This is a genomic window from Pseudomonas sp. LY-1, assembly GCF_053502595.1.
Map to the genome: position 1 here is coordinate 4683936 of NZ_CP094353.1, position 55991 is coordinate 4739926.

At 56.6% G+C, this 55991-nt stretch carries 56 protein-coding genes, 1 tRNA gene and 1 pseudogene (2 of these 58 cut by a window edge); 23 read left to right on the plus strand and 35 right to left on the minus strand.

Annotation, left to right across the window (positions count from 1 at the left end):
- On the minus strand, positions 1 to 229 hold the beginning of the coding sequence (locus MOQ67_RS21360; protein WP_050587207.1) for an HlyD family secretion protein. 824 nt of this gene lie to the left of the window's left edge; 229 of the gene's 1053 nt are visible here — the first part of the coding sequence; its start codon is at positions 227 to 229; its stop codon lies beyond the left edge, outside the window.
- 355 nt (positions 230 to 584) lie between these two features.
- Here MOQ67_RS21360 and MOQ67_RS21365 point away from each other — a divergent pair, with 355 nt between their 5' ends.
- The 4 genes and pseudogenes from MOQ67_RS21365 to MOQ67_RS21380 all read left to right on the plus strand — a co-directional run.
- Positions 585 to 914, plus strand: coding sequence for a hypothetical protein (locus MOQ67_RS21365; RefSeq protein ID WP_032902032.1), 330 nt, complete (start codon positions 585 to 587; stop codon positions 912 to 914).
- A 71-nt stretch (positions 915 to 985) separates the two neighbouring features.
- A complete protein-coding gene (locus MOQ67_RS21370) occupies positions 986 to 1954 on the plus strand; it encodes a DUF932 domain-containing protein (protein WP_032902033.1) in 969 nt (322 codons plus the stop codon).
- 81 nt (positions 1955 to 2035) lie between these two features.
- Positions 2036 to 3040 carry a YqaJ viral recombinase family nuclease gene (locus tag MOQ67_RS21375; RefSeq protein ID WP_032902034.1) on the plus strand — a complete coding sequence of 335 codons (1005 nt, stop codon included), beginning with the start codon at positions 2036 to 2038 and terminating at the stop codon, positions 3038 to 3040.
- A 77-nt stretch (positions 3041 to 3117) separates the two neighbouring features.
- A pseudogene (locus MOQ67_RS21380) lies at positions 3118 to 3597 on the plus strand (recombination directionality factor); the annotation flags it as partial.
- Here the strand turns inward: MOQ67_RS21380 and brxC are convergent.
- The 6 genes from brxC to MOQ67_RS21410 form a co-directional block, all read right to left on the minus strand.
- Positions 3584 to 6970: a BREX system P-loop protein BrxC gene (gene brxC / locus MOQ67_RS21385; protein WP_448675556.1), complete on the minus strand. Its 3387-nt coding sequence runs from the start codon at positions 6968 to 6970 to the stop codon at positions 3584 to 3586. The pseudogene MOQ67_RS21380 and the gene brxC overlap by 14 nt on opposite strands.
- Positions 6971 to 6981: 11 nt before the next feature.
- Positions 6982 to 7638, minus strand: a complete 657-nt coding sequence (locus MOQ67_RS21390; RefSeq protein WP_169885067.1) for a DUF1788 domain-containing protein — start codon at positions 7636 to 7638, stop codon at positions 6982 to 6984.
- Entirely contained in the window at positions 7635 to 8246 is a 612-nt protein-coding gene (locus tag MOQ67_RS21395; protein ID WP_448675557.1) for a DUF1819 family protein, read from the minus strand. The genes MOQ67_RS21390 and MOQ67_RS21395 overlap by 4 nt, the downstream gene beginning before the upstream one ends.
- Positions 8239 to 8442 (minus strand): helix-turn-helix domain-containing protein, encoded by a 204-nt coding sequence (locus tag MOQ67_RS21400; RefSeq protein ID WP_010463602.1) that lies wholly within the window; start codon positions 8440 to 8442, stop codon positions 8239 to 8241. The genes MOQ67_RS21395 and MOQ67_RS21400 overlap by 8 nt, the downstream gene beginning before the upstream one ends.
- A gap of 207 nt (positions 8443 to 8649) precedes the next feature.
- The gene (locus MOQ67_RS21405; RefSeq protein WP_448675558.1) at positions 8650 to 9702 is read right to left on the minus strand and encodes an ADP-ribosylglycohydrolase family protein; all 1053 of its coding nucleotides are present in this window, start codon (positions 9700 to 9702) and stop codon (positions 8650 to 8652) included.
- Positions 9703 to 9713: 11 nt separating this feature from the next.
- On the minus strand, positions 9714 to 9971 hold the full coding sequence (locus tag MOQ67_RS21410; RefSeq protein ID WP_169885060.1) for a hypothetical protein: 258 nt from the start codon (positions 9969 to 9971) through the stop codon (positions 9714 to 9716).
- A gap of 119 nt (positions 9972 to 10090) precedes the next feature.
- Here MOQ67_RS21410 and MOQ67_RS21415 point away from each other — a divergent pair, with 119 nt between their 5' ends.
- Complete coding sequence (locus tag MOQ67_RS21415; RefSeq protein WP_170037966.1) at positions 10091 to 10963, plus strand: WYL domain-containing protein; 873 nt, start codon at positions 10091 to 10093, stop codon at positions 10961 to 10963.
- A gap of 155 nt (positions 10964 to 11118) precedes the next feature.
- Here the strand turns inward: MOQ67_RS21415 and MOQ67_RS21420 are convergent, their stop codons facing one another.
- From MOQ67_RS21420 to MOQ67_RS21445, 6 genes are all read right to left on the minus strand, one after another.
- On the minus strand, positions 11119 to 12747 hold the full coding sequence (locus MOQ67_RS21420) for a GTPase (protein ID WP_177031784.1): 1629 nt from the start codon (positions 12745 to 12747) through the stop codon (positions 11119 to 11121).
- Positions 12734 to 14593, minus strand: a complete 1860-nt coding sequence (locus MOQ67_RS21425) for a hypothetical protein (protein WP_282405270.1) — start codon at positions 14591 to 14593, stop codon at positions 12734 to 12736. The genes MOQ67_RS21420 and MOQ67_RS21425 overlap by 14 nt, the downstream gene beginning before the upstream one ends.
- 6 nt (positions 14594 to 14599) lie before the next feature.
- A complete protein-coding gene (locus MOQ67_RS21430; RefSeq protein WP_170037964.1) occupies positions 14600 to 15052 on the minus strand; it encodes a hypothetical protein in 453 nt (150 codons plus the stop codon).
- Between the two features lie 12 nt (positions 15053 to 15064).
- Positions 15065 to 15931 (minus strand): GTPase, encoded by an 867-nt coding sequence (locus tag MOQ67_RS21435; RefSeq protein ID WP_169864276.1) that lies wholly within the window; start codon positions 15929 to 15931, stop codon positions 15065 to 15067.
- 205 nt (positions 15932 to 16136) lie between these two features.
- Positions 16137 to 16265, minus strand: a complete 129-nt coding sequence (locus MOQ67_RS21440) for a hypothetical protein (RefSeq protein WP_255141968.1) — start codon at positions 16263 to 16265, stop codon at positions 16137 to 16139.
- A gap of 79 nt (positions 16266 to 16344) precedes the next feature.
- The gene (locus MOQ67_RS21445; RefSeq protein WP_448675559.1) at positions 16345 to 16920 is read right to left on the minus strand and encodes a DUF445 family protein; all 576 of its coding nucleotides are present in this window, start codon (positions 16918 to 16920) and stop codon (positions 16345 to 16347) included.
- A 310-nt stretch (positions 16921 to 17230) separates the two neighbouring features.
- Here MOQ67_RS21445 and MOQ67_RS21450 point away from each other — a divergent pair, with 310 nt between their 5' ends.
- The 5 genes from MOQ67_RS21450 to MOQ67_RS21470 all read left to right on the plus strand — a co-directional run bounded on the left by MOQ67_RS21450 (position 17231) and on the right by MOQ67_RS21470 (position 25289).
- On the plus strand, positions 17231 to 17881 hold the full coding sequence (locus tag MOQ67_RS21450; RefSeq protein WP_169864274.1) for a HEPN domain-containing protein: 651 nt from the start codon (positions 17231 to 17233) through the stop codon (positions 17879 to 17881).
- Between the two features lie 30 nt (positions 17882 to 17911).
- Positions 17912 to 19000, plus strand: a complete 1089-nt coding sequence (locus tag MOQ67_RS21455) for a helix-turn-helix transcriptional regulator (protein WP_177032006.1) — start codon at positions 17912 to 17914, stop codon at positions 18998 to 19000.
- Between the two features lie 107 nt (positions 19001 to 19107).
- A complete protein-coding gene (locus MOQ67_RS21460) occupies positions 19108 to 21651 on the plus strand; it encodes a PD-(D/E)XK nuclease family protein (RefSeq protein WP_448675954.1) in 2544 nt (847 codons plus the stop codon).
- Between the two features lie 61 nt (positions 21652 to 21712).
- Entirely contained in the window at positions 21713 to 24898 is a 3186-nt protein-coding gene (locus MOQ67_RS21465) for a UvrD-helicase domain-containing protein (RefSeq protein WP_448675560.1), read from the plus strand.
- A gap of 85 nt (positions 24899 to 24983) precedes the next feature.
- Positions 24984 to 25289 (plus strand): hypothetical protein, encoded by a 306-nt coding sequence (locus MOQ67_RS21470; protein WP_047227866.1) that lies wholly within the window; start codon positions 24984 to 24986, stop codon positions 25287 to 25289.
- Positions 25290 to 25627: 338 nt separating this feature from the next.
- Here the strand turns inward: MOQ67_RS21470 and MOQ67_RS21475 are convergent, their stop codons facing one another.
- The 3 genes from MOQ67_RS21475 to MOQ67_RS21485 form a co-directional block, all read right to left on the minus strand.
- On the minus strand, positions 25628 to 26605 hold the full coding sequence (locus MOQ67_RS21475; protein ID WP_177032009.1) for a hypothetical protein: 978 nt from the start codon (positions 26603 to 26605) through the stop codon (positions 25628 to 25630).
- 80 nt (positions 26606 to 26685) lie between these two features.
- Positions 26686 to 27048, minus strand: a complete 363-nt coding sequence (locus MOQ67_RS21480; protein WP_233097144.1) for a hypothetical protein — start codon at positions 27046 to 27048, stop codon at positions 26686 to 26688.
- A 74-nt stretch (positions 27049 to 27122) separates the two neighbouring features.
- Entirely contained in the window at positions 27123 to 28004 is an 882-nt protein-coding gene (locus tag MOQ67_RS21485) for a hypothetical protein (RefSeq protein ID WP_032902041.1), read from the minus strand.
- Between the two features lie 100 nt (positions 28005 to 28104).
- On the opposite strand from MOQ67_RS21485, the gene MOQ67_RS21490 reads away from it, so the two are divergent.
- The 4 genes from MOQ67_RS21490 (at position 28105) to MOQ67_RS21505 (ending at position 34023) form a co-directional block, all read left to right on the plus strand.
- A complete protein-coding gene (locus MOQ67_RS21490) occupies positions 28105 to 29178 on the plus strand; it encodes a helix-turn-helix transcriptional regulator (protein ID WP_032902043.1) in 1074 nt (357 codons plus the stop codon).
- 241 nt (positions 29179 to 29419) lie between these two features.
- Positions 29420 to 31222 (plus strand): DUF262 domain-containing protein, encoded by a 1803-nt coding sequence (locus tag MOQ67_RS21495; RefSeq protein WP_177032010.1) that lies wholly within the window; start codon positions 29420 to 29422, stop codon positions 31220 to 31222.
- Positions 31219 to 33492 (plus strand): DUF262 domain-containing protein, encoded by a 2274-nt coding sequence (locus MOQ67_RS21500; RefSeq protein WP_032902044.1) that lies wholly within the window; start codon positions 31219 to 31221, stop codon positions 33490 to 33492. Before MOQ67_RS21495 ends, MOQ67_RS21500 begins: the two co-directional genes overlap by 4 nt.
- A gap of 201 nt (positions 33493 to 33693) precedes the next feature.
- A complete protein-coding gene (locus MOQ67_RS21505; protein WP_032902045.1) occupies positions 33694 to 34023 on the plus strand; it encodes a hypothetical protein in 330 nt (109 codons plus the stop codon).
- A 663-nt stretch (positions 34024 to 34686) separates the two neighbouring features.
- On the opposite strand, the gene MOQ67_RS21510 is transcribed toward MOQ67_RS21505, so the two are convergent.
- From MOQ67_RS21510 to thrS, 9 genes are all read right to left on the minus strand, one after another.
- A tRNA-Pro gene (locus tag MOQ67_RS21510) sits at positions 34687 to 34763 on the minus strand.
- Positions 34764 to 34853: 90 nt separating this feature from the next.
- Positions 34854 to 35210 (minus strand): MerR family transcriptional regulator, encoded by a 357-nt coding sequence (locus MOQ67_RS21515; RefSeq protein ID WP_003174972.1) that lies wholly within the window; start codon positions 35208 to 35210, stop codon positions 34854 to 34856.
- Positions 35191 to 35493 (minus strand): integration host factor subunit alpha, encoded by a 303-nt coding sequence (gene ihfA / locus MOQ67_RS21520; RefSeq protein WP_002553164.1) that lies wholly within the window; start codon positions 35491 to 35493, stop codon positions 35191 to 35193. The genes MOQ67_RS21515 and ihfA overlap by 20 nt, the downstream gene beginning before the upstream one ends.
- 3 nt (positions 35494 to 35496) lie before the next feature.
- A complete protein-coding gene (gene pheT, locus MOQ67_RS21525; RefSeq protein WP_017847665.1) occupies positions 35497 to 37875 on the minus strand; it encodes a phenylalanine--tRNA ligase subunit beta in 2379 nt (792 codons plus the stop codon).
- A gap of 26 nt (positions 37876 to 37901) precedes the next feature.
- Entirely contained in the window at positions 37902 to 38918 is a 1017-nt protein-coding gene (gene pheS, locus MOQ67_RS21530) for a phenylalanine--tRNA ligase subunit alpha (protein WP_198718383.1), read from the minus strand.
- 109 nt (positions 38919 to 39027) lie between these two features.
- Positions 39028 to 39384: a 50S ribosomal protein L20 gene (gene rplT / locus MOQ67_RS21535; protein WP_002553161.1), complete on the minus strand. Its 357-nt coding sequence runs from the start codon at positions 39382 to 39384 to the stop codon at positions 39028 to 39030.
- Positions 39385 to 39414: 30 nt separating this feature from the next.
- Positions 39415 to 39609, minus strand: a complete 195-nt coding sequence (gene rpmI, locus MOQ67_RS21540; protein ID WP_002553160.1) for a 50S ribosomal protein L35 — start codon at positions 39607 to 39609, stop codon at positions 39415 to 39417.
- Positions 39610 to 39669: 60 nt separating this feature from the next.
- Positions 39670 to 40221 (minus strand): translation initiation factor IF-3, encoded by a 552-nt coding sequence (infC, locus tag MOQ67_RS21545; RefSeq protein ID WP_169850653.1) that lies wholly within the window; start codon positions 40219 to 40221, stop codon positions 39670 to 39672.
- On the minus strand, positions 40221 to 42143 hold the full coding sequence (gene thrS, locus MOQ67_RS21550; protein ID WP_017847667.1) for a threonine--tRNA ligase: 1923 nt from the start codon (positions 42141 to 42143) through the stop codon (positions 40221 to 40223). Before thrS ends, infC begins: the two co-directional genes overlap by 1 nt.
- Positions 42144 to 42510: 367 nt before the next feature.
- Here thrS and MOQ67_RS21555 point away from each other — a divergent pair, with 367 nt between their 5' ends.
- Together MOQ67_RS21555 and MOQ67_RS21560 are read left to right on the plus strand one after the other, a co-directional pair.
- Positions 42511 to 42825: a hypothetical protein gene (locus MOQ67_RS21555; RefSeq protein ID WP_082118816.1), complete on the plus strand. Its 315-nt coding sequence runs from the start codon at positions 42511 to 42513 to the stop codon at positions 42823 to 42825.
- Positions 42826 to 43114: 289 nt separating this feature from the next.
- The gene (locus MOQ67_RS21560; protein WP_003234260.1) at positions 43115 to 43327 is read left to right on the plus strand and encodes a cold-shock protein; all 213 of its coding nucleotides are present in this window, start codon (positions 43115 to 43117) and stop codon (positions 43325 to 43327) included.
- Positions 43328 to 43399: 72 nt separating this feature from the next.
- On the opposite strand, the gene MOQ67_RS21565 is transcribed toward MOQ67_RS21560, so the two are convergent.
- Together MOQ67_RS21565 and MOQ67_RS21570 are read right to left on the minus strand one after the other, a co-directional pair.
- Positions 43400 to 43720: an I78 family peptidase inhibitor gene (locus MOQ67_RS21565; protein ID WP_017847669.1), complete on the minus strand. Its 321-nt coding sequence runs from the start codon at positions 43718 to 43720 to the stop codon at positions 43400 to 43402.
- A gap of 144 nt (positions 43721 to 43864) precedes the next feature.
- Positions 43865 to 44173 (minus strand): hypothetical protein, encoded by a 309-nt coding sequence (locus MOQ67_RS21570; protein WP_026140116.1) that lies wholly within the window; start codon positions 44171 to 44173, stop codon positions 43865 to 43867.
- Positions 44174 to 44344: 171 nt separating this feature from the next.
- On the opposite strand from MOQ67_RS21570, the gene MOQ67_RS21575 reads away from it, so the two are divergent.
- Positions 44345 to 44557 (plus strand): hypothetical protein, encoded by a 213-nt coding sequence (locus tag MOQ67_RS21575; RefSeq protein WP_017847671.1) that lies wholly within the window; start codon positions 44345 to 44347, stop codon positions 44555 to 44557.
- 19 nt (positions 44558 to 44576) lie between these two features.
- Here the strand turns inward: MOQ67_RS21575 and MOQ67_RS21580 are convergent, their stop codons facing one another.
- From MOQ67_RS21580 to MOQ67_RS21610, 7 genes are read right to left on the minus strand one after another with little or no spacing between them, the layout of a single operon-like run.
- A complete protein-coding gene (locus MOQ67_RS21580; protein WP_046382653.1) occupies positions 44577 to 45605 on the minus strand; it encodes a nucleoside hydrolase in 1029 nt (342 codons plus the stop codon).
- A gap of 26 nt (positions 45606 to 45631) precedes the next feature.
- Positions 45632 to 46036, minus strand: coding sequence for a D-ribose pyranase (rbsD, locus tag MOQ67_RS21585; protein WP_017847673.1), 405 nt, complete (start codon positions 46034 to 46036; stop codon positions 45632 to 45634).
- The gene (gene rbsK / locus MOQ67_RS21590) at positions 46033 to 46950 is read right to left on the minus strand and encodes a ribokinase (RefSeq protein WP_198718382.1); all 918 of its coding nucleotides are present in this window, start codon (positions 46948 to 46950) and stop codon (positions 46033 to 46035) included. Before rbsK ends, rbsD begins: the two co-directional genes overlap by 4 nt.
- A gap of 23 nt (positions 46951 to 46973) precedes the next feature.
- Positions 46974 to 47996 (minus strand): LacI family DNA-binding transcriptional regulator, encoded by a 1023-nt coding sequence (locus tag MOQ67_RS21595; protein WP_046486747.1) that lies wholly within the window; start codon positions 47994 to 47996, stop codon positions 46974 to 46976.
- 3 nt (positions 47997 to 47999) lie between these two features.
- Positions 48000 to 48977 carry an ABC transporter permease gene (locus MOQ67_RS21600; RefSeq protein WP_102618315.1) on the minus strand — a complete coding sequence of 326 codons (978 nt, stop codon included), beginning with the start codon at positions 48975 to 48977 and terminating at the stop codon, positions 48000 to 48002.
- The gene (locus MOQ67_RS21605; RefSeq protein WP_198718381.1) at positions 48974 to 50527 is read right to left on the minus strand and encodes a sugar ABC transporter ATP-binding protein; all 1554 of its coding nucleotides are present in this window, start codon (positions 50525 to 50527) and stop codon (positions 48974 to 48976) included. Before MOQ67_RS21605 ends, MOQ67_RS21600 begins: the two co-directional genes overlap by 4 nt.
- Before the next feature lie 57 nt (positions 50528 to 50584).
- Complete coding sequence (locus MOQ67_RS21610) at positions 50585 to 51544, minus strand: sugar ABC transporter substrate-binding protein (RefSeq protein WP_026140120.1); 960 nt, start codon at positions 51542 to 51544, stop codon at positions 50585 to 50587.
- Between the two features lie 563 nt (positions 51545 to 52107).
- Between MOQ67_RS21610 and MOQ67_RS21615 the strand changes: the two genes are divergently transcribed.
- From MOQ67_RS21615 to MOQ67_RS21625, 3 genes are all read left to right on the plus strand, one after another.
- The gene (locus tag MOQ67_RS21615) at positions 52108 to 53196 is read left to right on the plus strand and encodes an asparaginase (RefSeq protein ID WP_017847679.1); all 1089 of its coding nucleotides are present in this window, start codon (positions 52108 to 52110) and stop codon (positions 53194 to 53196) included.
- Positions 53197 to 53386: 190 nt separating this feature from the next.
- Entirely contained in the window at positions 53387 to 53638 is a 252-nt protein-coding gene (locus tag MOQ67_RS21620; protein ID WP_017847680.1) for a DUF1654 domain-containing protein, read from the plus strand.
- Positions 53639 to 53642: 4 nt separating this feature from the next.
- Complete coding sequence (locus tag MOQ67_RS21625; protein WP_448675561.1) at positions 53643 to 54335, plus strand: endonuclease; 693 nt, start codon at positions 53643 to 53645, stop codon at positions 54333 to 54335.
- 43 nt (positions 54336 to 54378) lie between these two features.
- Here the strand turns inward: MOQ67_RS21625 and MOQ67_RS21630 are convergent, their stop codons facing one another.
- Positions 54379 to 54759 carry an SPOR domain-containing protein gene (locus MOQ67_RS21630; RefSeq protein WP_198718380.1) on the minus strand — a complete coding sequence of 127 codons (381 nt, stop codon included), beginning with the start codon at positions 54757 to 54759 and terminating at the stop codon, positions 54379 to 54381.
- Between the two features lie 247 nt (positions 54760 to 55006).
- Between MOQ67_RS21630 and csrA the strand changes: the two genes are divergently transcribed.
- From csrA to MOQ67_RS21645, 3 genes are all read left to right on the plus strand, one after another.
- Entirely contained in the window at positions 55007 to 55201 is a 195-nt protein-coding gene (csrA, locus tag MOQ67_RS21635) for a carbon storage regulator CsrA (protein WP_003192511.1), read from the plus strand.
- Between the two features lie 211 nt (positions 55202 to 55412).
- A complete protein-coding gene (locus MOQ67_RS21640; protein WP_017847683.1) occupies positions 55413 to 55676 on the plus strand; it encodes a hypothetical protein in 264 nt (87 codons plus the stop codon).
- Between the two features lie 95 nt (positions 55677 to 55771).
- On the plus strand, positions 55772 to 55991 hold the 5' portion of the coding sequence (locus MOQ67_RS21645; protein WP_017847684.1) for a hypothetical protein. It continues 77 nt past the right edge of the window; only the first 220 of its 297 coding nucleotides appear in the window; it begins with the start codon at positions 55772 to 55774; its stop codon lies off the right edge, out of view.

Sequence of the window (55991 nt, forward strand, 5' to 3'; positions counted from 1 at the left end):
CTTCGGCAACCTTTTCTCGATAATCAGCATCCTGCACTAATGCCAACAAATCGCCAGAACGCACTCTCTGATTGTCGCGGATCGGCACATCCACGAGATATCCTTCAACGTGTGATACTAGCGGGGTCAGATCGGCCCGGACGTAGGCATCATCAGTAGTCACACTATCCCTGTACGGAATCGGGTACCAGACTGCCACCGCAGAAGCGAACAGCACGGACGATGCCATAGCGAAGCGCCTTGACATTCGCACTCTGGTTGTAACAAGCGGCCAACCCACTATTAACGCCCATCTACTTTTTATTCTGCGACGAGATCTGCACGTCGCATCCCCACTTTTTGCCGCAGATTGTCGGAGCATCTACAATCACCATTAATTACCATTTGGTAATTATAGGTCTTGAGATCGGCAAGTCAACCCGAGTTCAGTTACCGCAAGCACCAGCTGTTACCGATCGAAATCACATCCGAAAATATTTCAGATCTATATCACCTACGTGAACGCCCCACGGTATCGACTGCTGTCGGGGATTTGGCGTGCTCACTTTTGGCTCAGCACGCTCATCACTGGAGAGGATCTGCGTATGTATAACCCGTGCCCAAGCTGTAACTCTGGACGCGTCGTCACGAAAAATATCGGTAAACAAACGGGTGGATTAATTGGTGCGGCAGGCGGTGTGGCCAGCGGTGCCGCCGGCGCCCTTTCAGGCGCAGAAGCCGGCGCGGTGCTGGGAGTAGTCGGCGGGCCGGTGGGAATCGCTATCGGCAGCATCGCCGGGGCGATTTTGGGTGGTCTGTTCGGTGGGGTCGCAGGTGGCATTGCCGGGGCCACGCTGGGCGAGCAGATCGATGAAAAAATCCTTCTCAACTATCAGTGCCTGGCGTGTGGCTACAGCTTCAGCGTCAACCGTTAAGTCGTTGTGAACAGGCGTCGTTGGTTAATGAAACGACGCGCTTTTCCCTTCATTCGCAAGGAATCATTCCCATGGCTCATCTCGTTGAACAAATGGCTTACGTTGGTGCCACGCCCTGGCATGGTCTGGGCAGTCGCCTCTCCCCCAAACAACCGCTCGAAGTCTGGCAGCGTGAAGCGGGTATGGACTGGCAGATTCAGGAAAGCCCGGTCCATTTTAAGTCTGACGCCATCGGGCACCTGGGCTCAATTCATACCTTCCCTGAGCAGAAGGTGCTGTATCGCTCCGACACCAAGGCCCCTCTGTCGGTGGTTTCTCAGCGCTACCAGGTCGTGCAGCCGCGTGAGGTCTTGGAGTTTTATCGCGATCTCACCGAAGTCTCGGGCTACGAGCTGGAAACCGCGGGAGTGCTCAAAGGCGGTCGCAAGTTCTGGGCGCTGGCCCGTACTGGGCAAGGCACGACGCTCCGTGGTAACGACCAGGTGAATGGCTACCTACTGCTGGCCACCTCCTGTGATGGCACTCTGGCCACCACAGCGACCCCGACCACCGTGCGCGTGGTCTGCAACAACACCCTGACCATCGCTCTGGATGGCACCACCCGCGCGATCAAGGTACCGCACAACACCCGCTTCGATCCGCAGGCGGTGAAAAAGCAGTTAGGCATCGCCGTTTCACAGTGGGACACCTTCATGCATCGAATGCGCACTCTGTCTGAACGCAAGGTGCAGTGGCATGAAGCGATGGGCTTTTTCATGAGCGTTGTGTGTGACGTCCCCCCCAATAGCAAACTGCCCGAAGTCCTGCCGAACGAGCGCGCATTGCGCAAGGTTCAAAGCCTATACGAAGGCGGAGGTCGCGGCGCCACGCTGGAATCGGCCCAAGGAACTGCGTGGGGCTTGCTCAATGCGGTGACCGAGTACGTTGATCACGAGCGACGTGCCCGAAGTACTGAATACCGCATGGACTCGGCTTGGTTTGGCCAAGGGGCTCTCATCAAACAACGCGCCCTGCAAGCCGCATTGCAACTCGCCGCCTAGCTCCACTCACTTAATCAACTATTAAAGCGCCTGGTCAGCTTCTGCTGGCTGGGCGTTTTTTATGCCGCACAGGAAAACATCATGCACACACAAACTCTGCAACACCCGAGTAACAAACCCCGTCCCGCCTTACGCCTGGTGGGGACCAAACAACTGCCGCGTGAGGACTGGTTGGCAGTTCGCAAACAAGGTATCGGCAGTTCGGATGCCGCAGCAGCCGTCGGACTTAACCCATATAAATCCCAGTTGGAGCTGTGGCTGGAGAAAACTGGGCGTGACACCTCACTGCCCAAACTCGATCCACAGGATGAAGACAGCCCAGCTTACTGGGGCAACATTTTGGAGCCTATCGTGGCGACGCATTACAGCCGGCGCAGCGGTCATCGGGTCCGCCGCATCAATGCGGTGCTGCAGCATCCTGATCCAAAACTGGCCTGGATGCTGGCCAACATCGACCGAGAGGTGATCGGCGCGCCAGAGGTGCAGATCCTCGAATGTAAAACGGCCGGTATCAACGGGGCTCGCCTCTGGAAAGAAGGTGTACCGGAGTATGTGCAGTTGCAGGTCATGCATCAGCTCGCCGTCACCGGCAAGCAGGCGGCGGATGTGGCGGTACTGCTCGGTGGCCAGCACCTGGAGGTCCATCGCATCGAACGGGACGAATCGATGATTGCTCGGCTGATCGACCTGGAGCGGTTGTTCTGGGATTACGTGGTCAGTGACACCCCACCACAGGCCGATGGCACGGCCTCAGCAGACGCGGCATTGCGCTGCCTCTACCCCGAGGATAACGGGCAGACTCTGGACTTCAGCCAACAAACGGAGTTGGCCAGCACCTACCTAGAGCTCAAGGCTGTTCGCCAGCGCATTGCTCAGCAAGAGACGCGTGAGGCGCAGCTCAAGCAGGTCCTGCAGCAGGCCATGGGTGAAGCCACCCGTGCAGAGTTTGCGGAAGGCTACATCAGCTGGAAGAAGTCCAAAGACAGCCTTGGTCTGGATGTCGAACAGATGCTCAAGGACAAACCCTACCTGCAGGCCCGCTACCCCAAGATCAAAACAGGCAGTCGCCGCTTCCTGATCGGCTGAATCATCCCACTCACCCACGCCACCCGGACCGTTTAGGTCCCGGTGGCTTTTTTATTTCCGGATTAAGGAGAACCGCCATGCTCAAAGGTTTAGCCATTACCCCTCCGGTACTCGGGCGCATTTCCATCGGCAAGGTCGTCGAGAAAAACGGCAAGCGTCTACCGGAAAAGGACGATCAATTCACCCTTACCTCCCAAGTACAGAGCCGCGACGGCTGGCTGCTGCATCCACTCAATGAGGAGCTGCGCAATGGCCAGGACGGCAAGCTACGCAGTATTCCGATCCGGCTGCTGTTCAACGAGCCTGACCTGAACTTTCGGGCGGACTACAGCCTATTTGACCGTAACAGCGGCCGGCCGCTGTGTGTAGGCAACGGCGAGACTTGCAAGCGTTTGACCAAGGACGGCATCCAGTCGTTGCCCTGTCCTTCACCGGATGGCTGTTCACTGGCTCAAGGCAATGCCTGCAAGCCTTACGGCCGGCTGAACGTGGTAATTGGCGATGACGATCCGCTGGGCAGTTTCGTCTTCCGTACCACTGGGTTCAACAGCATACGTAATCGATGTCCTGATTTCCCGCTGGTGGCGGAGAAAAGGGTGGGATTGGATCTGGTACCGGTTGCGGACGAGCCAGTCGCTCTAATTTGAGCAGTAACTGTGCGTATTGGTTGTCCTCGAAGGCACGCAACTGATCGCGGATCATGGCGATACGCTTCTGCCCTTGCATTGACTGCTGAGCTTCAACAAACGGCACAGCGAGCTGAGCCTGCTGCTCAGGCTTAAGACTGCCGTACTCGTTGCTCCCCTGCAGACGCTGCTCCAACTCGGCAAGCCGGCTGACTGCGGTAGCCTTCTCGCTGGTTAGCTGGTTAGCAATGGCTTGCTGCAGGGCCTCCAGTTGCGGTTTGGCCTGCTGCAGGCGGTTGCCTTGCCAAGGTTTATTCTCGGTGAGTAATGCCTTGATGGCTTCAACCTCCCCCGTGGCAACATAGGCGAAATTGTCTTCCTGCTCCTGCACCAGTTGGCGAGCCTGATCGTAAATAGCTTTTTGCGGACTACCCATGAAGCGACGTAGCGGCTCAATGATCTGCTCTTTGGTGTCGAGCATGGCATCGGAGGCGCGGGACAGTTCGGTAAGGAACCAGCTGGCGTTTTTGCCGGCGATTTCCTTGAGAGTAGCCATCACGCCATCCAGCACGCAGAGGAAGCCATACAAGGCTTTTTGCCCATGCAGGTCGGCTAAATCAATCTCCAGTTCTTTGATGGCGTCGATGGTTTCACGTGCCAGAGCGCGGGCTTCGTTGCAGCTGGCGGGACGGTCGAAAAAGTCGGCAAAGAACTCTTTGAGATGGCGAACCTGGGAGGCGCTGAACTCGATTTGCGGCTCCAGCACCAAGGTGGTGTGAGCGTTGGTGTTGCGCAAGCTGCGCTCTAGGTTGTCGCCTTCCAGCAGGTTGCTGTCTTGCCGCACCTCCGCTTTGCCGCGTGCGCAAAGCAGCGCGAGGTTGCAGAGGATGGCCGCGTAGTACCAACCGTAGTTCTTGCGCTCGAAGCGCTCCAATAGGGTTTTGACCGTGGTGCGCACACCGCTGCGAGCATTGCTCTGGATATAGGCCAGTAGTTCCTGCTCGGGCTCGGTCAGGCTAGTAGCGTCGTTGCCGAGTAGACCGTCCTGGGCCTGGCGCAAGTATTTGCCGATGTCATTCTCGTTGAACGGCACATCGCGCAGCATGCGCAGGTTCGGATAAGTAGTTTCAATCAGCTGGTAGAAGCCTTTGAGAATACGGGCCTGACCGTCACTGCTGGTGGCCTCCACGTCGGCGGCGTTAATTATCAAGTGCGCTTTGCCGAGCAGCTCCTTGGCACGATCCTGCAGCTCGGCCAGACGTTCGTTGTTCTGGAAACCCTTGGCGTCGATGATGCGTTTGACCGCTTCCTGCTGGGTGCTGCTGTTCTGTCGGATGTATTTCTCAGTGCGCTTGTGCAGGGTGAGATCCTGCATGAACCGGGCATCAGCCGGCAGCACCACGCGCAGCTCATCACGTCCCATGCTCTGCATACGCTGCACCGTGAGGTTATCGAAGTTGTCACTAAGCGGAGTGACAATGTGGATGGCCAACTCAAACTCACGACTGAGCGAACGGTCGTCCATTTTGCGCGTATAGGCGTAGTCCTGGCCGTTTTCATAGCGGACCTTGCGCTGCTTGACCACACCATCAAACAGCAGGGTTTCCAGCTCCTTGATGACATCGGCAGTTTCGATCTCTGTGTTTTTGATCTCTTCTTCGATGTCCTTCTCTTCGTCGGTCAGGTACTCGTAGAGCTCGCCATTGCGTTGGATGTAGGTTTGCTGCTCCAGCAAGTTGAGTGCCGCTTCCAGCTTCTTGCGTTGGGCTGGAATGTCTTCGCCAAAACGCTCTAGCATCAGTACATTGAGATTGCGCAGAGTGGCCTTGAACTCCTTGACGTACTTGACCAAGAACAATGCTTTGAGCACGCGCACCGCGTATGGGTCGCCAAGGTGCCGCTCGGCATTGTTGATAGCGCTTTGAATAGCGCTTTTCAGCGCGCCGCGAATGCCTTCGAACATCCGATCGAAGGTGGCCAGCTGGCCCACTGGCTCGCTGTCGATAGCCATGGCCACTTCGCGGAATACACCGAGCATGGAGCGTTCGCCCACCGAGTTGGCCTTGCCCTCAAAGCCGTTGTGCATGGATATGCCACGAATGGCCGACTGGAAAAGCGGGAACTGGTAGGGCACGAAGGGGTAGCAGTAGGTGAAGTGCTCCAGATCGCGGAAGTTCTGGTAGTGCTGTCCACCGTCGGCAAAGTCGAACAGAGTTTTGAAGTTGTTGAGCTGCTGGTTGTAGACGGTTTTCAGCAGCTCGGCACCGGAATCGTTCTTGGTCAGCAAGCGTTTCTGGATCACCTCGGCCACGTCGGCGCTGGTGAGCTTGAGACGGTTGGCAAAGCGCGCCTGGATCTTGGTGAAGTCGTTGCTTTGTTGCTTGCTCATGTCGCCCATCACGGAGTCCATATCCTCCTGTGCGGTGACAAATACCCATGCCCGGCCCTGGCACTTGGTGGCCAAACTTTCAGCCACGGTTTGCAGGTTGGTCATGAGCTTGGTGTTGTCGGCAATGTACTGACCGACCTCATCGACAAAGAAATTCAGGCGGAAGTTGGGCGGCTGTTTGTCCAGCCACTCCTTGACCTGATTGCCGAAGTCTTCAATGGAAACGCTGTGTTGAGCGCGGTATTTATCGAGGATGCCCTTGGCCAGCGCCAGGTCTTCGTCGGTGATCTGGGCGTAGGCCTTGGCGATGTTGCCTGTCTCCAGCAGCGCCTGCTCGCGACCACGCTCCCAGGGCTTATTGGCGATGCTCTGGTAGGCTTCCTTGAACGGTTGGAACAGTTCGCGACTGTCCAGGTCGCGTTCAAACTGGGCAATGTAGCCCTGCTTGCCGTAATAACCACACATCTCGTTGAAGACTTTGACGAACACAGAAAGCAAGGCGTCGACCTGGGTCTTGCTGATGATGTCGGCCTTCTGGTCGATGTTGAACAGGATGCTTTTCGAGGGGATGGCGACAGCTTTCTTGAGCTGGGCGCGCAACAGCTCGTCGTCATCCTTGATCTTGGGTAGGAAGATGTCCAATGCAGTACTGCCGTCGACCTGGCGATTTTCCAGCAGCAGGGCGAGCATTTTCAGCAGGTGCGACTTACCCGAGCCGAAGAAGCCGGAGACCCAGACGCCATTGGCATGGTGGTAGTCGGTATAGGCATCGAGGAAGTGCTCCAGACGCTTGGCGACTTCGTCAGTCAGGACGTATTCACTGAGCTCGTTGAACAAGCTAGCTTCGTCGTCGGCCTTGATGACGCCCTCAATCGGGCGACTGACTGGGCTCTTGAAAATTCCGTTGAGTTTCATCGACTGCTTCCTTACACCTGAGACTCGAAAATATTGAATGCACGGTAGTACTTGTCATCGTGCAGCAGACCGAACAGCTCCAGTGACGCGCCTTGTTCCAGCGAATGCCGATACTCACCGGGGAAGAACATCACCGTGGGTTTGTCCTTGGCCGTGCTTTGCAGATTGTTGAGTACATTGTGCGAGCGAATATAGGGGAACACTTCACCGATGCCGGAGAGGAAAAGCACGTCGTAATCCGCCTGAGCAATACGTTCGCCAATAGCCGGGACCAGGTGTTCCTTGATATCCAATACACCCTGCAAAAGTTCCAGCAGACCTTCTTTTTCCACATCGGGCTCAACCGCCCGGATCTGCTCCCACAAGCTGACACCTTCGTCACTGCCCTCACGAGCCTTTAGCAAGTCGATGGTCAGGTCGTACAGGCTGACTTCCAATACCTTTACACCACGCCCCTGCAAACAATCGATACGCAGACCGGCCAACGTGTTGACCAGTTGCCGCTGCATGCGTTGTATCTCAAAGGCTTCAGCCGCCTTGAATTCGCAGATGTAGAACGGCAGATCATTATTCAGCCCTTTCATTTCCAGAAAGCGTTGACCGCTCATGACGTTCAATAGGTGTTCAAAGCGGGCTGCCAGCGGCTGCTGACTGATTTTTTGGCTCATTGCAGCCACCTTTTAAGTTCATGGTCAGTTGCCGGGAATATCAGCAATTGCTCGTTATCGTGGCGAACCAGTAAATGGGCCAGCGCTGGAGTTATCAACACTGGCTGAATCTGGTGCTGGGCGCTGATCAAGTCGGCATCCCGCAACATGCGGAACAGGTTTTGTCGCAATTTGCTATGCGTGGACGCAGCCAGTTCATCCAGCTCGGCATGCCACAAAGCTTTGGCATTGCAGAAGGCATCGTAATCGCTTGTCGTGAGTTGGCGGCGCATAAGCAGGTAATGCTCGCGCAGAACTTCGCGAGCGAAGTCGCGGATGAACGCATAGCGCCGGCAAGTTGCAGCCCACAGAAGGTAGCCTTGCTCCCGCAGGCTGCCATCCACCAAAAACTCCAGCTCCTCTGGATCCAAAAGCTCCAGACGCGCGATCAACTCCTTACTGATACGTGTCGCAGCAGCCGCTGTACGAACTTGCAACAGGTTCTCACCACGCACCTGCTTCCGTGTTTGCTTCCAATCACGCAGCGTTAGATAGCGCTCCACAACCAGCGGTGCTTCCTGCAAAAACAGGCCACCCGTGGTGAAAGAAAGACGATAACGCTCAGCCATCACTTCGCGCCTGCTGCGATTCGTCACTGGCTCCGCCAGCTTTGACCCAGGTATCCACCTCAACCTTCTGGAACTTCCACAACCGACCGACCTTGTGGGCTGGCATGCTGCGTTTGGCAATCCATGCATAAACGGTGTCCTTGCTGACGCCGAGGTGTTCGGCAATTTCATCAACACTGTGCCAACGATCAGTCATAGCTAAATCTGCCGATAAAAAAACGTGCTGATATTAGCCGTTTTTGTCGGTTTTAATAAGGTTAAAGCTGTTTCTCAGGATTAATGCCTGACAAATGCCTGCGCCACTTCAAAATGGCTTCAAAGGGCAGCCTAGCGAGTTTGCTTTGGTAAGCCTACGCTGCGAATAGCTCAGTGGCGAAATGAAAATGCGTCGCCATCAGTTCCCTCACCCGCCGGGATACATCTGCTCGATCAGCTGATCGAACTCTCCGCCATACCCACAGTAATCACGCGGAACGTGCTCAATATCCTCGGCAATCTGCGCAATCACTTCGCGCAGTTCCAATTGTCCATACCACCGAGCAGGAATCGCCGCAGCGCCATACTGAACACCAAGTATGTGTCCAGTGATCAGTCCGGAACCGTCGCTGTTGCCACCGTGATTCACCGCTGTTATGACGCCATCCTCGAACGAGCTCGCCGTCAGGGCACACCAGAGGCCAATTGCCAGCGCTTCTTCAGCGACCCAACCGCCACCGAGTTCGCCGATGCGTTGCGGGGTGGGCTTGTAGCCTTCATAGAAGAAAAACAGCACACGCTCGATAAGGCTGCGAGCTTCTTCCATGCCGGGCTTTTGCCCATATTTGGCCAGGCTTTCGCTAACTGCATGTTCGAGACTGTCCTCCCTGTCGACCATCCGCTGGAGGATGTCAGCGAACAGCCCTGCCGTCAGGTAGCCTGTAGGGTGCCCGTGAGTAAGGCGGCCTGACTGGGCAGCGTAGTCAAAGGCGTTAGCAAAGAATGCACAGGGAGCAACGCGCATCAAGGCGCCGCAGCCCTTGCTGTTGTTCTCGGCGACAGCACCAAGCCGCTGGGTGGCCTTGAGGGCCGTGAGACATGTGGTGCCAGGGGCGCGACGAGACCAGAGTTCTCGCTGTTCGATCAACCACCCGTCCCTGCTGACTAGTATCGCAGGAGGGTAATTCTGGGTCATCAGCCAGCGCAGCAACGCATGGTGGATAATGCTGGGAACATGGCAAATCCCTCGTGAACTACTTCTCACATAAGCCCGCAGCAAACCTTCGGCCGTGAATAGCATCATCTGCGTGTTGTCGGTGATGACACCGGAGATACCGAAAGTAGGGGCAAAATCAACGATACCCTGCGAACCGAATTTAGCTTCGATTGCAGGCCATTCGAGGAACTCCACCGTGGCGCCCAACGCATCGCCGACTGCACCGCCCAGTAGGCAACCTTTGATCCGTTCAAGTCTGTTCATATCCTTCGCCCTTATCCCTCTGCTGGGATCAATTCCTGCAAAATCACCAGCTTTCTTTGCAGCTGCTCGATGTGCGCTTTCTCAGCGCGCAGCGCCGAGCGCAGCTCCCAGTTTTCCATATCCAAAATCCGTGCCCAGCGCGTGCCCTTTTGACAGCCAAGAGCCATTTTCCAGAGCTCCCGCAACCTCAGGCACTGCAGCACAAGCGTCAGCAGGATTGCTCCCATCATCACCAATGCACCTGTCGAAACAGCATCCGACATTGTCATGTCCACATCCTTTAGTGAGTTCGATTGAGCTCGAAGACAGATCAAGGATATGTAGTGTTTTACGACAGGTATAGAATGTAGACTTATACAGGTAAAGTATTCACGCATATGGAGCTGTCATGAAACGCAATCAAGACATCAAGCAGGTTCGTTGGGATTTGGCACTTCGTTATCGCTTGATCGAGACCGTCGCCTGGTGGGAAGGCCGGCTGACCACGGTGCATCTGATCCAGAGCTTCGGGATCAGTCGTCAGCAGGCGTCTAAAGACATCAACACTTACATCACCGAACATGCGCCTAAAAACCTTACATATGACAAGCAGCTGAAGGGCTATGTCCCCAGCAAACAGTTCAAACCACTGTTCATCGACGACAGCGCCAGCGCTTATCTGCACCTGCTGAACCAGACCCATTCCCGTGCGCCGCATGTGGAAGGGTTGGCCTTGGCGTATGCCCACACCATGGTGCTGGAGGTGCCTGACCGGACAATTCGACCTGAAGTGTTGCGCCCATTGCTTAAGGCATGCCGCGACAGCGAGGTTATTGAAGTCGAGTACGTTTCACTCGCTAACCCGGTTCCAGAAACTCGCTTGATTGCACCACACACACTGATTTACACCGGTATGCGTTGGCATGTGCGGGCGTATTGCGAGAAGAATCGTGAATACCGAGATTTTGTGCTGAGTCGCCTGCGCGGCAAACCTGAGTACGAACGCAAGACCGAGAACCTCATCGACGAGGATGAAGACTGGAACACCAAGGTAGCCGTGATCATAGAACCCGACTCAAGGCTCAAACCAGAACAGAAGGCAATCATCGAAGCCGATTTCGGCATGGAGGATGGCGTGCTGATCATTCCGACACGCCGCGCCTTGGTCAAGTATGTGTTGCAGCGTTTTCAAATCGATCCGAAAAAGCTCGACCCCAAAGCGGCGGCGCAGCAGATCGTGGTGAGGAATCTGGATGAGTTGAAGCCTTGGCTTTATGAGTGACTCAACCCGGCATTTTAATTCGTGACGCACTGCATCACGAATTAATTGAACCTCCGAGAGGGAAGAATAATAGGCGTGACTCTGGGCTCTCTGGAAGCATTCGCCCCGTCCTATGTCCGGAGCGAATGTTGAGATGAGATGCGTTAAGGACCAGATCAGTCTTGCGGGCGCAGTTCAATCAGTGCCTGTTCGAACAGAATTCTATCGTTCTCTGCGGCCTTGTCTTGTTGCACCAGAGCCTGGCTTTGCGCGTCGATCCACTCATCCATAGGTTTGAACACCTGCTCAACCACCAGAGTGATTTGGAACTGATAAGCCTGACGCAAATCGTGGACAAACGAACTGGCAGAGTCGTCAATGGCTTTGGTACGACGAGCTTGCGCTGCCTTCTCCGCATTTTCTGTTCGAATAGCCTGGTAGATGTCGTACAACGCCACGCCAACCTGTACCAGAGGCCCCGCCCAGCGACCAGCTGTACTAGCCCAGCGTCCCATGGTCTTGGGGCCAATACCTTTGAACAGTTTGGGCAGAAACTCTTTTCCTAGCTCCAGCGCCGCTTTCACTCCCTGTTCAGTCATGTCCTTGACATTACCCATGGGGACTTTCTTCAAGGCATCCTTAATGGCTGGTGACAAGATGCTTTCATTAGCATCCTCCGGCGCATCCAGATCCGCATTCAGCATGGCGTCAGCGTGTCTTAGGGTGGTTTCAGCCAATTTCTCACCGATTTCACCTAGGCTCTGCTGAGTCTTTGGCAGCTCGTACTCCAACGTGCGCATCAGCTTGTCACCCAGAGACTGGACAACGTCTGCCGCCCCCTCCTCCATGGCTTGATTGGTGTCACCCCTGATTTGCCCTTCCGCTACGGAAGTAATCAGACTGACAATAGCCTGCTTTGCGCTACGACAATCGCGATCAAGGTGGTCGTTCAGGCATGCTGTCAGACGGCTGCGCTCGTTTTCAATCTGCTTTTTGGCGTTTGTCAGCGCTTCAGCCTGACGGTCATTGCCGGCCTGCAGCAAACGCAAATTGGCTTGTTCGATCGCAACCACCAAGTCTTTGCGGCAAGCCGCGAAGATTGTCCCGGTGTCGCTCTGCTCCAGGAATTCGCCCAGAGCCTCTTCCAGTTCAAGAATGCCGCTGGCGCTTACCAGCGGCGCCTTGTTCTCGAGTCGTCCTTTGAGGGCGCTTCTGGCATTGACCCATTGCACCGGGACCTTGTCCAGAATGTTTTCAATACCGCGCTCATTCGCCGCACGCTGCAGATGAATGCGCAAGCGATCGGTGATGCCGACATAATCGCGATCGCCGACCGTAATGCCTGCCTTGTTGTTGACGATAAGCATTACCCGGCGCTCTGAGGCGACGATATCGACCAACCGCTCCCAGGTTTTCGCTTCGTCGGTGGCACCGCCTGCAGCGACCACGAACAACACCACTTCGCTATTGTGCAGTTGGTTCTCAGCCACCTCTTCATGCTCAATCGGTGCGTCGATGCCAGGTGTGTCGAGCAGCGTGTAATTGCCCCAGCGGTACTCGGTTACCGCGGCCGTTTCCGGTCGATCCGCCATCTTGGCATCTGCCCGCCCCATCAAGGCATTGAGCAGGGTACTTTTGCCAGCATTGTAGTTACCGTAGACCATGATTCGAGGGTGTAACTGCTCAGCCTTGGTCTGCAACCGGGCTCCCAGCTCATCACGTTGTTGTTCGGACAGCCAGCGGCCCAGCGGGGTGCTGACCCGTTCATAGGTGTGGATAACCCGTGCGAAGTCAGGCAATGCCATGGGACAGCTCCTTTTCGATTTCCTGAATTTGAGTAAGCGTGTGCTGGCGCATGTCTTTTAATGCGCTGTGGAAGTTTTTCAACCAGTCGGCAATGTCGATAAAGCACAATTGGTCCAGTTGCTCATACAGGACATTCAGCCGGTTCTCGGCAAGCTCAAGCAACTGTTCGCGGGTCCCCAGTGAAACTTCGTCGCGGTTGTCGCCCACAGCCACTTCGATTTCTTCACTGGTATTGAAGTATTCTCCCGCCGCGCCCCCAGCCTTGTTTCCCGCCCAGGCTCCAAGTGCGCCACCGATCAGGCCACCGATGACCGTCCCCACACCTGGCATGATCAAAGTGCCTAGAGCTGCCCCACCTTCAGCGCCCCCCCAGGCACCGAAACCTGCCCCGCCCGCCCTGCCGAATGACTCATTGCGGCGGGAGTCGAATTTGATTTTTTCAACGCGCTCTGAAAACTGGGGGGCCTCTCGGGCGACAGGTCCAACCGCTTGGTCGTGAATTTCAATGTTTTCGAATTTCTGGCCAATCGAATCACACAGTTCGCTGGCGTAATACTGGAAAGCATGATCGAGCAACTTACGGCAGGCTTCAGAGAAAGCCTGGTCGTTCATCGCATATTGATCGGCATACTTTTCGATCTGACCCGGTAATTCTTTTCTGAGCTGGCTCAGAATATGATCGACGCTCAGTTTCAGGTCCTTACGCGCGGCGTTCAGCCCTGTTCTGATATCAACTAGCTCTTTTTCCAGCTGATCCGTCGATTCGGCCAGCTTGAGGCAGAACGCCTGCAGATTCTTCAAGGGTGTCTGGCGCTTGAGGGCGAGCCCACTGGAACGGGCTATGTTGCCAATATCTGCGGCGAAGTCGGCCAGCCCACTGTCCTGCCAGCGTTGCGCCTGCTCCTGGGGGCCACCTTCCTCAGCATAACGCACCGAAATCGAGTGAATATTGATTTGATTCAGGAGCGATTGTGCTGATGGGTCGATTTTGGCCAGCTCCGACCCGACGTAACCAATCTGGTCATCACGATCGGATCGCGCCTTCATTACCCGTTGGTTAACCAAGTTACCCAAGTCATCAACATCCTCCTCAATCACATCACTGCCAGTGATAAGCACCATGAGATTTTTCTTTTTCTGGAGCAACCCGACGACCTCATTCATATCGGAGTGCCGGCCAGGACTGCTGGAGTTGCTCAGGAATACGATCAGGTCGGCACACGCGACATAGTCGTCGGCCAACTGGCCGTTGACGCTGTTGACCGAGTGAACCCCAGGGGAATCGACCCAGGTCATACCCGGCAACCTGAAACCCTGGATTGAGCTGGTCGCTTCCACCACGTCGACGCCAAAGCATCGCTGCTTGCTCATCAACTCTGCCGACATGGTTTCCGCAGTCCCGGTACTTTCGCGCCAGAAAAACTCGGGGCGAGGGGAAGCGCTGTCGATCAAGGCCGCGTCCGGAGCAGAGTTCCCGTAGGCGAGATAATTCCCCAGGGAGGATTTTCCAGCTTTGACCTTGCCGTAGACAAAGATCAGTAGCGAGTCATCGAAATCCTTGCGAAACGAAGTATTGCGCTCATAGTTTTCGACGTTCCTGATCCAGGCATCAAGCTGACTGTCGAGCCCCTGCTGACAGCGCTCAGCCATGTCCTGCAACGGGTGACGCTGCTCAAGCGGGCTTTCACGCCAAGGCGAAGTCTTGCGTGCGTCATTAAGCTTCCTCAGCTGAGCCTTGAGGACACTTTCCCGGCGATCGATCTGGCGTTTGACCTGATCGAACTCACCGGCAATCCCGGCGAAGACATTTAACAAATCATTTCGGTTGGCGTGGCGGTCGGTCATCGTGACTTATCCCAGCAATTCTTCTTTCAGGCGCTGAAGGCCCGTGATTTCTTTCTGAAGTGCGTGCGCCTGGACAGCTTGCTTCACCCAGATCGGGCTGAAGGCTGCACCGGGGGCAATTGTATCCAAGTGCTTCAACATAGCTTTTGGTTTGTTCGGCACCTTTTTGATTACAAAGGCACTAAGGCTGTCAAAACTGACGTGCAGCGCGCCCTGGTTAGTTCGATCGAGTACCGCAGGGTGCGTCGCAAATAAATCTTTCAGTTGGCCATCAACGTCGGCAACCAGTTGAGCCTTACGTTTCTCGAGGTTTGCCTGTTTGCGACGAGCAATGGCCTGTGCCTCGGCCTCACGGGTCTGAATGCGTGCCCTGCGTTCGGCCGCTTCTTTTTCTTCATCGTCGGAGCTGGCGACGGCAGCAACCACAGCGCCGATTAAGGGTACCAATAACCACCACATAGCAATGTTCTCTCAATCGGATTCAAGGGTTTCGCAGCGGCTGATGCGTTCTCGGGTCGTGCTGACCAACTGGTTCACACTCTGACTAAGCACCAGAAACGCCTGTGATTGTTTGGCTTCGACGGCAGCCAGTGTGCGTTCCCGCTTGGCGATGGCCTTATCGACAATGGCCTCCAACTTACTCAGACGCTGCTTATCTCGCGCACGGCGCACGGCATGCAACTCGCTTTCGGCGCGCTCGACAAGTGTCTTCAAATGGTGGTGCAGCACGTTGATACCGCTATGTTCGATAAGGGCGGGCTTTTGCTCCAACACGCCTTTGCGGTATGTCGTGAACGAGGCAGGGATCAACGTGCGAGGTGCCTTGAACAACGCCGAGAGGATGGCACTGATTGCGTCCAGGCGATCCTGCCTTTGCTCCGACGCACTTTCGGCATGGGTCAGAACGACCAGTAAGCTGTCTTCGATATCAGGACGCCGATGTTTCAACTCATTAAGGAAGTTGATTTCTACGGTTTCCAGAGTGCCCGTGCCCAGGTTGTGGGCGAACAGGATAATGTCGGCCGTCGCCAAGCCACGCCAGGCGTGCTGGTCATCCTCGTTATTGGCGTCAATACCCGGAGTGTCTACGTAAGTAATCCCTCCATGGGTTAAGGTTTGCACCGTCTTAGTCGAGCGCACTGCTTTGGTTTCGAAGAATTCGTTTTCAAGATGGCCGGTCAATGCATTGAGCAGTGCGCTCTTGCCAGCGTTCATCAGGCCACAGACCGCTATACGCAAAGTCCGGTCGACGGTCTTTCCCTCTTGACGCTCCTGATACAAACGCGCGAATTCAGCTGACTCGCGATTGAGCTGAATCAGCCAATTTTCAGCTGGCATGAAATGTCCTTATTGCAGTGTCGGAAGCGCTGGCGCATCCGGGATCAAACACAAGTTGCCCCCAAGTCATAACGTTCAGCGCGCACCCTAGCGCCTGAACACCTGCAACCCGGATCATCCTCCACGCGATATCACTTTGCCATGCCTTAGTAACCTGTCAATCAAACGCAGATCTACAAGCAGCAATAAGGCGATGGGATGGACACTAAACCGGCCCCTGCCCCTTTCGCAAAAACTCGTTTTCCGCCTCCATTGACTTGTAAGACCGATACACCTCGTACCCTTTCTTGGCGATAACGACGAGGCCAACTGCGGCGAGAAAGTTTTTCAGCATGATCCATACTCCTGTTTATTGGCTGGTTTGAGCATAACCATGCCTCGCGACAAATTGCGTCGCCCCGAGAAAATCCATTTTAAATCGCCGACCCCGCTGTGACGGACAGGCTGACATCGGTGAGCACTTCCAGCAACTGACCACTCATTTTTGCCAAATCAACTTCTTCCAGGCGCGCCAGAGCAGTGCTGCGTACAAACTGGCGCACACGCTCGTCACGCAGGGCGCCAATACCATGCCCAGCCAGCTTGACGGCTAAACCCGACAAGACTGCGGCGTTGTCTTCCTTCGACAGCCATTGCGCCAACCGCCTGGCAGTATCAAATTCGCTGACCTTCTGAAGTACCTGCTCACGTGAAAGAAAGTGAGTACAAATAAAGTCCCCCAGGTTGGCGCCAATACGCGCCTTGTTGCGCGGGATGATAGCCGTGTGAGGAATAGGCAATCCCAAGGGGCGTCGGAACAGGGCAGTAACGGCAAACCAGTCGGCGATAGCGCCAACCATCGCAGCCTCGGAGAAGGCTTTCATGTACCCCCCCAACACGGGATGGGAGTGGATCAACATCAAGGCTGCGACATAGAGCGCTGCCGCCAACAAGAACAACCCGGACGCTATTGCCTTCATCCGCGCCAACGGTGAATCGAGTTTCAACATCAAAAAACCTTAAATGTAAGTACGCAATGGAGGTCGTCGTCACCCGCTTCCGCGACCATTGGCCTCAATTTTTTGTCTGGGGCCTAGATATGAGCCTGCGCTGGATGGACACTCAATGCGTCATCCAAAACACCTGCCCTATAACGTATCAGTGAATAGATACAGAACTTTATTACGTGATAGCTTAACGCCATATCGCGTCATAATGTGTCGCAGGGCTCATTGAATGCTCAATCCCGCCCCTCATCCGCCGATAAAACCATGATCCTCAAGGTCCCGCGGATCCCCTCAGCCAAAGGAAGCACCTGGAATGGACTACCAGTCACTCAAGACACGCCACCGTAACGAACGCGACGCGCACCACCCAAACCTTGCGCTACGGGTTCACCGAGCCCTGAGCTGGCTCAATCGTGCGGAACAGGCAGAGGACGTTGACGGGCGCTTCATCTTCCTCTGGATCGCTTTCAACGCTGCCTATGCCACCGATATTGATGAGCAGCATCGATTGTCCGAACAGGAGGCATTCAAGGCTTTCCTGCAAAAACTTTGTACGCTGGACACCGAGCACCTGATCGAAAAACTGGTTTGGTCAGAGTTTTCCGGGAGCATACGTGCACTGCTGGACAACCCTTATGTTTTCCAAAGCTTCTGGGATTTCCAGAACGGCAAGATCAATGAAGCCATGTGGGAGGAACGCTTGCGTAACGGCAAACGTAGCGCTCATGCAGCACTGGCCGATCGCGATACAGCCAAGGTGCTGGGGGTGATGTTTAACCGCATCTATACCCTTCGCAACCAAATGATTCATGGCGGAGCCACCTGGGACGGCAGCGTCAATCGCACACAATTGCGTGACTGCTCAAACCTGCTGGCAAAGCTTGTCCCCCTGGTGATCCTTCTGATGCTCGACAACCCGAAAACATTGTGGGGCGACGCCTGTTACCCGGTGGTCAAGTCGTAACCCACCTCTCGCTTGCGCAAGGAAAAGCCCATGCCGTCCGCCAAATCGCATTCCACTGTCAGCCGCCAATGGGAGTTGCTCAAGCACCTGCCAAAGCGTGAGTCCGGTATCACCGTGACGGAGTTACTGGCGCGTCTTGAGTCCTCCGGTTTCAACATCAGCCGGCGCACCGTCGAACGTGACTTGATTGATCTGTCGCTGGTGTTCCCGTTGCAGTGTAGCGAAGGCACGCCACAAGCCTGGTACTGGACGCCTGGCGTGAATGTGGAGCTGCAAGGCATTACGCTGAGCGAAGCCTTGAGCCTGACCCTGGTTGCCGACACCATCCGCCCATTGTTACCCGCCAGCATGCTCAGCGTGCTTGAACCGCGCTTTGTGCATGCGCGGCAGAAACTCAAGGGACTGGAGGACGATAACGCGGCTGCCCGCTGGCTGGACAAGGTCGCCAGCGTGCGACCGGACCTAAACCTGCAGGCGCCGGATATCGACCCACTGTTGCTGGAAACATTGCAGAGGGCGCTGATTAATGAGCGTCAAGTGCAATGTCAGTATTACTCGGCACACAACGACAAACTCAGTGAACTGACACTCAATCCATTAGCCATGGTACAGCGTGGGTTGGTGACCTATTTGATCGCCACAGCGCATCCGTATACCGATGTGCGCCAGTTTGCGGTGCATCGTTTTCGCAATGTCAATCAGCTCGATAAACCCGTAGAGGGATTACAGGCATTTGACTTGTGTGAGTACCTGGCCAGTGACGCCTTGCAGTTCGGCACCCCCGAAAAGATTCAGTTTCAAGCTTGGGTTAGTGACCATCAGACGCGGCTGATTCGTGAGACACCATTGAGTGCGGATATGACACTGGAGCCGTTGGAGAATGGCTTTCGAGTACGCTCCACACTGAGCAACACCTGGCAGTTGCACTGGTGGATTTTGTCCCTGGGCGACTCAATGGTGGTGGAGCAGCCGCCCGAGCTGCGGGCTCAGATTGGCAAAACACTGCATCGTGCGGCGGCAGCCTACCGGCCACTGGATTCAGTGGCGGATGCAATAGGTACCGTGGTTTCGCTACAAAACCTGGCAGGCGCGACACAAACCGTCGCACCAGGTTCGTAGGGTAGCGCCACGTCGCTGATCAGCAGTCTATTTTTCCTTATGCAACAACGTGCCAATCACGGTGCGTTGAACCACCAGCGTTCACAAGGAGCGTCAACGTGTCAGAAATGCTTATCACGTTCGGCATGCAACTCGATGGTCAGCGGGCAACACGAGCCAGTAATCGATTAGGGGCGTTGACCGTCGGGCCACAGGGACTGCTGGATATTCTGGAGACCCAGCTGGGCCTAGTGGCACGTCAGCCTTGTGCGGCACAACGTACAGCCACGTACCGCGATTGCCTGGCGCACTGCAATAACCCACTGCGCTTCTATCATGCCAGTTTTTCCTCCGATGAATTGGGGGTGGCTGCTGCATTGCTGGCCTGGCGGGATGATTTGTATTTGCACGGTTGGGATGGGCGCGTCGGTGCCGACGCCAGCCAACGTCTGAAAGACCTTGCCGAGATCGAGACTCAAGCTCGCGTGCAGGTCGCCCCTTCCATGGGACAGCGCTTGCAAAATGTTGCCAAGGCGCTGGGCTCTCGTCGCCCCCCGATCAAGACCGTGCTGTTGGCTGACGCTTTCGAGCTTTATCCACTGGCCTGGCAAATGGTGCTGAATCTCCTGCCTAACGAGCGCCTGGAGATACCGGAGGGTAAGGCGCAAGGTTTTCTGGGGCAGTTGCAAATGCAATTGCGCCAGAGCATTGCCGGTGTAGAGGTCACGCCCATTCAATGGCAAGAAGATGGCACAGTGCAAGTTGTTCAAGCGCAAACTCGAGCATTGGCCGCCAGCTGGCTGAGCCGCTCACTGGGCCAGGGCACCCCCACCTTGCTGGTGACGGGTGACGAGGGTGGTTGTCTTGATGGTCATTTTATTGGTGCCGGCCAGGCTCGCCATGGCCTCAATGGTAGCAGCAATCTACGCCCTGCCCTGCAGGTATTGTCACTGGCCATGGAGCTGCTTTGGGCACCAGCCAACTACCCGGCACTCCTGCAGTTTTTGACCCACTCGATATGCCCGATTCGTTTGTTTGCACGTCGGCGCTTGGCAACCAAAATAGCAAGCTCACCCGGCCTCGTCGGGAGCAAGTGGGAGGATGCACTGGAGGAAATCGCAGCGCATTACGCTGCAGATGCGCCCGACGTACTTGCCTCGATTGACGAGTGGCTGAATATGCCCACTTTTACGACTGACGACGGCGTGGCGCCCAGTGAGGTGCTGGTACGTGTCGAACGGTTGCTGAAGTTTTTTAAAGCACGCCTGGGGCACCAAGAGCCCGCGCATAGATTCGCGGCTCAGGCAGGTTACGCTCAGTGTGAAGCAGCACTAGACTCCCTCAAGACCTTGCATCTTCAAGGTGTGGAGCGGTTAAAACCGCGGCAGTTGCAGCAGGTCATCGAGCAAGCCACAGCCAGCGGCGTGGATAATCCATTGTTGGCCGCACAAGTCGGCGCCCACTTGAGCGTCTCGCGTCCAGGTGCGGCCATTGAGCAAGCCGACACAGTGATCTGGTGGCACCTGAGCATGCCGGTGTTACCGCCCCTGTCGCCCTGGTCCAAGGCCGAACGCATTCAATTGGCCGATGCCGGGGTGGCGCTACCGGACGGTGCCACACTACTGACTCAAGCAGCCCGTGACTGGCTGCGACCAGTCCTGGCAGCAAACTGCCGGCTGATACTGGTACTCGCGCCACCACGGGAGGAAAGCCACCCGCTCTGGCAAATGATCGAAGCCGTTGTGCAGCAGCCAAAGGTGCATATTCTCGAGGAGCTTCTGCATAACCCCGGCCCGCTTTGCCAAGTCCAAGCATCGGCGCCACTGCCACTGCGCAAACGCTGGTGGCGCCTGCCACCCGACATCCCGATCGAGACGCCTGAGAAAGCGTCTTTCTCGAGCCTCAACCTGTTGCTGTTCAACCCTTATCAATGGTTGCTGCAATACGGAGCCAAGATTCAGGCGTCCAAAAGCCAGAGCCTGAGCGACGGTTTTTTGCTCTATGGTTCGTTGACCCATCGCTTGGCTGAGCACTTTTTCACTCGGCCGGACGCGCTGAGCATGAGCACCACAGATTTTAACAGCTGGTTCTCGACCCACTTCCCCCGTGTGGTACGTGAAGAAGGCGCGGTGTTGCTGATGGAGGGACGCGGTGCCGACCTGGCAACACTGCGCCATCGTGCGCTGCGTGCTTTGACTCGACTGCGATCGCACTTTCTCAATGCTGGCATCACGGTCGTAACGTCTGAGCAGGCGCTGGCTGGTCGTTTCGAGGGTGGCGCATTGGGCGGCTCTGCTGACCTGGTATTGACCACTGCGCTAGGACATCGAGCCATCGTCGACATGAAGTGGTCGGGGGGCAAGAAATACCCGGAGCAGCTCAAGGCAAACCGCCATCTGCAGTTGGCGATTTATGCCGAGTTGCTTCGTCAGGACAGCGGTTCATGGCCTTCCGTAGCCTATTTCATCCTTGAGTCCGCGCGCCTGCTAACCCCGGATGACCAAACCTTCAGAGATTCAGAGCAAGTGCCGGCCAATCCGCCAAGCACAATGCCTCAGCTGTGGCTCAGTTTTACCGAGGCCTGGAAGTGGCGGAAGGCGCAACAGGCAGAGGGGCGGTTTGAAGTTGCGCTGCAAGGTATTGAAGAGGATGAGGACTCGATCCCTCCCTGATGGAATACCTTAACGAAGCCTACAACGACTACCTGGCCTTGGCCGGATGGGAGCAATGACAATGTCGACCACCGCACACATCACATTTATCAGTGCTGGCGCCGGCAGCGGCAAAACTCACCGGCTTACTGAAATACTGCACCAGGAGTTGCTTGATCAGCAGGTCCAGCCTTCGGGTGTGATTGCCACGACCTTTACCCGAAAAGCCGCTGCCGAGCTGCGCGAGCGGGTCCGTAGCCACCTTCTCAAGCAGGGCCAAATCAACCTAGCCACAGCCATGGGCCAAGCCCGTATCGGGACCATCAACAGTATTTGCGGGCAATTGCTTGAGCGTTTTGCATTCGAAGCAGGCATGCCACCCGAGCAACGTGTGTTGGAAGAAAACCAGGCAGCCCTGCTACTGAACAAAGCGGTTGACCGGGTCCTTGATTGTGAACGCCTGGATAATCTACTCGCCGTCGCCCGACGTCTGGGCCTTGAAGACACCAATCAACAAGGCGACTTTGCTAATACCAACTGGCGCGATGAGTTGCGCAAGCTTTTGAGTCAGTTGCGCACCAACGACATTGATCTTGAACTGTCCCGTAGTTTTGCTGACCGAAATGCCAACGACATGCTGAAGCATTTCCCCAAACCGACCACAGCCGACTTGAACGGCGAGTTGTTGCACAGCATTCCTAAGGCACTGGATCTGTTACAGGCAGCTGGCAGCGATAAAAAGAACACTGAAGCCTACATAACGTTGCTTACCCGCTTCCACTATGAACTGCAGCAAGGCAACGCGCGCTGGAGTGATTGGGCAAAACTGGCGAAGGAAGCTCCTGAGGCAAAGCTCAAGCCATTGGTAACAACCCTCTCTGAAACCATTGGCCGCTACGCCGAACACCCGGATCTACATGGCGACATCCGCGCCTACCTCGAACAGGTTTTCGGCCTGGCCATTGATGTATTGAACGTGTACGAACACAACAAACGTGAGTTTGGCGTACTGGACTTTGCCGACCAGGAACATGCCTTGCTCAAGTTGCTGGACAACCCAGCCGTGGCGCAGGTGCTCGAGGATGAGCTCGATCTGATCATGGTCGACGAGTTCCAGGACACCAGCCCGATGCAGCTGGCGATATTCCTCAAGCTTTCACGCTTTGCCAAAAAGGTTTACTGGGTCGGGGATATCAAGCAGGCGATCTATGGTTTTCGGGGCAGCGACTGTGCGCTGATGCAAGCCATCCTCAAGGCATTGCCCGATATGGGTGGCAAGAAACAGGTATTGCCTAACTCTTGGCGCTCACGTACCGAGCTGGTCGAACTGGCGAACGATGTATTCAACAAAGCCTTCGCCAACAGCCTGGAAACAAAGGACGTTGAGCTGATACCGACCCGCACGGATCAACTACCCGGCCCAGCCTTCGCCAATTGGGTACTGGACGGCAAAAATGCCGAATTGCAAGTCAACGCATTGGCCGAGGGGATTGGCCAACTACTGGCTAGCCGTTATCAGGTATTCGATAAACCCCGCCAGGAAGCCCGAGCGGTACGCTTGGGCGATATCACTGTGCTTTGCTACTCCCACAGTAACGTTGCGAAAGTAGCAGCAGCCCTCGCTACTCTGGGCATCCCCTGCTCCACAGCACAACCAGGGCTGCTAGCAACCGCAGAGGCAACTCTGGCACTGGCGTGTTTGCGCCGATTGAACGACCCGGCCGATACCCTGGCAACGGCACAGATTATCTCGTTAACCGAAACCGAAGGGCCGGAAAGCTGGGTTGCCGAGCGCCTGCGCTACCTCAATGCAGGACACCCCAAAGCGCAGTGGCGTGAACTGAGCCTCGGCGAGTTTTTGCAACACCGGCTTGTGGCGGCCGTTGCACAACTGCGCACAGATCTGCCAGTGCTGACACCAGTAGAGGCGTTGCAACGCCTGATCGCCGAGTGCGATTTACCCTCGCGTGTTACCGGCTGGTCAACCTCGACAGCGCTGGCGCAAAAGCGCTTGGCCAACCTTGATGCATTGATCGATCTGGCGCAGCAGTATGAGGATCTCTGTCGAAATGGATTAGGGGCGGCATCCATCTCCGGGCTGTTGTTGTGGCTGGACGAAATCGCCAACGCCAAAAATGATGCACTGGCCACTCCTGCGCTGGATGCCGTTCAAGTGATGACTCATCACGCCAGCAAAGGTCTGGAATGGCCGGTCGTGATTTTGATGGATCTGGCACGCGATATCAGCGACCGGTTATGGTCAGTCTCGGCTCAGTCCAATAGCGCATTCGATCCACATAAACCATTGCATGACCGCTTTATCCGCTACTGGCCATGGCCGCTGGGCAAACAGAAAGCGGTTCCGTTGAGCGAAACGTTCGAACAGACCGCCATGGGCCTGGCGTGCCGGGCTGAAGCCGTTGAAGAAGCAAAGCGCCTGCTCTACGTGAGCATGACCCGCGCCCGAGACCTGCTGGTCATTGCCCGTTCGAGTAGAAAGATCACAGGAGAGTGGCTCGACACTGTCCAGGCACCCTGGTTGATGACGCCTCCCGGGCTGTCGACTTTGAAGCTGCCGAATGGAAAAGAACTGCGCGCCGATTGCCAAACGCTCACTGCCAGTGATTCACCTGTGCCCGTGGCGGTGATTGAACAGAATCTGCACTGGTTTGCCCCGGTACAAGCGATCCAGCCTCGTTTGCCACTGGGCTTCCAACCGTCCAGCGGTGGCGCTCGCACCAGCACCGCAGCCCGCAATACATGCCGGATCGGCACTCGCATCGCCTTCCAAGGCAGCCCGGAAATGAGTGTATTGGGAACGGCCATTCATGCCAGTTTGTGCCTTTCATTCACTGACCCCAACTGCCCCCTCACCTTAGACGAAGTGCAGGACCTGTTGCAGAGCCACGCAGTGCACGAGCACGTGAATGCCAGTCAGGTCATCGCACAGCAATTGGCCTTGCACGCCTGGATCGAATCCCGCTGGCCAGAGGCCAAAGCCATGGCTGAGTACCCGGTGCAACAGTTGCTGCGCTCGGGTCAGGTGCTCAATGGTCGGATCGATCTTCTGCTGGACACAAAAGATGGCTGGGTGCTCATTGACCACAAATCCAACCCGGCGCCCGAAGCCCAGTGGGAGCGATTGGCCGAGGAACATGCTGGTCAGCTTGATGCTTACGCCCAAGCGATTGAGGCGGCATCGGGTCGGCCTGTCATCGCCGCATGGCTCTTTCTGCCGGTGGCCGCGGGAGCGATTCAGGTTTTTTAGCCGCCGACGTGATTCCACATTCGCGTAAACGACCAATCACGGCGGTCGGGTTGATCTCGGCCGCTGACATCACAAGGAAAAAAGCATGACGCTGTATGAATCAATCCTGCTGGAAGTGCGCAACGGTGCGCTGAGCGAACCCTTTGAAGTGCAAGAACTGACTAGCGAACGTCGTCGGGTCATGTGCTCTATAGAGCAGAAGCTGGTTGAAAAATATCGTATCGGATTCGAGTTCTTTATGGAATCGACGATCGGGACGACCATCGCCAACTACGCGCAGGACGAGCAGACGGGAGCCGGCGGCTACAATGTCGAACAGGGTGCCGAAGCAAAGTACCTGCGAGTCAAGCCTGGCGTATACAAAGTAAAAGAACTGAATGGTCCGCTATAGCCGCCAGGCAAAGTTTCAGGCTCAGGGCTAACCAAATAATCGCTTTACTTTCGCCACGGCCACTTCCAGGGCCGTGGCTTGTTCCATATTTACATCCCGACTTTTACAACGCGGGCAAACCTCAGGACAGTCTTCGAATCGCAAGACATCACTGAGCGGGATAACCGTTTGGCTCCAGCCACAATCTTTGCAACGCATGGTGAAAGGACGCACTGGCCTGACCATAGAAACCCCTCAATCTGTTGGCACTTATTCCAGACTACAGCGTGTTGCGACAAGATGAGTCGTTAGCCGAAATCAGATCCGAGCCTAGCGATGCCGTTCATTGACAGGATGTCTTAGAAACCTCGAGCAATATAGCCTCGCGTCCATAGATGCCGGCAGTCCTTGCACTCGAAATCCTGACTCACCTCATGGTCTGTCACGGTCACCTGCCGCGACTTGCGCTGCCCTGTCAATCTTTCGATGACAAGATGCTCCACGGATCGGACTTGATAAACCGCCTCATGAGAGCGGACCATCTTTATCGCTCTATGGTGACAACTGGGGCACTCTTTGTTTTTCTGGTGTTCGATCCAAAGGATCTGAATATGGGGAATTAGCCAGCTTGAGGCGCTGAGCACTCCAGCGATGATCAACTGGTCCGCCGACTTGGCCGAGAACGTGATGATCTCGAACGCGCCAAGCACGCACAGCTCACCAAAAAAACTGCCCCAGAGTACAGCCCAGAGCAGTCGATACCTGCACAATTGCCGATAGCGCGACTCTCGTCTGGCAATCTGTTCAGCGAACGTTGTGTCTTCTGTCCGTACAGCTACGCCACTGACGGCTGACAAATACTCGTCACCATCGAAAGCGTTGTTATAGAACTGCTGAGCCTGCAACTGTAGCTGGGCACAAAATTCGTCCGGAAGAACCGTATGCTCATTTTTCTCGTCAGATTGAAGCTTGAGCTTCAGTACTTTGGCATCACACAGGCAGCGAAGAACCTTTTGAGATGGCTCGATGAAAAACATGCCGATTTCGTAGAAGCTACCCCCGCGATATTCGCTGCTTCTGTTTGTCTGGTACTTCAAGTCAAACCGTTGACGGTCGACCAATAGGGTCAATTGAGATGGTAACCAGCTGCCTGAGCGAGTGGTCTTGATCTCCACATCAAGAATAATGCGGTCTGAAGCAGGACGGATATTGCGGCGCCATGAGAAGGTAATCTCATACATGCCGGAGCGATGCCGGCAGTGGCGCAGGTGCTCAATCGTGGTGAGGCCATCGAACTCATCCCGTTCGACGGACACAAAATCGGACTTGATGTCCATCAAGCCCCCCCTTTCTGACTGATACACAGTTGATGTTCGTTAAACACCGCATCCTTAATGACCACTGGACTGCCGGGTGTTTACGTTCCTGTGTTCGGGTTCTTGGCGCGAGCCTTTGCCAGCATCTCGTCCAGCTGAGCCAGCAAATCGTCTGCGCTGATCTCGACAAACTCCCCGCATGATGCGGCCAAGATCTTCTCGGCAAATTCAGCGCTGTACTCCGGGTGAGGGTAGCCCGGGGCAGCTTTATCGATTGCTGTGAAGCACCACTCGCCGCCCACTTCCTGGCCCATAAGGCTATCGGCCTCCTGCAGGCCAAATAGCGTGGATTGATACTTCGCATCACAAAGATTTGGGCATGCCTGCATCACGGCCTTTCTCAAGTCACCAGCGCTGATGCCGTCAGCGGCGAGCTGCATAATCAAAGCCTGCAACGGATTCATGTCGCGCATCCTGCACCTCACTCATTTAGAATGACCTCCCCGTCAAGCAACGAAAGGAAGTTGTCGATCAGGTCTTAAGCCGCTAAAGCTAGACGCTGATCACCCAGGTCGTAGCCAATCATGAAGAGTGCAGCCTCCAGGGCACGCAGCGGGTCATTCGGAGTGGGCACCAAATGGAAGCGGCTGCCGGCGGCGCTTGGATGCGCCAGGACCGCACTCAGCACCCAACTGGCGCGCATATTCCACATTGCGTGATGATGGCCTGAGCGCAAGACCTTGAACTTGAGCCCGCCGGTACCAGGGTCGCGGCGCTTGGGAGCGAGCGTATTCTCTCCTTCCTTGGCAGCGGCCCAAGGGAAGCACAGCCCTTCAGGAACCTTGGACAATCCGTATGCAAGGCAAAACTTTACGACCATCCAGCCCAGACTTGCGGCAACGCGGCTGTCGTAGATGATGAAGTCTTTGCAGAGCAAGGAGTACACCTTGGTCATCCCAGAGTTGAAACGAAGGTTTTTCGAACGCAAGACAGGTGCCTGGCTGTCGCCGGCGACTATCGCAGCTTGTACGTCTTGCAACATGCGGCCAAGCCCGAGCTCATTCTTCTTCAGCCAATCCACATTGTGGGCAGTTACACCGCCCCAGCGCATCACGTCGACGGCTGCATCTAGAGTGCGCGAGTCGCTCCCACAAGCATTCACCAAGTCCTGACGCAGGGCAGACAAAGCGATACCGTTGCTGCTGGAGCAAAACCCTCGATTGAAGCCTAAGCGGGCATTACCCGGATGGTTCCAACGGTAGTTTTCGAAGGCGTTGTACAGGCTGCTACATGACCATTTCTCATCAGTCTTGCGATTGACATATTGATGATTAAAGTGCACTTGTGAATCGAGCTCAGTGGCCAGCCAGCTGATGAACCCAGAAACGTCAGGAAGGGCTAGATAGGTTTGGTCGTTCATGAAATGCTCCTGTGGGCTGACACATGTAGTCGCAGGATTGCTTGTCAGCCAGTACATAGTCCCAGCAGATAAACCCACTTTTTGTCCCTGAGCTTCAGCAATGATAAATCATCACCGACGCCGTACCGCTTTGCGCAAAATTCTTCAACGCGAAGGCAAGTCCCTGTCGACGGCGGATATCCACACTGAACTATGTCGGTGGTTCAATGATTTCAGCCTCCATGTAAAAACCACACTGCGAGACCTCGAAGCTCTGACCGAAGCCGAGTTGGTAACTCAGGGTGAAACCGGCTCAGATAAGAAATCAAAATATTGGAAAACCGGTCGGGGCAGCTTCGACTTGACGCTCTCTCCCACAGAGGCAATGACGTTGGCCGCTATTTTCGACCACGCAGAGCGCTTCGGCTTCCCACCACATACGGAACAACTGACCAAGCTACGCGAATACGCAACCACGGAAATAACCAAGCACTCCAAGCGGACTGTCGCCTGGACGCAGCAAATCACTTCGGGGACCCGTTTTACGCTGCTCAAACCCGGTAAATATGACCCTGCGCATCTCGACCTTATCCAAGGGGCGATTCTGGACGATGCTTCGCTTGAGGTGACCTACCTTCCAAGAGACGCCGGAGGCGTTGAGTGCATTTACCTACTTAAACCCTTGGCACTTTCCTATCAGGATTCAAACGTCTATCTGTCTGCCTACGTGCTCGAGGAGCAGTGGCCGCAGTCGGATCCACCCGCGTCAGACACCTACCGCGGCAAGTACAGCAGTAACGGCCCCAAGTCGATGTGCGCCCTCATGCTGCATCGAATGGTAGAGGTCAAGACGAGTTGGCAGAAAATACCTGGCCCGGCCAGCTACGACGTCAACTCCTTTGAGGTCCAAAAGCACCTCATGACGATACACGGCGAAAGTCCCATCCAACTCAAACTACGTCTTAGCCCCAACCTGCACAATCGGCTTACCGAGAACCCGCTGGCTGAAGACCAGGTTGTAGTGCAATACGCCGACGACCGATGGGACTTGAGCTGCACCCTCCACGACACCCAAGGCTTGCGCCTGTTCCTGCTCAGCAATGCTGGCGACATTGAAGTGCTCGCCCCTCCAGTAATACGAGCACACGTGCGCGAAACGCTTCGTCGAGCAGCGAGTGTATACGCGGGCGATTAATTGCCCGGACCGCAGATCCGATGCAATTGCGTAAGTGCTTTGGACATGGCTACCCAAACGTGCTGCCACTGACCAGACATAGGCATTCGGGATGTCGGGTGGACGCCTGGAAGGCTGAGTTTCATGGATTTTGCCCATCCGCCAGTCAAAATGATGGCAATGAGCCGCACTGGGTGATTGAATCCACGCGAAGCGCCAAACATCCCATGCCTACCCAGCACCCGATTCGAGATCGTAAATCATGGAAGAACTTTGCTTGGACTCACACAGTGTCGATTTGACTGCAGCAACGCTGGCTAGCAAATTCGTAGGCGATATTTCTGGTGTTTTCAGGGTGCCTGGATACCAACGTGGCTACCGTTGGGACACTACGGATGTGGACCGCCTGCTGAACGACATCTGGCAGGCGTTGAAAACCGCAGAACTGGACCAGCCCTATAACCTACAGCCCATTGTGGTCAAACAGCATTCACGAGACTCTACGGCGCAGACATGTCAATGGGAATTGGTCGATGGGCAGCAGCGCTTGACCACGATCTACCTGATACTGCTCTACATGCATAAAACGGGTTTGAACAAGGCCCCGCTGCCCTATTCACTGAACTACGAAACCCGCCCAGGGAGCGCAACATTTCTCGAAAGGCTCGGCGATGAGGATCTGGAAGACTACGACAGCAACATCGATTACTTCCATTTGCACAGGGCTTATCGCTGTATTGGCCAGTGGTTCGATAAACACGGTGCTCGCACTCAATTCGCGGCCAACAAATTCTACGAAGCGCTGTTCGAGAAAGTCGCGGTGATCTGGTATCAGGCCCCCGAAGACATGGATGCCACGGCCCTGTTCACTCGATTGAACGTCGGCAGGATACCGCTGACGGATGCGGAGTTGGTCAAAGCGTTGCTGCTGTCCAGGATCAAGGTCGAGCATGCCGATCGAGCCGCCGAGGTCGCCAGCCAATGGGACATCATCGAGCGCGATCTCCATGCCCCCGAGCTGTGGGGTTTCATCTGTGGCAGTTCGCCAAAGGTTACCGACAGCTACCCAACCAGGATCAGCCTTTTGCTCGATTCGCTGGTATCCGGCAGCCAGTCACGCAAGTCGACCCGCTACCATACCTTCGAGTCTCTGCGGCCGGATATCGAAACAGACCCACTGGCATTCTGGCTGCAGGTTCTCAACCTGCATGACCTGATGCTTGGCTGGTTCAACAACCGCAACCTGTTTCATAAGGTGGGTTATCTGGTACTCACAGGGACGGACTTCGGAGAACTGGCTCGTTTGTCCGCAAACCAGAGCAAACGTCAATTCGAACAGGACCTGGATCACCGCATCCAAGAGTCACTGAGCCTCAAAGCTTCGGACGTGGAGGTGCTCAGCTATGACGACCGAAAGCACTACGACAAGTTGCTGAACCTGCTGTTGCTGGTGAATGTCGAAACCATGCGCCGGGTGCCACACGCCAACCAACGCTTCCCCTTCCACATGCACACCGATACGGCATGGTCGCTGGAGCACATCCATGCGCAGGATGCCGAGAACCTGACCAAGGCCGAACAATGGCAAACCTGGTTAAGGCTGCATTTGACCGCACTCAGTGAGCTGGCGCCCGATACCGTCCCGCAACAGTCGCAGCTGCTTGAGGAACTGAAGACAGCGCTTGAGCAAGTCGGCACGGCGCAGAACTTTGGCAACACCTTTCAAGACCTGGCCAGTCGTGTCGTCGCCGCTTTCAATGCGCCCGACGAGCAGACTGCCTCTGCTCATGGCCTGCACTCCATCGCCAACCTAGCCCTGCTGTCGAGGTCGGACAACAGCCTGCTGAGCAACGCAGTGTTCGAGGCCAAGCGGCAAATGCTTCTGGATGTAGACCGAAAGGGAGGCTACATACCGGTGTGCACGCGCAATGTATTCCTCAAGTACTACACCCCGGCGAACGCGCACCAGAACCATTTCTGGGGCCCTCAGGATCGCAATCATTACCTCGATACAATCCTCGAGATCGCCAAGCCCTATTTCCTGAACGAAGAGAAAATGGCATGAACCACACACTCACGTCGTACATTTCACTCTTCGACAAAAACTTGCAAGCGACTCATCGAATCCAAAGAATCGAAATCCCGCTGATCCAGCGCGACTATGCACAAGGCCGTCATGGCGCATCGGTGGAGCGAATCCGCAAGGACTTCGTCGACGCCTTGCATGATGCCGTCATGCATGACGACCGTCCCATCAGCCTGGATTTCATCTATGGCGATGTCGTGGACGGCACCCTCTATCCCCTGGATGGCCAACAACGCCTGACCACGCTGTTCCTGCTGCACTGGTACCTGAGCTGGCAGGCCGGCGAGCCCATCGAAGGGCAAGCATGGCGCAACTTCACCTACGCCACCCGCGCCAGTGCCCGACAGTTCTGCGAGGCATTGGCCAACTATCGACCACCCGCTGGCGAGACCGATTTGAAGGGTTGGATTGTCGATCAGCCCTGGTATTTTCACGGGTGGCAACATGACTCCAGTATCCGTGCCATGCTGGTCATGCTGCAGGCGCTGGAACAGCGTTTTGCCAGCGCCAGCAGCGAAGCATTCGCTGCTGCCTGGGAACGTCTTGCCGCGACCGACCATCCGGCAATCAGCTTCCACCTGCTGCCGGTGGTGAAGAACAAGCTCAATGACGATCTCTATATCAAGATGAACTCTCGCGGCAAGCCGCTGACGCCGTTCGAAAACTTCAAAGCGCATTTCGAGACGTTGCTCAAAAGCGCCTGTCCTGCACAAGCCGACGATTTCGCACACAGGGTTGATACCGTGTGGACGGACGTCATCTGGGCTTACAAGGACGCTGATCAGCTTATTGATGATCAATTCATGCGCTACTTCCGTTTTGTGTTTGACCTTTGCGCCTGGCGCGAGGGTAATCGCGCCGACAGCAAGGCCAGCCTCGATCAGTTGGCACAAAGCCTGTTTGCCAGCGACCAAGCGAAGGCGGTCGAGCACCTGAACTACCTGTTTGCAGCCTTCGATATCTGGGTCGACCTGGACACGAGTGATGCCTTCAACACCTGGCTGCGTGCAGCCGACGCTCGATCCCCATCGGCCCTGCTGCTGTTCAATCCTCTGCGCACCCAGCCCGGCCAGAGCCGCATCGACCTCTTCGGTGGTTGCTGCCGGCATTACGGGGATTCCGAGTGGAGTCAGGCTCATAGCCTTCTGCTCTACGCAGTGCTGCTGCATCGCATGCACAACACCGCTGATTTCCCTGAACAGTTACGTATCGTGCGCAACCTGATCGAAGCGTCCGGTGGCGGTGAGATGCGCGCCCAGAACATGCCCGCCTTATTGGAAGATGTACGCCGTGTCATAGTCGACGGAACCCTGGACGGCGTATCGACCTTCAATCAGAAGCAGATCGCGAACGAAAAGGACAAGATCAACCTACTTGCCGCCCACCCGTCGCTGCGAAAAGCGGTCTACCAACTGGAAGACAACAGCGTGCTGCACGGCGCACTGGCCGTGTTCGACCTCGACCCAGCTCTGGACCCTGCAATTTTTGCCCAACGTGCCTTAGCGTTTCTTACCTTGTTCGAAGATGCTCACTGTTGGCCACAGTTGACCGGCGCACTGCTCTCGCTGGGCGATTATTCGCGCAAGCAGGATCGTTATGGCGGCTACCGATTTTTCGATTTCGGCTCGCCGCGCAGTGAAGCAGTCTGGCGGGATCTGCTTGCGAGCAGAAAGAGTCCCGAGTTGGTACAACCCCTTACCGAACTACTCGATCAGGTCGCGCAAAGCGGTAACGATCTCGCCGTACTCAAAGAGATTCAGCAGGCGTTCCTCACCGCGTGCGAACGCGACCACGTGCTGGACTGGCGTTATTACCTGGTCAAGTACCCGCGCATGCGTGAAGGTAACTCGGGCCGCTATGCCATCAGCCAACGTGGCTACAGCATTTGCATGCTGGACAAGACAGTCATGCGCAGTTACTACCGCGACCCCTATCTCTCGGCGGTGGCGACCACGAGCGGCTTGAAGGTTCCAGACAACAACCTCTGGTTTTATGGATACGAAACCCTGAGTCGCGGGCTGGAACGAACGGGTGGTACTGTCACCATCGAAAGTGTCGACGACGGATGGAAACTCGAAAACTTACCTGACGACCCTGAACTCGCACGGAATATGGAGGACTTACGTGCAAGCTTCAACATCGGCAGTGACCAGATATATCGAGTGCCACAGGAAAACGGCATAGATGCTACTGACCGGATCATACAGGGTGCCAAGTTGCTCCTTGCAATGGATGAGCTCGGTCTCTAGCGGCAGGATCGGCTCAAGGGTTAGCCGGTTTCTGATTAGTAAGACTGTTGACGATGGTTGTCCAAATGTCGGCTTTGCCAAAAGCCGACATCTGCCCCCGACTGATCAGGGACAGACCGGCTTGAGTACCAGTTTTCGAAATACTGGCTTGATCCATTGATTCACCATTACAATTCCACTCTAACCAAGGAGTGAAATCGGATGGCGTTTTACATCGAAAGTGTGGGTGAGGCCGTGATTAGCCTTCAAAATGAGGAGTTTCGAGTTGACTCCGACACTTTGAAGCAAGGTGATACTATTCAGACAAGTCAACAAGCCTATGATGAGGACGACGTCGAATTCGAAACTTCGTTCTTCGCTATATCGCGGGGTGAAAACACCGAAGAAAAGCAGCTCTTCACATGGAGGGTGGAGTACACCCAACACTTCAGCACTGGCAAGCTATTTATTAACGCCACTGAATGTGTAACTCCAGGCGCGCTAATGATAAAAGACCTCAGCTTCAGTGTAGCCGTAGATGAAAATGAGTAGTTAAAAGGAAGTTTTCACCGGGCGCTTTACTTTAAGCGCCCATAGCCTCAGCCATTACATGCACTAACGATGGATGGGCGCACATCTACATCGAATCTATTCAATGTGACGAGCCTCGAGAAAGCTTACTTTGCCAGTCGCTTCGAGCTTTGCCTGACTACCCGGTTCGGGCCTGCCTCCGAACACCAGAAAAATCGACCTCCCACAACGCTTATCATGCGACGATCTCAGCTCAAGCAATGCGACGTGATGGGTTCACGCTTGCCCTGCCTCCTGAGACCATCTGACTGGCTCCACCCGCCCTCACTGCTGCGACAGGCACGGGAACTCTGCCAGCTGCAGGACGAAAACATCCACCGTAAGCAGTTGGTGATCGGCCTCGCCCTAATTTGTCATATCCTTCTGGTGGTGATCAGAAAAAATCTGAAGACAGCTAGTCGTGTCGATGTCAGCTAGCCCCCCAATAGAAAATTCGCGAAAAGGAAAAGATCGCAGCCAATACAATCAGAACTGATCAGACTTGACAGGTTTCAACGCGACGAAGCCCCGAATGGCCCTTTAAGAGCTTTTTGCTAACGGTGACCCAACGGTGACCAAAATGATCAAATCCCAGAAACAACAAAGCCCGGTCGTTTCCGAACCGGGCTAAGTCATTGAAAAATATGGTCGGGACGGAGTGATTCGAACACTCGACCCCTAGCACCCCATGCTAGTGCGCTACCGGACTGCGCTACGCCCCGACTAGGCGTGTTACTGGGTTCGCTTCGCAATGAAGCGATCAGGAATATACCGCAAGCTTTTGAAATGTGGAAGTATTTTAAAAGCCTGAATCATTTTTTCAGAACCACCAGCACATCTTCGAGTTCGGAGATCATTTGGCGGATCAGTTGCTTGTATTGGGTGGTGTCGTCTTTGGCTTCATCACCGGACATGCGCTGGCGCGCGCCGCTGATGGTGAACCCCTGGTCGTACAGCAATGCACGGATCTGTCGGATCATCAGCACATCCTGGCGCTGATAATACCGACGGTTCCCGGTGCGTTTGACGGGGTTGAGTTGAGGAAACTCCTGCTCCCAATAGCGCAGCACATGCGGTTTTACCGCACAGAGCTCGCTGACTTCACCGATGGTGAAGTAGCGTTTGCCTGGGATGACGGGTAGCTCGTCGTTATGACTTGGTTCCAGCATAAGCCTCAACTCGGGCCTTCAACTTCTGCCCTGGACGAAAGGTGACCACACGGCGAGCCGTGATCGGGATTTCTTCTCCCGTTTTTGGATTGCGGCCAGGCCGCTGGCGTTTGTCTCGCAGGTCAAAATTGCCGAAACCGGACAATTTGACCTGTTCGTTGTCTTCCAGAGCGTGTCTGATTTCTTCAAAGAACAACTCGACCAATTCCTTGGCCTCGCGTTTGTTCAGACCCAACTCTTCGTACAGACGTTCCGCCATCTCAGCTTTCGTCAAAGCCCCCATACGTCACTTCCTTAACGTGGCGTTCAACCTTTGTTCGAGCGAGGTGAGGATATTTTGTGTCGTGGTATTCACCTCATCGTCATTAAGAGTGCGCGATGGATGCTGCCAGGTCAAGCCAACTGCAAGGCTTTTTCTATGCGGATCAATGCCTTTACCCTGATAGACGTCAAATAGCCTGAGGTCCGTCAGCCATTCGCCTGCATTTTCACGGATGACATCCAGAACGGCCGTGGCGGACACTTCACGATCGGCGATCAGCGCCAGGTCGCGACGCACTTCCGGGAAGCGCGACAGCTCGCTGAATTTCGGCATCTTGCCCAAAGCGACTTCGGCCAGGACCAGTTCAAAAACGAAGACCGGACGGTCGAGACCGAGGGTTTTCGACAGTTCCGGGTGAAGGGCACCGACGAAGCCCACCAGTCGACCTTCGCGCTCGATGCGCGCCGTCTGGCCCGGGTGCAACGCTGGGTGGCTACCTGGCACGAACGAGAAGTCGTTCAGTGCTCCGGCAAACCCCAATACGGCTTCCACGTCCGCTTTAACGTCGAAGAAGTCCACTGCATCACGGCCTTGGGCCCAGCCTTCCGGCAAGCGGCTACCGCAAACAACACCGGCAAGCATCGGCTCTTGCTTCAAGCCATCCAGCTGGCCGACGAAACGCAGGCCGCTTTCGAACATACGCACGCGGTCTTGCTGGCGGTTCAGGTTGTGGGAAAGTGCTTTCACCAGGCCGGGCCACAACGACGAACGCATGGCAGCCATGTCGTTGGAGATCGGGTTGGCCAACAACAGCGGCTCGACGCCTGGGTTGAACAGTTCGAACTGCTTAGGATCGATGAAGCTGTAGGTCACCGCTTCCTGATAGCCACGGGCAACCAGCAGACGGCGCAGCTCAGGCAGGTGCGCGCGCGCTTCGGCCTTGGGTTGCGGCGCCAGGCGCGCTTGCGGGTAGCGAACCGGCAGACGGTTGTAGCCGTAGAGACGGGCCAGTTCTTCGATCAGGTCGACTTCGAGGCTGATATCGAAGCGATGGCTTGGCACCTCAACGCGCCACTGTCCGGCTTCACCGGCGGCAATGCCCAGGCCGAGGGCCGAAAGCAGACGCTCGATTTCCGCTGGTTCGATCACCAGGCCAAGCATTTGCTCAACGCTTTTGGCGCGCAGGGTGATCGGTGCAATCGACGGCAGGTATTGTTCGCTGACGGTTTCAGTGATCGGGCCCGCTTCGCCACCGGTGATTTCCAGCAGCAGGCCAGTGGCGCGCTCCATGGCTTCACGCGCCAGTTTCCAGTCCACGCCACGCTCGTAGCGGTGCGACGCATCGGTGTGCAGGCCGTAGGAACGGGCCTTGCCGGCGATGGCGATCTGGTCGAAGAATGCGCTCTCAAGAAAGATGTCACGCGTGGTTGCGGACACACCGCTGTGTTCGCCACCCATCACGCCGGCAATCGCCAGGGCGCGGGAATGGTCGGCGATCACCAGGGTGTCGGCACGCAGGCTGACTTCCTGGCCGTCGAGCAAAACCAGCTTCTCGCCTTCTTCCGCCATCCGCACACGGATGCCGCCATTGATTTCGGCGAGATCGAACGCGTGCAATGGCTGGCCGAGTTCAATCATCACATAGTTGGTGATATCGACGGCGGCGTCGATGCTGCGCACGTCGGCGCGCCGCAGGCGCTCAACCATCCACAGCGGCGTTGGCTTGGACAGGTCGACGTTGCGGATCACACGCCCCAGGTAACGCGGGCACGCGTTGGGTGCCAGTACTTCGATCGAGCGCACTTCATCATGCACCGCAGCAACTGCGGCTACCACCGGCCGGGTGACGGGCGCGTCGTACAGCGCGCCTACTTCACGTGCCAGACCCGCCAGGGACAGGCAGTCGCCGCGGTTCGGGGTCAGGTCGACCTCGATGCTGGCGTCTTCCAGTTCCAGGTAGACACGAATGTCCTGGCCCACGGGCGCGTCGGCCGGCAGCTCCATCAGGCCATCATTGCCCTCGCCCACCTGCAGTTCCGCCTGGGAGCACAGCATGCCGTTGGACTCAACGCCACGCAGCTTGGCTTTCTTGATCTTGAAGTCGCCCGGCAGTTCGGCGCCGATCATGGCGAACGGGATCTTCAGGCCCGGGCGCACATTAGGCGCTCCGCACACGACCTGGAACGTCTGCGCGCCATTGCTGACCTGACACACACGCAATTTGTCGGCATCGGGGTGCTGCTCGGTGCTCAGCACCTCTCCCACGACCACACCGCTGAATACGCCGGCGGCCGGAGTAACGCTATCGACCTCAAGACCGGCCATCGACAGACGAGCAACCAGCTCGTCGCGGCTTACCTGCGGGCTTACCCAGCCACGCAGCCATTGTTCACTGAATTTCATCCTGCTCTCCTAAAGATTCGTTACGACTAGCGAAATTGCGCGAGGAACCGCAAGTCGTTGTCGAAGAACAGACGCAAGTCGTTCACGCCGTAACGCAGCATGGCCAGACGCTCAACGCCCATGCCGAAGGCAAAGCCCGAGAACTCTTCCGAGTCGATCCCGGACATGCGCAGCACGTTGGGGTGAACCATGCCGCAGCCCATCACTTCCAGCCAGCCGGTCTGCTTGCAGACGCGGCAGCCTTTACCGCTGCACATCACGCATTCCATGTCGACTTCGGCGGAAGGCTCGGTGAACGGGAAGAACGATGGACGGAAACGCACCGCCAGCTCTTTCTCGAAGAACACCCGCAGGAACTCTTCGATGGTGCCTTTGAGGTCGGCGAAATTGATATCGCGATCGACCAGCAGGCCTTCGACCTGGTGGAACATCGGCGAGTGGGTAATATCGGAGTCGCTGCGGTACACACGGCCTGGGCAGACGATGCGGATCGGCGGCTTGTTCGCTTCCATGGTGCGGACCTGTACCGGCGAGGTATGGGTGCGCAACAACATGTTCGCGTTGAAATAGAAGGTGTCGTGCATCGACCGGGCCGGGTGATGGCCTGGGATGTTGAGCGCCTCGAAGTTGTGATAGTCGTCTTCGACCTCAGGGCCTTCGGCGATGCCGTAGCCAATATGGGTGAAGAACTGCTCGATACGTTCCAGAGTCCGGGTGATCGGATGCAGACCGCCCGAGGCCTGGCCACGGCCAGGCAAGGTTACGTCAATGGACTCGGCGGCGAGCTTGGCCGAAAGTTCGGCCTCCTCGAGCGACGCCTTGCGCGCATTGAGAACCTCTGTGACACGCTCCTTGGCGACGTTGATCAGCGCACCGACTTGCGGACGCTCTTCAGCCGGCAAATTCCCCAGGGTCTTCATCACCTGAGTCAATTCACCCTTTTTGCCAAGGTAGTGAACCCGGATTTGCTCCAGGGCATTGATATCTTCAGCGCTTTGCACAGCCTCAAGAGCTTGAGCGACGAGCGCGTCCAGGTTTTCCATGTACAGACTCCAGATACAAAATAGGGGAAGAGCTTGAAGGCTCTTCCCCTATTTATGACGTTTAACACCTTGGGCCACAGGAGTAGCCCAGGGTGACTGTCGGGGGTACTTAAGCCAAGGTGGCTTTAGCTTTCTCGACAATCGCAGCAAACGCCGCTTTTTCGTTCACTGCCAGATCAGCCAGAACCTTACGGTCGATCTCGATGGACGCTTTTTTCAGGCCAGCGATGAAACGGCTGTAGGACAGACCGTTAACACGAGCACCAGCGTTGATACGAGCGATCCACAGAGCGCGGAACTGACGTTTTTTCTGACGACGGTCACGGTAGGCGTATTGGCCTGCCTTGATTACCGCTTGCTTGGCAACACGGAATACGCGTGAACGCGCGCCGTAGTAGCCTTTAGCAAGTTTCAGAATTTTTTTGTGACGCTTACGGGCAATGACGCCACGCTTTACACGAGCCATGAGTTACTTCCTCTATTCTTGATCCAAAAATTAACGAAGGCGCAGCATGCGCTCGACTTTTGCCACGTCAGACGGATGCAGCAAGCTGCTACCGCGCAGTTGACGCTTACGCTTGGTCGACATTTTGGTCAGGATGTGGCTCTTGAAAGCGTGCTTGTGCTTGATACCGTTAGCAGTTTTCAGAAACCGCTTAGCAGCACCACTTTTAGTCTTCATCTTTGGCATGTTCGGATACTCCGCATTCAGTTGATAAACATAATCAGAAGGCCTGCCGTGCCCTATTGATTACTTCTTCTTTTTCGGGGCGATGACCATGATCAGTTGGCGTCCTTCCATCTTAGGATGCTGTTCGACCGAACCGTACTCGAGCAGGTCAGCTTCAACCCGCTTGAGGAGTTCCATCCCCAGCTCCTGGTGGGCCATCTCACGGCCGCGGAATCGCAAGGATACCTTGGCCCTGTCCCCATCACTCAGGAAACGTACCAGGTTGCGCAGTTTTACCTGGTAATCCCCTTCCTCCGTCCCTGGACGAAACTTGATTTCTTTTACTTGAATCTGCTTCTGGTTCTTCTTCGCCGCAGCAATCTGCTTCTTCTTTTCGAAGATCGACTTGCCGTAGTCCATCACCCGGCAAACAGGTGGGACTGCGTCGGCGGAAATTTCCACCAGGTCCAGTTTGGACTCTTCAGCGATACGAAGCGCTTCATCAATCGAGACGATGCCAATCTGCTCGCCGTCAGCGCCAATTAACCGAACCTCGCGTGCCGAGATATTCTCGTTGATCGGGGCTTTCGGTGCAGCTCGTTTATCTTGTCTCATTTCACGCTTAATAATAATTACTCCGAATCTGGGCGACCACGCCGGGAAACCGCTTGCGCGAGGAACTCAGCGAACTGGGCGACGGGCATCGAGCCCAGGTCAGCACCTTCACGAGTACGCACAGCGACAGTCTGCATCTCGACTTCCCGATCTCCGATAACCAAAAGATAGGGAACCTTGAGCAAAGTATGCTCGCGGATTTTAAAGCCGATCTTTTCATTTCTCAAGTCGGACTTGGCACGAAATCCGCTTTCGTTGAGAGTTTTTTCAACTTCAGCAGCAAAATCGGCCTGTTTATCAGTGATATTCATGATCACTGCCTGAGTCGGAGCCAACCACGCGGGGAATGCGCCCTCGTAGTGCTCGATCAGGATACCGACGAACCGTTCGAACGAGCCGAGGATCGCCCGGTGCAGCATAACCGGGTGTTTACGGCTGTTGTCTTCGGAGACGTATTCGGCTCCCAGACGGATCGGCAGGTTAAAATCGAGCTGCAAAGTACCACATTGCCAGACACGACCAAGACAATCTTTCAGCGAAAACTCGATTTTCGGACCGTAGAAGGCGCCCTCACCCGGCTGCAGATCATACGCAAGGCCCGCGCTGTCTAGCGCAGCGGCCAGTGCGGCTTCGGCGCGATCCCACAATTCATCGGAACCGACGCGTTTTTCCGGACGAGTGGACAGCTTCATTTCGACTTCGGTAAAGCCGAAATCGCGATAGACGTCCATGGTCAGCTTGATGAACGCAGCGGATTCGGCCTGCATCTGCTCTTCGGTGCAGAAGATGTGGGCGTCGTCCTGAGTGAAGCCGCGCACGCGCATGATGCCGTGCAGCGCACCCGACGGCTCGTTACGGTGGCAGGCACCGAACTCGGCCAGGCGCATCGGCAGCTCGCGGTAGCTCTTCAGGCCTTGGTTGAACACCTGCACGTGGCAAGGGCAGTTCATCGGCTTGATGGCGTAGTCGCGGTTTTCCGACTGGGTAGTGAACATGTTGTCGGCGTAGTTGGCCCAGTGCCCGGACTTCTCCCACAGGCTGCGGTCAACAACCTGGGGAGTCTTGATCTCCAGGTAGCCGTTTTCGCGCTGAACCTTGCGCATGTACTGCTCGAGCACCTGATACAGGGTCCAGCCGTTCGGGTGCCAGAACACCATGCCCGGCGCTTCTTCCTGGAGGTGGAACAGGTTCAGGCGCTTGCCGATCTTGCGGTGGTCGCGTTTCTCGGCTTCTTCGATGCGCTGGACGTAGGCGGCCAGCTGCTTCTTGTCAGCCCAGGCTGTGCCGTAGATCCGCTGCAGTTGCTCGTTCTTCGCGTCGCCGCGCCAGTAGGCACCGGACAGCTTGGTCAACTTGAACGATTTGAGGAAACGCGTGTTCGGCACGTGCGGGCCACGGCACATGTCGACGTATTCTTCGTGGTAGTACAGGCCCATGGCCTGTTCGTCCGGCATGTCTTCCACCAGGCGCAGCTTGTAGTCTTCGCCACGGGCAGTGAACACGTCGATCACTTCGGCGCGCGGCGTGACTTTCTTGATCACGTCGTAATCTTTTTCGATCAGCGCGTGCATGCGCTGTTCGATCGCGGCCAGATCGTCCGGAGTAAAAGGACGCTCGTAGGCGATGTCATAATAGAAGCCATCGTCGATGACCGGGCCGATCACCATTTTCGCCGTCGGGTACAGCTGCTTGACCGCGTGGCCAATCAGGTGTGCGCAAGAGTGGCGAATGATCTCCAGCCCCTCTTGATCCTTGGGCGTGATGATTTGCAGGCTGGCATCAGCGGTGATCAGGTCGCTGGCGTCAACCAGCTTGCCGTCGACCTTGCCGGCCACGGTGGCCTTGGCCAGGCCGGCACCAATGGATGCGGCGACCTCGGCTACGGAAACCGAATGATCGAATGAACGTTGACTGCCATCGGGAAGAGTAATAGTTGGCATGGCGCCTCCTCTCCTAGTGGTGACCCCTACCAAAGGTCACGTGGGTTGGGATGAGCCAGTACAAGATCCAATACCAGGCCGTTCAGTGATGAACGCCTGCCTTACAGCGGCAGGAGCCTTTCGGCCAACCGGTGATCGAACCAGAGTGACTGGAGTGGACAAAAAGAAACATGGCAAGGCGGCATTTGGCGCGCCTGGAAATAGCCAAGCACACGATGCTAGCACAGATGAACGGTCATCGCGCCCACGGCGCCACAGCCGATAACAAATTCCCGCTTTTATAGCGGCAAAAGTGAACTTGAGCTGTACGTCCCCCGTCAAATCCGCCGAGAATCGCCATTCGTCCTCACGACTTTAGGAGCATTTAATGATGCGTTTTTCCTCGACCTTCGCGCTTGCAGCATCCCTTACCCTTCTCTCCCTCGGCGCACAGGCCGCCGCTCCTTCGAACTGGCCTGCGGGCGCCAGGGACGCATTCGTCAAAGACTGCAGCTCAGCCGCCAGCCAGAACGTGGACATCAAAACCGCCAAAGCACACTGCGAATGCGGCGCCGACAAGATCAATGCTGAATTGAGCACCGCGGAAATCAAGGAACTCATGACCAACCAGAACGCGAGCCAGGCGCTTAAAAACAAAGCAGTCTCGGCTATTTCGTCCTGCAAAGTCGTGAAGAAAAAGTAAGAATCGCTGCAATTCGGATGGCAGTTTTTCGGTAAAAACCCTCTTAAAACTGCCATTTCGCACAAAATACACAGCTTTTACGGCTTTTTTTACCAGCTGATATTTCGTGCGAAAGCCCCGTAGATCGGGGCTTTCAGCCAACCGAAGGACTAAACCCGGGGCTATTGATTAGCAAACAGTGCCTTGGGGGGGCTCCCAAGCCGAACATTTCGACTATGATAGCCCTGTGTGCCCAGTTGGCCTGAGCAGCACAGCACTACTGAAAATATATGTTTCTTGGAGATACACCATGTCTAATCGCCAAACCGGCACCGTTAAATGGTTCAACGATGAAAAAGGCTTCGGCTTCATCACTCCTCAAGGTGGCGGTGACGACCTGTTCGTACACTTCAAAGCTATCGAAAGCGACGGTTTCAAAAGCCTGAAAGAAGGCCAAACCGTTTCCTTCGTGGCTGAGAAAGGCCAAAAGGGTATGCAAGCTGCACAGGTTCGCGGCGAGTAATTCTCCGCTGAGCTAAAAAAACCCCGTCCATGTGACGGGGTTTTTTATGGGCGCTGCAAAAGCCTGTGGCTATCAGCCGCAATTGACCCGGGTGATCACCAGGTTATCGTCGGTGTTGAGGTTAAGGCGGTCGGAGCGGTATTCCAGGGTGATCATATCGTTAGGCTTGAGAATTCGGGCGTTCTGCGCACCGGCACGGGTACGCGCTTGCTCCAGCAACTGGGGCGAGGCTTTCTGGCCGATCGTGAACTCGGCGGCCTTCGCCTCACAGCGGCTATGACCGGCATCGGTCACGGCGGCATCTTTGGCTGGCTCAGAGGTACCCGGGGTGCTGCAACCCGCCAACGCGAGTGCCGCCAACAAAGTACCGAATGATGCGAGCTTCCAAGGCATGAAGCCTCCTATGATAAAAAATGGACAGAGATCGTGCGACAGCGATCAGGCGGATTGGTTTCAAGACGTAAATCGCCTGCTGGCAAGTCTGCCTGACTCAGGGCAGGCATTCGCCCGATCAATCGTCACCAGATATGAACGAATTCAGTAGATGTCGATGTAGTCAAACGGTGGCTTTGGCCAGTTCTGTTTCAAGGCATTGAAAATCTGTGTGACCCAGACCTCATCGCTGGCGGCCACGTTTCCGACGTAACCGGAGCCCTTGGCCCAGGTTTCCAGGCGAAACAGCAACCCATCGATATCGACGCCGCCGACGGCCTTGCCGGAGGAGATGTAGGCAATACCTGCCCTGGTGACTCGCAATTGAGTGTGTTCATCGTCACTGGCACTGGCAAGCAGTTGGCGCACGGCGGCCAGTGTCAGGTTCTCGGGGTTGTTCAAGTCGATCTGCACGCGGTGTTCCCCGGTCATTAAAACAGGCTGACAGTGTCGCACACTGCTTGCCTCATTTCGAAATACCTCATGCGTAAGTAGCAGTGCCAAACGCCGTACAAAATGCTTAACTGCCGACGTAAGAACCGCGTTTTAGCGCATCACCCCGTACTTCCAGCTCGTGAGACACCCATGACCACCGTAACGCTCCAAGCCGACATCAAAGCCAAGTGGCCCCAAGGGCAGAGTTCCTACAGCCCCGGAAGCCCGGAAGAATTGGCGATCATCGGTATCGACCTGTTGGTCAAGGAGTTGGGCACCCAGGCCGCGCAAGCGTTCATTGGCCAGGTTTTCGAGAAATACCCGGCCGATCACATGGGCGCACACAACCCCGGGCGCGATTAAGCACCGACCGACAATCACCTTACTTCAGGCGCGCCAGGCGCTCGGTCAACAGATCGAAAAAGCCCTGGGCGTCGCCATTCTCAACCCAGAACACATTCTTTTCCTGCTTCAGGCCGTCATACCAATCGACGATGGTCTGGCCAAAGGTCGGCCCTTCGCGGCTGTCCACCACCATATTGGCCTGACGCCCGCTGAACAACGAAGGTTTGAGCAGATACGCGATGACTGTGGCGTCATGCACCGGGCCGCCAGGAATGCCGTAGTGCTCCATATCGCCTTTGACGTATTCATTGAGAATATCGCCAACGACTTTGCTCGCGTTGTTGTTGATGTCGGCGATCTTCTTCAGGCGCGCTTCACTGGTCAGCACCTTGTGGGTCACGTCCAACGGCAGATAGGTCAGCTTGACGCCACTCTTGAGCACAATCTCGGCTGCGACCGGGTCGGCGAACAGGTTGAACTCGGCCACCGGCGTGATATTGCCGCCGTTGAAGTGCGCGCCGCCCATCACCACCACTTCCTTGATGCCCTGGGTGATCTCAGGCGCCTGGGTCAGCGCCAACGCCAGGTTGGTCTGCGGGCCAAGCATGGCGATGGTGATGCTGTGCGGCTTGGCGGTGCTCAGCGTCTTGATCAGGTAATCAACGGCATTGCCTTCGGCCAGGGCCTTTTTCGGCTCATGTACGGCGACACCGGAAATGCCTTCCTTGCCATGGATATTTTCGGCGTAGATCGGCGTGCGCAGCAACGGCTTCGGCGCGCCCGCGTACACAGGAATGTCCTCTCGCCCCGCCCACTCACGAGCCAGGCGCGCGTTACGCGAGGTCTTGTCCAGGCGCACATTGCCGGCGACGGTGGTCAGCGCCCGAATGTTCAACTCCTCCGGGGAGGCCATGGCAAACAGCAAGGCCACTACATCGTCGGCACCTGGGTCGGTGTCGATGATCAGGTCGATTTTTTCCGCCGCTTGGGCGCTCACTGCGGTGAGTGCAGACAAAAGCAAAACACTCCGGAACAGATTTCTCAGGGTTGGAAGATTACGCGGCATGAAACACTCCTTGTCGTTGGGGAACTCTAGAACGTGACGCCGGACACCAGTGCGATATTGCAATAAGGCTGGCACTCGCCCGTGCGGACAATGGCACGCGCGCTGCGGCTCAGTTGCTTGAATGCGTCATGACTGAGCAGACGCCGCTCGCCGAGCGCCGCCTGGTCGGTCAGGGCATTGAGTGCGCTGAGCGCCGGCGGCTGCTTGAGCAGGATTTCTTCGGCCAGCACGTGGCTTTCCACCTGCATTTCGCTGAGCACAATGCGCAAGGTGCTGATGAAGTCGGGAATGCCCTGGGTCAGGGCCAAGTCGATCAACTCGACGCCCGACGGCACGGGCAGGCCAGCATCGCCGATAACCAGGATATCGCCATGCCCGAGGGAGGCGATCAAGCGTGACAGGGCGATATTGAGCAGCGGTGTCTTTTTCATGAGGGCACAAAACCTTGAACGTCGTGCAGCGTAGGAATAGAGGGTTGCGCGCCGGCGCGGGTGACTGACAGCGCGGCCGCCACCTGACCAAAACGAATCGCCTCGGCTTCGCTTTTGCCATGGGCCAGCGCTGCGGCAAAACCGCCGACGAACGTGTCGCCGGCAGCCGTGGTGTCCACCGCCTTGACGTTGGGCGCTGCCAGGTGCTCAACACGGTTGCCATCGCTGAACAGCGCGCCCTGAGCGCCGAGGGTGATGATCACTTTAGCGGCGCCGGCCTTGATCAACTGCGCCGCGGCGAGCTTGGCGCTGTCCAGGGAGTCCACCGTCACGCCGCTCAAGGCGGTGGCTTCGCTTTCGTTGGGGATCAGGTAATCGATCGAGGCATACCACTGCGCCGGCAAAGGACCGCTGGCCGGGGCCGGATTGAGGATCACCGTCTTGCCCAGTTCACGCCCGCGCTTGAGCGCATACCCGACGGTCTCCAGCGGCACTTCAAGCTGACAGACGATTACGTCGGCGGCCTGCAACACCACATCGGCCGCCAGCAACGAAGCGGGCGTCAGCTCACCGTTACTGCCGGCAACGATCACGATCGCGTTCTGGCTGCTGTCGTCCACCACAATCAACGCCACACCGCTGGACCCGTCGACACGGCTCACAGCCTGGCAATCGATGCCTTCGACCAGCAATGCATCGCGCAATTGGACGCCGTAGGCGTCAGAGCCGACGCAGCCGATCATCGCCACCTCAGCCCCCAGCCGCGCCGATGCGACGGCCTGGTTGGCGCCCTTGCCACCGGGGACGGTGGAGAACGATTGGCCGATCAGGGTTTCACCGGCGCGGGGCAGCCGGCTGGCGCGGGTGACCAGGTCCATGTTCAAGCTGCCTACTACCACTACTTTTGCTGGCATACATCAGTACTCATCAATTCGGTTCAGCGGTATTGGGCGAACACACCGGCAAGTGGCGCCGTCGACTCACGCAAGACAATACTCGGCGTCACGATGCGTTGATCGATCGGCAGTTGGGGGGTCGCAATTCGTCGCAGTAACAACTCGGCCGCCGTCTCGCCCAATTGCACGATCGACTGCCCGACCGTGGTCAGCGCCGGGTACACGTAACGGCCCATTTGGATGTCATCGAAGCCGATCACCGACAATTCGCTCGGCACGCGGATGTTGCGCTCGGCTGCCGCACGCAACACGCCGAAACCGATCATGTCGTTGCTGGCGAAAATCGCGCTCGGCGGGTTTTCCGACAGCAACTTCACTGCCGCGGCATAACCGCCGGTGCTGGTGAAGTCGCTTTCCAGGGTGCGATTGGCGGCAACGTCGATACCCGCCTCGCGCAAAGCGCGGTGATACCCCGCCAGACGCATTTGTGCCACACGGGTATGGCCAGGGCCGCCGATGCAGGCGATGTCCCGATGGCCCAGTTCAAGTAAATGCCGGGTCGCCAGGTAGGCGCCCTGCTCGTGATCTATACGCACCAGGTCGACATCAATACCGTCCAACGCCCGGTCGACAATCACCATGGGCGTGCGGACCGCGCTCAAGCCCGCGGCCAGGCCGCTGTCGTCGCCGCCCACCGAGGTCACGATCAAGCCATCGACGCGCTTCTCCAGCAACACTCGCAAATAGCTGCGTTGCTTTTCGGCGTTGTCGTCGGAGTTGCAGAGGATCACGCAATAGCCATTACGCTCGCAGTAATCCTCGATCCCCCGGGCCAGCTCGGCGAAATACGGGTTGAGGCTGTTGGGCACAAGCAGGCCGATAGTGGCGGTGGTCTTGGCCTTGAGCGAACGCGCCACGGCGCTGGGCACATAGTCCAGTTGCTTGATCGCCGCTTCCACCTTGAGGCGCACCGGCTCGCTGACCGGGCGCGTCTTGTTCACCACATGCGACACGGTGGTGTAGGAAATACCTGCAAGTGCTGCCACATCCTTAATCGTCGCCATGGTTCAGCCCCGCCGACTGGCGCGTTGACTGCGGTAGGTATCGAGGACCACGGCAATCACGATCACGGCACCGGTGATGATGCGCTTGGTGGGTTCTGTGGCACCGATCTGCGCCAGGCCAGCCGCCAATACCGAAATAATCAACACACCGAAGAACGTACTGATCACCGAGCCGCGTCCGCCCATCAGGCTGGTGCCGCCGATCACCACGGCCGCGATCACTTGCAGTTCCAGGCCGGACCCGGCGTTCGGGTCCGCCGCTTCCAGGCGCGAGATCTGGAACAGCGCCGCGACGCCGGCCAGCAGGCCCATCAGGCTGAACACCAGGATCTTGTAAGGTTTGGGATTGATCCCGGCCAGACGCACGGCTTCTTCATTGGTACCGATACCGATCAAGTAACGGCCGAACACCGTGCGAGTCAACACCAGTTGGGCGACGACGATCACCAGCAAAGCGATGATGAACGAAGGCGAAATCCCGAAGGCGATCGGATTGGACAGCCAGGCAAAGGAGTCACCGATATAAGCCGTGCGCGAGCCGGTCATCTGGTACGCCACGCCGCGTGCCATTTCCAGTACGCCAAGGGACACGATGAACGACGGAATCCGCCAGGCCACGGTGATCGAGCCGGTGATGGTGCCGGCCAGCGCGGCGCAGCCCATGCCGAGCACGGCGGCCGGCAACACGCTCCAACCCCAGCCGAGAATCGCCACGCTGACCGCCGACGCCGCCAGGGCCAGCACCGAGCCCACCGACAGGTCGATACCGCCGATGATCAGGATGAAGGTCATGCCCACCGCCAGCACCATCAGGTCCGGGATCTGGTTGGCCAGGGTGCTGAAGGTGTCGTAGGACAAGAAGTGATCGCTGAGCACCGAAAACAGCGCAATCATCGCCAGCAACGCACCCGCCAGCCCCAGGTAGGTGCCCAGGCCGTAAAAGTTACCGCCTGCTTTAGCAGGGGAAGTTGTTGTTTTCATTGGGCATCCCTAAGCGCTGCGTCATTGAGCAGCACGTCACGTTTCTGATAGCCGGCGAAGGCGGCAGCGAGCAATTCATCCTGGGTCCAGCGGTCGCGCTCGAAGGTCTCGATCAACCGCCCGGCAGAGAGCACGCCGATGCGGTCACAGATCAACATCAGCTCGCGCAGGTCGCTGGACACCACCACCAGTGCTTTGCCCTGGCGGGTCAACTCGCCGAGCAAGGCGTAAATGTCGAACTTGGCCCCCACGTCGATGCCACGGGTCGGCTCATCGAACAGCATCACCGAGCAGTCGCGCTCCAGCCAGCGGCCAATCACGACTTTCTGCTGGTTACCGCCGGACAATTCGGACACCAACTGCGCCGGACTGGAACTGCGGATACGCATGGCATCGATCTGACGCTTGGCCAGGGCGGTTTCGTCGCGACTATTTACCACACCGCCGCCGGAAATTTCCGGCATGTTGCCCAAGGCGATATTCGAGCTGATGGATTGCGTCAGCAGCAGGCCTTCGCCCTTGCGGTCTTCGGTGATCAGGGCGATGCCGTGGCCCACTGCGTCGACCGGCGAGCGAATGCTCACCACTTGGGCCGGCGACCCCAGGGCAATGGTGCCGCTGTCGGCCAGGTCGGCACCGAAGATCAGGCGCAGCAATTCCGTGCGGCCGGCGCCGATCAGGCCGGAGATGCCATAGATCTCGCCGGCACGCACTTCAAAGGAGACGTCGCGGACCTTGTCCGCACGGGTCAGCCCTTTCACCGTCAAGGCCGGGCCGCCGATGGTACGGGGCCCCAGGTCAATGTGCTCGCCCAGCTCGCGGCCGACCATCAAGGTCACCAGTTGCTCGCTGTTGTAATTGGCCATCGGCTCGACGCAGACCAGTTTGCCGTCACGCAGTACCGCAATGCGTTGGGCGACACGGGCCAACTCTTCGAGCCGGTGCGAAATATAAATGATCGCCACGCCCCGGGCCTGCAGGCGGGTGATTTGCTCAAACAGCATCTCGACTTCACGGGCGGTCAACATAGCCGTGGGTTCGTCGAGAATCAGCACATGGCAGTCGCCGATCAGGTTGCGGGCGATCTCGACCATTTGCTGATGGCCGATACCCAGGCTGCCGACCAGGGTGTCCGGGTCAATCGCATCCAGGCCGACCTGCGCCATCGCTTCGATCGCCGCGCTACGCAGCTGCTTGCGGCTGATCCAGCCACAGTGGCTGGGCAAGTTGTCCAGGAACAGGTTTTCGGCCACGGTCAGCGTCGGCAGCAGGTTGAGTTCCTGCATGACCATCCGCACGCCCAGCTCTTCGGCCTGGGTGCGACTGCCGGGGCGGTAGTCCTGACCGTTGAATTGCATGTGCCCGGCGGTCGGCGTGACCAGCCCGCCGATAATCTTCGACAAGGTACTTTTGCCTGCGCCGTTTTCACCGGTCAGCGCCAGCACTTCCCCGCGATTGAGCGTCAAGGTGATGTCGGACAGAACCGGCTGGGCATAGGTCTTACCGATACCGCTGACCGAGAGGACAGCGTTCGGGGCGGAAGATGACATAGGAAAATCTCCAGGCGTCCGCTCAGCGTGAGCGGACGCTGTTGGGTGCAGCCGGGATTACTTCTTGAGGACGAGTTCTACCGGGGTTTCGATCACGCCGTCTTGAGCGTCGACCTTCTCACCCTTGACCAGCTTGAGCGCGTTCTGGATACCGAACACGGCCTGCTGTGCGGCGGCCTGGTCGGCGGTCGCCAGGACACGGCCGTCCTGCAGCATCGGCTTGATCGCGGCGATGTTGTCGTAGCCTACGACCAGAACCTTGCCGGCTTTGCCTGCCGCACGCACAGCCGAGACGGCGCCCAGGGCCATGTTGTCGTTACCGGCCAACAGCGCCTTGAGGTCGGGGTATTCGCTCAGCATCGCAGAGGCGACCTTCTGGCCCTGGTCGATTTCCCAGTTGCCCGATTGGGTGGAGACGATTTTCATGCCGGCCGCGTCCATCGCATCCTTGTAGCCTGCGGTGCGCTGCTGCGCGTTGGTAGTGGTCGGTACGCCTTCGATGATGCCGACCTTGTCACCCGCGGCCAGTTGCTTGGCCAGGTAATCACCCACCAGCTTGGAGCCTTTGCGGTTGTCCGGGCCGACGAAGGGAATATCGAGGTTTTTGCTTTTCAGCACGCCCGGGTCCAGGCGGTTATCGATGTTGACGACCTTGATGCCGGCATCGGAGGCTTTTTTCAGCACGGTGACCAGTGCCTTGGAGTCAGCCGGTGCGATGACGATGGCGTTCACTTTGGCGAGGATCATCTGGTTGACGATATCGATCTGCGCACTGGTATCGGTTTCGTTCTTGATACCGTTGGTGATCATGTCGAAATCAGCGGCGTGGGACTTCTGGTAGTCCTTCGCGCCCTCTTGCATGGTGACGAAGAATTCATTGGCAAGGGATTTCATCACCAGGCCGACCTTGGGTTTGGCGGCGGTGTCGGCGGCGAATGCAGAAGAGAGAGGCAGAGCAGCAGATGCGGCGGCAAGCACAGCGACAGCAAGAAGACGTCCAGCGAATGGCAGCTTCATGGGTTCACTCCGATCTTATGATTATTGGGAGCAACGCTTGCACCGAAGAACACTTCGGCAGCCCACCCACCCGGGTGACTGATACGAGCTTTCAAGACGTTCAGGGCGCACCCGCGAAACATCTCGCAAACGTTTGCGTTAAACAAACTATGAGAACCTTGCCAGGATTTGTCAACGGAAGAAAACCGCCCTCCACCCAAGCCCTCTAGCGCCTGCGTTCCAGCCTGTCTCGCGGGGTTATTAAACATCACCGTCGCCGGATCGTTCTCTAAAACGACAGGCAGTGCCGCCGATGTCATACGCCTCCGGCGACTATCCCGTCATTATTTTCGGACAACCGAACGCAACAGCCACGCTTTGTTCGGAAAGCCGGACAAGTGCATGGACAAACCTTCTTAAAGATAATTTTAATTTGTTTTAAATCAACACCTTAGATAATAAACACGAAGGCGTTCAGGCTGGTACAAATCCTGCTCCCTTCCTGCACCTCGAGGCGTTCAGAACCGCCCGAGCGCTCTAGATGAACTTGCTACCGCACTCATCAAAAACCAGAGAGAAAAATAATGAAATCTGCACTGAAGACCTTTGTTCCGGGCGCACTCGCCCTCCTGCTGCTGTTCCCCGTTGCCGCTCAGGCAAAAGAAGTCGAAACCAAAGCCAAACTCTCCAACGTGGTGATCCTCGCCACCGGCGGCACCATTGCCGGCGCTGGCGCCAGCACCGCTAACAGCGCCACCTACCAGGCAGCCAAAGTCGGCATCGAGCAATTGATCGCCGGTGTTCCCGAGCTTAGCCAGATCGCCAATGTGCGCGGCGAGCAAGTCATGCAAATTGCCTCCGAAAGCATCAATAACGAAAACCTGCTGCAACTGGGTCGCCGCGTCGCCGAACTGGCTGACAGCAAGGACGTCGACGGCATCGTGATCACCCACGGCACCGATACCCTGGAAGAAACCGCTTACTTCCTGAACCTGGTGGAAAAAACCGACAAACCCATCATTGTTGTCGGCTCGATGCGCCCAGGTACCGCCATGTCGGCAGACGGCATGCTCAACCTGTACAACGCCGTCGCCGTCGCCGGCAGCAAGGATGCCCGCGGCAAGGGCGTGCTGGTGACCATGAACGACGAGATCCAGTCGGGTCGCGACGTGAGCAAGATGGTCAACATCAAGACCGAAGCGTTCAAGAGCCCATGGGGCCCGTTGGGCATGGTGGTTGAAGGCAAATCCTACTGGTTCCGCCTGCCGGCCAAGCGTCACACCATGGACTCCGAGTTCGACATCAAGACCATCAAGAGCCTGCCCGACGTCGAAATTGCCTACGGCTACGGCAACGTAAGCGACACTGCCGCCAAAGCCCTGGCCCAGGCCGGCGCCAAAGCCATCATCTTTGCAGGCACCGGCAACGGTTCGGTGTCCTCCAAGGTCGTCCCGGCCCTGCAGGAACTGCGCAAGCAAGGCGTGCAGATCATTCGCTCGTCCCACGTGAATGCCGGCGGTTTCGTGCTGCGCAACGCCGAACAGCCTGACGACAAGTACGACTGGGTGGCTGCCCACGACCTGAACCCGCAGAAAGCGCGGATTCTGGCGATGGTTGGCCTGACCAAGACCCAGGACAGCAAAGAGCTGCAACGGATGTTCTGGGAATACTGATTCCTGGTAACACCTGTGCAGGGGCGGATTCGCCCGCCCCTGCTTCCCCGCAAAACCCTCGCTACATATCTCCCCGCCCTACATCAATTCGCTTGAATCACTGTCAGACGAGCTTGTTGAATTTTAAGCAGTTGCGAAATCGCCTACAGTTAAATACTGTATGCACGTACAGCTTACTAAGGAATACTCCGTGGCAAAGTCCTCTTCCGCAGCGCCAACCCCGCCTGATGCTTACGAACGCCTGGCCCTTCGTGTGCAAAAGATCATCAATTCGACCAACGCCCAGAAAGCCAAGGCAGCCTTGATCTTCCGCCTGCCGGATGAACCGGAGGACGAATGGCAACGTCTGCTGGAGGAAATTGCGGAGAACGACAACGTCACACTCGCCTACCGGGACGACGGTGGCGTGCAGATTTTCTGGGTTGTGCCGAAGGAAGATTGATTCAATGAGTGTCCGTTTTACTGCTGTGTTTTTGTGCCTGTTTTTTGCCGTCGCCGCCCACGCCCAAGCGCCCCGAACGTTCAGCGAAGCCAAGAAAATCGCCTGGAAGCTCTACGCACCACAATCCACCGAGTTCTATTGCGGCTGCAAATACACGGGCAACCGCGTAGACCTGAAAGCCTGCGGCTACATCCCACGCAAAAACGCCAGCCGCGCCGCGCGCATCGAGTGGGAACATATCGTGCCGGCCTGGCAGATCGGGCATCAGCGCCAGTGCTGGCAGAATGGCGGGCGCAAGAACTGTACGCGGTATGACGACGTGTTCAAACGCGCCGAAGCCGACCTGCACAACCTCGTGCCGAGCATCGGCGAGGTCAATGGCGACCGGAACAACTTCAGTTTTGGCTGGCTGCCGGTGCAAAGCGGGCAGTACGGTTCATGCCTGACCCAGGTCGACTTCAAGGCCAAGAAGGTCATGCCGCGTCCGTCCATTCGCGGGATGATCGCACGGACGTATTTTTACATGAGTAAACAATACGGCTTGCGCCTGTCGAAACAGGATCGCCAACTGTACGAAGCCTGGAACAAGACCTATCCGGTGCAGACCTGGGAGCGCCAACGCAATCAGACGGTAGCCTGCGTGATGGGGCGCGGCAACGAGTTCATCGGCCCGGTGAATCTGAAAGCCTGCAACTGAAACCGAGCGGGAAAAATCGGTATTTTCCCGCCCAATCGGCCGGTTACTGCGCGACCTTGTGTTCGATGATCTGCGACTCGGTGTCGTTTTTCTTGGCACGGGCAAGTTTTTCCCTCAGCAAGGCCTGCTTGGCTTCAGCCTCGGCCCTGGTTTGGAATGGCCCCAACAGCACCACATCCTTGCCGTCTTCCTTCACGATATAAAAATTGAAACCATGCTCCAGCAACCAGGCGGTCAGGTCGGTGATCGCCTGCAGCTTGTGATCCGGCGGGCCCACGCGCAGGTCCCACTCCTGAGCGGCAATCGCACCGGTTTGCGGCTGGCTTTCAGTCACGGCGGGCTTGGCCCTGGGCTCTTCGACACGCTTGCCTTCACCGCAACCGGCCAATGCCAACACCGCCATTGCCATCGCTACTTTACGCACTGCCCTGCTCCTTTAAGGATAAAGAGGCAACTTTATCATCCACTGTCTATTCTGGCCGTCATAAACGTTGGGTTAAACAATGCGAATCATGTATCGCAGACCTGTATGATGACGCCATGGGAATTAATGTCGCCTCTATGCGTCCTAAAAGAGGCAGTCACAGGGAAGCGCTTAGCAGTAAGCTACACACATCCGACACCTGCCCTGTCTGAAACATGTGTCCTTAAAAGTAATCAAGGAGAAGTCCATGCTGATACTCACCCGTAAAGTTGGTGAAAGCATAAACATCGGTGATGACATTACGATCACCATCCTGGGCGTCAGCGGCCAGCAAGTACGAATCGGCATCAATGCACCGAAGGATGTTGCCGTGCATCGCGAGGAAATCTACCAGCGCATCCAGGCCGGCCTGACGGCGCCGGACAAAAACCAGACGCCTTGAAGCGCCTTCAGTAGCCAGCCTTTTCGTTCACGGTCACGGCTGGCGAAAACCCTATTGGCCTGCTCGCGTTCTTTTCGCGTTCAGCGTATCCAGTCCTTTCATCGTCGCTAAAAAGATGAAACTGTCATTACGCCCGGAACTTGTTACATGATTTGCAGCCGAACCTCGTGAGAACCTCTTCCGCCATACGAGTGCACTCAGGAGCACATCGATGAGGCCTAGCACGAAGCGACCTTTTGCCGCCCGTTCCTGGATGATCGCCCTGTTCATCGGGCTCGTCTTTGCGGGATTGGAATGCGGCTTGAGGTTCGAAATCAAAGACATCTACGTCACCGATGTGCCGTCGTGGCTGGACTTGACGCTGTTGCTCGGCGGCTACCTGTTTGTGTTCTGCCTCAAGCCGATCCAGAAAACCGTCCAGCGCAAAATGTGCCAGCGCGCAGCTCCCGGCGAACACCGGAGAACTACCCGCTGACGGCTGATGCCTGGCTATCAGATCGCCGGTATTTACAGCCCTGCAGCAGCACCTATGCTTGGCCTTGCACGGTCGGCTGAAAGGCGTTGAAACAGATGGACACCCTGAGCAAATCCCAAATCGAATCTGCACTGGCATCGCGCTTGCCCAGCTATAAGGTCGTCTGCACATTACATGCTGACGGCACCCTCTCAGCCATTCTCAGCGGCCCGAACACCGACCACTTCGCAATCACCGGCATCGTGCGCGCGCACTATCGCGGCGAAGAAGCGATTGCCCGACTTGCCAATGAGATACTCAGAGAGATGGTGCTGT

Excerpts from the sequence above, each read along its gene's own strand:
- MOQ67_RS21365 (WP_032902032.1), top strand. The coding sequence starts at position 585 with ATGTATAACCCGTGCCCAAGCTGTAACTCTGGACGCGTCGTCACGAAA.
- MOQ67_RS21370 (WP_032902033.1), top strand. The coding sequence starts at position 986 with ATGGCTCATCTCGTTGAACAAATGGCTTACGTTGGTGCCACGCCCTGG.
- MOQ67_RS21375 (WP_032902034.1), top strand. The coding sequence starts at position 2,036 with ATGCACACACAAACTCTGCAACACCCGAGTAACAAACCCCGTCCCGCC.
- brxC (WP_448675556.1), bottom strand. The coding sequence starts at position 6,970 with ATGAAACTCAACGGAATTTTCAAGAGCCCAGTCAGTCGCCCGATTGAG.
- MOQ67_RS21390 (WP_169885067.1), bottom strand. The coding sequence starts at position 7,638 with ATGAGCCAAAAAATCAGTCAGCAGCCGCTGGCAGCCCGCTTTGAACAC.
- MOQ67_RS21395 (WP_448675557.1), bottom strand. The coding sequence starts at position 8,246 with ATGGCTGAGCGTTATCGTCTTTCTTTCACCACGGGTGGCCTGTTTTTG.
- MOQ67_RS21400 (WP_010463602.1), bottom strand. The coding sequence starts at position 8,442 with ATGACTGATCGTTGGCACAGTGTTGATGAAATTGCCGAACACCTCGGC.
- MOQ67_RS21405 (WP_448675558.1), bottom strand. The coding sequence starts at position 9,702 with ATGAACAGACTTGAACGGATCAAAGGTTGCCTACTGGGCGGTGCAGTC.
- MOQ67_RS21410 (WP_169885060.1), bottom strand. The coding sequence starts at position 9,971 with ATGACAATGTCGGATGCTGTTTCGACAGGTGCATTGGTGATGATGGGA.
- MOQ67_RS21415 (WP_170037966.1), top strand. The coding sequence starts at position 10,091 with ATGAAACGCAATCAAGACATCAAGCAGGTTCGTTGGGATTTGGCACTT.
- MOQ67_RS21420 (WP_177031784.1), bottom strand. The coding sequence starts at position 12,747 with ATGGCATTGCCTGACTTCGCACGGGTTATCCACACCTATGAACGGGTC.
- MOQ67_RS21425 (WP_282405270.1), bottom strand. The coding sequence starts at position 14,593 with ATGACCGACCGCCACGCCAACCGAAATGATTTGTTAAATGTCTTCGCC.
- MOQ67_RS21430 (WP_170037964.1), bottom strand. The coding sequence starts at position 15,052 with ATGTGGTGGTTATTGGTACCCTTAATCGGCGCTGTGGTTGCTGCCGTC.
- MOQ67_RS21435 (WP_169864276.1), bottom strand. The coding sequence starts at position 15,931 with ATGCCAGCTGAAAATTGGCTGATTCAGCTCAATCGCGAGTCAGCTGAA.
- MOQ67_RS21440 (WP_255141968.1), bottom strand. The coding sequence starts at position 16,265 with ATGCTGAAAAACTTTCTCGCCGCAGTTGGCCTCGTCGTTATCGCCAAG.
- MOQ67_RS21445 (WP_448675559.1), bottom strand. The coding sequence starts at position 16,920 with ATGTTGAAACTCGATTCACCGTTGGCGCGGATGAAGGCAATAGCGTCC.
- MOQ67_RS21450 (WP_169864274.1), top strand. The coding sequence starts at position 17,231 with ATGGACTACCAGTCACTCAAGACACGCCACCGTAACGAACGCGACGCG.
- MOQ67_RS21455 (WP_177032006.1), top strand. The coding sequence starts at position 17,912 with ATGCCGTCCGCCAAATCGCATTCCACTGTCAGCCGCCAATGGGAGTTG.
- MOQ67_RS21460 (WP_448675954.1), top strand. The coding sequence starts at position 19,108 with ATGCTTATCACGTTCGGCATGCAACTCGATGGTCAGCGGGCAACACGA.
- MOQ67_RS21465 (WP_448675560.1), top strand. The coding sequence starts at position 21,713 with ATGTCGACCACCGCACACATCACATTTATCAGTGCTGGCGCCGGCAGC.
- MOQ67_RS21470 (WP_047227866.1), top strand. The coding sequence starts at position 24,984 with ATGACGCTGTATGAATCAATCCTGCTGGAAGTGCGCAACGGTGCGCTG.
- MOQ67_RS21475 (WP_177032009.1), bottom strand. The coding sequence starts at position 26,605 with ATGGACATCAAGTCCGATTTTGTGTCCGTCGAACGGGATGAGTTCGAT.
- MOQ67_RS21480 (WP_233097144.1), bottom strand. The coding sequence starts at position 27,048 with ATGAATCCGTTGCAGGCTTTGATTATGCAGCTCGCCGCTGACGGCATC.
- MOQ67_RS21485 (WP_032902041.1), bottom strand. The coding sequence starts at position 28,004 with ATGAACGACCAAACCTATCTAGCCCTTCCTGACGTTTCTGGGTTCATC.
- MOQ67_RS21490 (WP_032902043.1), top strand. The coding sequence starts at position 28,105 with ATGATAAATCATCACCGACGCCGTACCGCTTTGCGCAAAATTCTTCAA.
- MOQ67_RS21495 (WP_177032010.1), top strand. The coding sequence starts at position 29,420 with ATGGAAGAACTTTGCTTGGACTCACACAGTGTCGATTTGACTGCAGCA.
- MOQ67_RS21500 (WP_032902044.1), top strand. The coding sequence starts at position 31,219 with ATGAACCACACACTCACGTCGTACATTTCACTCTTCGACAAAAACTTG.
- MOQ67_RS21505 (WP_032902045.1), top strand. The coding sequence starts at position 33,694 with ATGGCGTTTTACATCGAAAGTGTGGGTGAGGCCGTGATTAGCCTTCAA.
- MOQ67_RS21515 (WP_003174972.1), bottom strand. The coding sequence starts at position 35,210 with ATGCTGGAACCAAGTCATAACGACGAGCTACCCGTCATCCCAGGCAAA.
- ihfA (WP_002553164.1), bottom strand. The coding sequence starts at position 35,493 with ATGGGGGCTTTGACGAAAGCTGAGATGGCGGAACGTCTGTACGAAGAG.
- pheT (WP_017847665.1), bottom strand. The coding sequence starts at position 37,875 with ATGAAATTCAGTGAACAATGGCTGCGTGGCTGGGTAAGCCCGCAGGTA.
- pheS (WP_198718383.1), bottom strand. The coding sequence starts at position 38,918 with ATGGAAAACCTGGACGCGCTCGTCGCTCAAGCTCTTGAGGCTGTGCAA.
- rplT (WP_002553161.1), bottom strand. The coding sequence starts at position 39,384 with ATGGCTCGTGTAAAGCGTGGCGTCATTGCCCGTAAGCGTCACAAAAAA.
- rpmI (WP_002553160.1), bottom strand. The coding sequence starts at position 39,609 with ATGCCAAAGATGAAGACTAAAAGTGGTGCTGCTAAGCGGTTTCTGAAA.
- thrS (WP_017847667.1), bottom strand. The coding sequence starts at position 42,143 with ATGCCAACTATTACTCTTCCCGATGGCAGTCAACGTTCATTCGATCAT.
- MOQ67_RS21555 (WP_082118816.1), top strand. The coding sequence starts at position 42,511 with ATGATGCGTTTTTCCTCGACCTTCGCGCTTGCAGCATCCCTTACCCTT.
- MOQ67_RS21560 (WP_003234260.1), top strand. The coding sequence starts at position 43,115 with ATGTCTAATCGCCAAACCGGCACCGTTAAATGGTTCAACGATGAAAAA.
- MOQ67_RS21565 (WP_017847669.1), bottom strand. The coding sequence starts at position 43,720 with ATGCCTTGGAAGCTCGCATCATTCGGTACTTTGTTGGCGGCACTCGCG.
- MOQ67_RS21575 (WP_017847671.1), top strand. The coding sequence starts at position 44,345 with ATGACCACCGTAACGCTCCAAGCCGACATCAAAGCCAAGTGGCCCCAA.
- MOQ67_RS21580 (WP_046382653.1), bottom strand. The coding sequence starts at position 45,605 with ATGCCGCGTAATCTTCCAACCCTGAGAAATCTGTTCCGGAGTGTTTTG.
- rbsD (WP_017847673.1), bottom strand. The coding sequence starts at position 46,036 with ATGAAAAAGACACCGCTGCTCAATATCGCCCTGTCACGCTTGATCGCC.
- rbsK (WP_198718382.1), bottom strand. The coding sequence starts at position 46,950 with ATGCCAGCAAAAGTAGTGGTAGTAGGCAGCTTGAACATGGACCTGGTC.
- MOQ67_RS21595 (WP_046486747.1), bottom strand. The coding sequence starts at position 47,996 with ATGGCGACGATTAAGGATGTGGCAGCACTTGCAGGTATTTCCTACACC.
- MOQ67_RS21600 (WP_102618315.1), bottom strand. The coding sequence starts at position 48,977 with ATGAAAACAACAACTTCCCCTGCTAAAGCAGGCGGTAACTTTTACGGC.
- MOQ67_RS21605 (WP_198718381.1), bottom strand. The coding sequence starts at position 50,527 with ATGTCATCTTCCGCCCCGAACGCTGTCCTCTCGGTCAGCGGTATCGGT.
- MOQ67_RS21610 (WP_026140120.1), bottom strand. The coding sequence starts at position 51,544 with ATGAAGCTGCCATTCGCTGGACGTCTTCTTGCTGTCGCTGTGCTTGCC.
- MOQ67_RS21615 (WP_017847679.1), top strand. The coding sequence starts at position 52,108 with ATGAAATCTGCACTGAAGACCTTTGTTCCGGGCGCACTCGCCCTCCTG.
- MOQ67_RS21625 (WP_448675561.1), top strand. The coding sequence starts at position 53,643 with ATGAGTGTCCGTTTTACTGCTGTGTTTTTGTGCCTGTTTTTTGCCGTC.
- csrA (WP_003192511.1), top strand. The coding sequence starts at position 55,007 with ATGCTGATACTCACCCGTAAAGTTGGTGAAAGCATAAACATCGGTGAT.
- MOQ67_RS21640 (WP_017847683.1), top strand. The coding sequence starts at position 55,413 with ATGAGGCCTAGCACGAAGCGACCTTTTGCCGCCCGTTCCTGGATGATC.